The sequence below is a fragment of the Pseudobutyrivibrio xylanivorans DSM 14809 genome, from assembly GCF_900141825.1.
GTDB classification, from domain to species: Bacteria; Bacillota; Clostridia; order Lachnospirales; family Lachnospiraceae; genus Pseudobutyrivibrio; species Pseudobutyrivibrio xylanivorans.
The window spans coordinates 57672-115342 of sequence record NZ_FQYQ01000006.1 but is presented as its reverse complement, the minus strand read 5'-3'; the positions used below and the strand labels follow the sequence as shown (position 1 = coordinate 115342).

Below are 57671 nucleotides of genomic sequence, written 5' to 3'. Positions count from 1 at the left end.
AGTTGTATGTGGTCGTTGTGATATGAACGAAGCAGAGGAATTATAATATGAAAAACAAAATTGTAATTAGTATTTTGGGTTTATTACTTGTTGGTTCTCTAGTTGGCTGCAGTTTTAATAAAACTAATACAGCTACTTCAGCAAAATCAGAGGAACAGACAGAAACTACAGTCACCACAGAAGAGGTATCTTCAGATACAGCTTATAGTGATGCTGCATCTGCATCAGCTGCCTACAAAGAGCTGACTATTAAGACCGACTGGGATAGTAAAGCTACTGTTACATTTTCATCTGATGGAATGACTATAGACGGAAGTGGATGCTCTAATGAGGATGATGTTTTATATATCACAGAGGGCGGTGCCTACACACTGACAGGCACCAGCGATAATGCATCTATTCTTATCAATACTGATGAAAATGTAAAGCTGATTCTTAATGGAGTGGAATTGAAGAGTGCAAAAGGCCCAGTGATTTATGGCCAGCAGGTTAAAAATCTGTATATTGAAACAGCAGCAGGCACTACAAATTCAATAGAGGATGCCTCTGAATACGAAACAGATGCTGAGGGAAATGATATCGGTAAAGCGGCTATTTCTTGCAACGATGATTTAATCTTTTTAGGAGAGGGGACTCTTAATGTAACAGGAAATTATAAGCATAGCATTGCCTGTGATGACAAGCTTTATATAGAATCTGGAACAATAAATGTAGTTTCAAATGTGAAGGATGGAATTCGTGCCAATGATCTTTTGAGCATAGACGGAGGAACTGTTAACGTCACTAGTGAAAACGAGGGTATCGAGTCAAAGAGCTTAATATTTATTAATGGAGGAGATATAACTGTAGATTCTGCAGATGATGGTATTAATGCCAGCTGCTACATAGAAATTAATGGAGGAACAGTTACTGTTAAAAGCACTAATAATGATGCTATAGATAGTAACGGAGGTTTTGATGGTTGCCTTACCATAAATGATGGCGTTGTTAATGCTACTGGAGCTGGAATGCCTGATGGTGCATTAGATGCGGATGAATCTTCTGTAATCATTAATGGAGGAAAAGTGACAGCTACAGGCGGTTGCAATAGTCCAATCATCGAAAACGGTGGAGATAATAATATAACTGGCGACACATTCTCAGGCGGAGGAATGGGTGGCCAGGGTGATAAAGCAGGCCCAGGTGGCCAGAGAGGTCAGGGTGGACCTAGCGAGAATGGGGATTTTGATCCTAATAACCTTCCAGAGGACTTTGATCCTGAAAACAGACCTGAGCCACCAGAAAATGGTGAAAAAACAGAAGCCACAGAGGGCAGCGCTGATAACCAGCAGAATGATGATTCATTATAAGAATCAACTACTTGAAAAAAATAGAAATTGGTATAAAATAATTAAGGACTGCGGATTTTTGCAGTCCTTAGTTTATTTTGATATTGAGAGGAAATATAAATGAGTAAAGTAAGAACACGTTTCGCACCATCACCAACTGGTCGTATGCACGTTGGTAATCTTCGTACAGCTCTTTATGCATATTTAGTAGCAAAGCACGAGGGAGGAGATTTCCTTCTTAGAATAGAAGATACAGATCAGGAGCGTCTTGTAGAGGGCGCTGTTGATATTATCTACAGAACACTTGCAGCTACAGGTCTTATCCACGACGAAGGCCCAGATAAGGACAAGGGCGTTGGCCCATATGTTCAGTCTGAGCGTCAGGCAGCTGGTATCTACCTTAAGTACGCTAAGCAGCTTATCGAAAAAGGAGAGGCATATTACTGCTTCTGCGATGATGAGCGTCTTGCTGAGTGCAAACAGGTCATCGGTGATAAGGAAATCCACATCTATGACAAGCACTGCCTTAATCTTTCAAAGGAAGAGGTAGAGGCAAATCTTGCAGCTGGAAAGCCTTATGTTATTCGTCAGAACAATCCACGTACAGGCACTACTACATTCGTAGATGAGCTTTACGGAGAGATTACAGTAGATAATGCAGAGCTTGATGATATGATTCTTATCAAGTCTGATGGATATCCTACATACAATTTTGCTAATGTTGTTGATGATCACCTTATGGGTATCACACACGTTGTTCGTGGTAATGAGTACATTTCTTCATCACCAAAGTACAATCGTCTTTACGAGGCATTTGGTTGGGAAGTACCAAAGTACATCCACTGCCCACTTATTACAAACGAGGAGCACCAGAAGCTTTCTAAGCGTTCAGGTCACTCTTCATACGAGGATTTAATCGAGCAGGGCTTCCTTACAGAGGCTGTTGTTAACTTCGTAGCTCTTCTTGGTTGGTCACCAGAAAATGATAATGAGATTTTCTCACTTGAGGAGCTTGTTAAGGAGTTCGATTACCATCGTATTTCAAAGTCTCCAGCCGTATTCGATATCACAAAGCTTAAGTGGATGAACGGCGAGTACATGAAGGCTATGAACTTTGACAAGTTCTACGAGATGGCCGAGCCATACCTCAAGGAATACATTAAGGGCGATTACGACCTTAAGAAGATTGCAAAGATGGTTCAGACAAGAATCGAAATCTTCCCAGACATCAAAGATCATGTTGATTTCTTTGATGCTGTACCTGAGTATGACAGTGCAATGTATACTCACAAGAAAATGAAGACAAATGAGGAATCTTCACTTGCAGTTCTCAAGGAGCTTTTACCAGTTCTTGAGGCTCAGGATGATTACTCAAATGATGCTCTTTACGCACTTCTTTCAGGATTTGCTGCAGAGCACGAATACAAGAATGGATACGTTCTCTGGCCAGTACGTACAGCTGTTTCAGGCAAACAGATGACTCCTGGTGGTGCAACAGAGTTGATGGAAATCCTTGGTAAGGAAGAGTCTATCAAGCGTATCAAGGCAGCTATCGAAAAGCTGTCATAATTGGGTTTATAAAAAATATTTGTTGGTTGGCTTTGAATACTGGGCATAAAGGAGTTTTATGAAACTTAATGCCCCACAGAGACAGGCTGTTCTCCATAAGGAGGGCCCCTGTCTTGTTATAGCAGGCCCAGGTAGTGGCAAAACAGCAGTTTTGACACAAAGGGTTAAGGAGCTTATTAATTCTGGCATACCAGCAAATCAGGTTTTGGTAATTACATTTACCAAGGCTGCCGCGATAGAAATGAAGGAACGTTTCGAAGGTATATCAGAAGAAAAAGCTTCTGTGACCTTTGGAACGTTCCATTCTTTATTTTGGGCAATTATTCAAAAAGAATTAGGATATAAGAACTCTGACATAATAATGGGTCAGATGAGGGAGAGAATCTGGAAAGAAGCTACATATCTAGCAGGGAAAAATGAAGAAGATATTCCTAAGAAATATGAGTTTTTGAAAGAAAAATATCATGTAGTTGATTTTGATGACATGCTTTCGAAGGCATATAAGCTTTTTGTAAAGAAGCCTGAAGTACTGGCAAAATGGCAAGAGAGATTTTCATATTTCTTAGTAGATGAGATGCAGGATATGAATAATCTGCAGTTTGAACTTATATGCATGTTATCCGCTAAAACCAATAATTTATTCTGTGTAGGAGATGATGACCAGTCTATATATGGTTTTAGGGGAGCCAATCCAAAGATTATGCTTGATTTCGAAGATAGGTTTCCTAATGCTGTTAAAATCATTCTCGATTACAATTATAGAAATCCACAAAATATAGTTGAAGCTGCAGGTAGGCTTATTGCGGTTAATAAAAGCAGGTTTAGTAAAATAATTAAGAGCACAGCTCCCGTTGGAAGTATTGTTGTTAATGAGTATAATTCGCCAGAGGAAGAGGCGGAAAAGCTGGTAGATAATATTACCAGACTATATAATGAAGGCGGCCATTATGATGGAATAGCTATTCTATACCGAAATCACGCTGATGCAAGGTACTTAGTAGATAAAATGGTTAATGCAGGTATTCCTTTCTATTTAAAGGAGCATATGCCAAATATATATACGCATTTTATTATTTCAGATATTGAATCTTATTTTCAGCTGGCGCTAGGGAATGTTACCAAGGCAAGACTACTTAGTATTCTCAATCGTCCAAATCGATATCTACATAGGCAATCGCTGGAAAGCGGTGCAAATAAAAAAGCAATGCTTGATTTTTACAAGATTCACCCTGAAAATTACAGAACTGTCGAGGCTTTGTGGGCTGATATAGATTTAATTGGAAAAATGTCTCCAGTGGCTGCTATTAGCTATATTAGGAAAGCTATGGGCTACGAGACTTTTTTGATGGAAGAGTCAGTGGTAAAGCAGGTTGAGGTAATCGAGTATTATGAGATTCTTGATTTTATTACGGAGGTATTTCGTGACTGTAGGAATATTCGTCAGGCTATTGATAAGCTAAATATCCTTAGGCTAAAGATAGATTATGAAAATAAGAATTCTAATATAGATAAGAGCGGAAAGGTTGGATTATATACTTTGCATTCCAGCAAGGGGCTGGAGTTTGATAATGTGTTTATTATGGCTGCAAATGATGGGATTATTCCATCTAACAAAGTAGAAAGCAGAGATGATATGGAGGGAGAGAGAAGACTGTTTTATGTGGGAATCACAAGAACTAAACGAAATCTCTATATATCTTATACAAATAAAAAAAATCGGGACAAGTCCCGATTTTTAGATGAAATGAAGTTATAAAATTATTCTCCGAAATCTTCATCGCAGATTTCATCAAAACGCTTAGATACTGCCTCATATTCTTCATCAGACTCGATGTTGTCAAGGGATGGAGCACCTGTCTCATCTTCGAAATAGCGATAGATGAATACTTCTCCGTCCTCATTTGGCTCACCGTTCTTATCGAGTGGAAGCAATACGATATAGTCCTGATCATTTACATCAAATATTGTAAGGATTTCACATGTAACCTCTGAACCGTCATCTAAATTCAAAGTAACTACTACATCATCATCCTCATTATCGACTGGGAAAACCTGATTCTCGTCCATTCTATACTCCTTTAAAGATAATATTTGTTTAAGAACTGTCCTTATGATATAATTCATCAATGGCGATGTCTAGTGATTTTTTGATATTTTCGTCATTTATTCTACAAAGCGTGAGAAAACGGGGCTTATTATGAACATTTCAAGAGGAGATTTTGGGGAATATGGTCCACGAATTAGTGGAAGAGATGCAGTTACCTTCACATTTGCTGTGAAGCCTGCTGCCGAGAAAATCTCCATCATTTTATTCGATAAATCCACATTCAAACAATTACATTTAATAGAGCTTTCAAAGGATTATTCTGTTGGAGCGGTTTACTCTGTTTTAGTTTCAGGCATCAATCCAGATGAGATTTGCTATCTCATCAAAGAAGATCGTAAGGTTTATGTAGACCCTTATGCTACAGCTGTTGTAGGTCGTGATAAATGGGCAGATGTTGCTGCTAGAGAGAAGCACCAGTTTAAAGTATATTCAGGTATTTCACGTATTGATAAGGACTGGAAGGATACTAAAGTTCAGATAGCTCCTACAGATATGGTTTTATACAAGCTTCATTTAAGAGGCTTTACAGCTGGTTTTAATATGTCAGAAGCTAAAATCGGCACATATAAAGGTCTTACTTCAAAGCTTTCTTATCTGAAGAAACTTGGAGTTACCAGTATTGAGCTTATGCCTCTGTATGATTTTGAGGAGTTGTTTTTGGAGACAAAAGCTGTTATATCTCCTAAGGGCAGAATTACCGAGGCATTAGAGTACACAGGAAAGATTAATTACTGGGGCTTTGGTCTAGCTAATTACTTTGCACCTAAGGCTTCGTATTTTGGCGGTGCTAATAATGTATGCGAATCTATGCGAAATCTTGTTAGTACGTTACATGCTAATGGATTCGAGGCTATTATGGAGTTCTCATTTGCCACAGAGGTTAGTTCAGAACTATACATAGAATGCTTAAAATATTATGTTAAATATTTCCATATAGATGGATTTCATATTGTTGGCTGCAATGCTCCAATTGAGCGTATTGCGGCAGAACCATTCCTGGCTGACACCAAGATTTTCTATGAATTTATTCCAGAGGAGATTCTTTGCCAGGAGTCTGGAAAGAAACATTTATTTATCTATAATGATTCATTCATGAATGTTACACGTCAGATCCAGAATCACATGAATGGTAGCATGGTTCAGTTTGCAAATCATATGCGTAGACAAAATGGTTCTTATGGTTTTGTAAATTACATGGCTAATGTAAATGGTTTTTCCCTTTGGGATTCATATTCTTACGGAGAAAAACATAACCAGGAAAACGGTGAAGATAATCGTGACGGTACAAATAACAATTATTCCTTCAACTATGGTATAGAAGGAAAGACAACAAATAAAATAATTAATTCAAACCGCTTTAGAGAAATGAGAAATGCATTTACAGCTCTTTTCATGTCTCAGAGTGTTCCACTTATAGTTGCTGCAGATGAGATGGCGGCTACACATGAGGGTAATAATAATCCATATTGTCAGGATAACAAGATTGGTTACACTATGTTTGCCAAAAATAAATCCAAGAATACATTACAGAAGTTTGTTATGGAGCTTATTGCCTTTAGAAAACATCACAAGTGTCTCAGAGGAGAGACTCCGTTCTATATGAACGATTACAAACATCTTGGGCTTCCTGATATGTCGTTCCATGGTTCAGAACCTTGGATGATGAGTATCGGAGAAGAACAGAAGGCATTGGGTGTTCTTTATAATGGCGCTTATGCTAATGAAAAGGAAGATGTTTTTGTTTGTTACAACTTCCATTATGACAGTGTGGATATGGCATTGCCACTTTTAGCGCCTGGAAAGCGATGGCGTCTTTGCTTTAACACAGCCGAGTTTGATGATAAGAGTGATTTTTCGCCTAAGCCAATTCATGATCAGCAATCAATAAATGTACCTGGTAATTCCATTTCTGTACTTGTTGGAATTAAACCAGAAAAGAAATAAAGCTAGGAGTTTTTCATGAAGGCGTGGGAACATTTTAAAACAATTACTCATCACAGACATTTAGTTATGAAGGGGTGCTTTGCTGTAGGCTTGTACAAGCAGGGGCTTCTACACGATCTTTCCAAATATTCATGGACAGAATTTTCTGTTGGCGCTAAGTATTATCAGGGTGATAAGAGTCCTAATAATGCAGAAAGAGAGGATACAGGTGTATCGCTTGCATGGCTTCATCACAAAGGACGTAACAAACACCACTTTGAATATTGGATAGATTATGGTTTAGATGAACATCATGGCATGACAGGAATGGAAATGCCAGTCAATTATGTAGTAGAAATGTATTGCGACAGAGTTGCAGCATGCAAGAATTATCAGAAAGATGCATATACTGATAGAAGTGCTCTTGAATACTTTGAAAAGGGTAAGGGCAAATACATGATGCACGTAAACACTGCAAATCTTTTGGAAAAGCTACTTACACATCTTGCGGAGTATGGTGAGGAAGCTACAAATGACTACATAAGAAGAGAGATTTTAAAGAATAAAAAATAAATCGGAGACATAATTATGGAAAAAGAAAGAAAAGTATTATATTCAGGTATGCAGGCCACAGGTAAGCTTACCATTGGAAACTATATTGGAGCACTTAAGAATTGGGTTAATTTACATGAGGAGTATGATTGCTTCTTTGGTGTAATGGATTTACATTCCCTCACAGTTAGACAGAATCCTACAGAGTTTAGACAGAATGCGAGACGTATCTACACACAGTATGTAGCAGCTGGTCTTGATCCAAAGAAGAACTGCATCTACTTTCAGTCACATGTGCCAGCACACGCTGAACTTGGATGGGTTTTAGATTGTTTCACATACATGGGTGAGCTTAACCGTATGACCCAGTTCAAGGACAAATCTGCTAAACATGCTGATAATATCAATGCAGGTTTATTTACATACCCAGCCCTCATGGCTGCTGATATTCTTTTATATCAGTCTGATCTTGTGCCAATTGGAGCAGATCAGAAGCAGCATCTTGAGATTTGCCGTGACGTAGCTGAGCGTTTTAACAACATCTATGGTGATGTATTCACTATTCCAGAGGGATATTTCCCTAAGACTGGAGCAAGAATTATGTCACTTGCTGAGCCTACAAAGAAGATGTCTAAGTCTGATGAGAATACTAATGCTACAATTTATCTTGTTGATGACAGAGACACTATTATCCGTAAGTTTAAAAAGGCGGTTACAGATTCTGATGCTGAGGTTCGTTATGATACTGAGAACAAGCCTGGTGTATCAAACCTTATGGAGATTTACGGTGTTGTTACAGGAAAGTCCATGGATGAAATCGCAAAAGAGTTTGATGGCAAGGGCTATGGAGACTTCAAGCTTGCGGTTGGTGAGTCAGTAGCTGATATGTTGGATCCATTCCACCAGCGTTGCGCAGAACTTGAGAAGGATAAGACTTTCATCGATGAGTGCATTAAGGAAAACGCTGAGAAGGCATCTTATTTCGCTAACAAGACATTACGCAAGGTTCACAAGAAGCTTGGTCTAACAGAAAGAATTAGATAGTTATAAAGTTAATTGATTTAAAGATAGGAGTGTGTTATTATAACTCCTGTCTTTTTTTCTTTACATCTAAACATAATCCCACAGGAGATTAATTGTATAGTATTGTTAAAACCGCTACCATTTATGGTATCGATTCAAAAATTATATCTGTAGAAGCAGATATATCTGAAGGTATGCCTATGTTTGATATGGTTGGATACCTTTCATCAGAGGTGAAAGAAGCTAGAGAGCGTGTTAGAGCGGCTCTTAAAAATGAAGGCTATGCACTTCCTATTAAGCGAATCACCGTTAATTTATCCCCAGCAAGTATTAGAAAAACCGGAGCAGGATTTGATTTACCTATCGCTGTGGCTATTTTATCGGCTATAGGCATAATTAACTGTGATGGCCTGGAAAATGTATGCGTGTGTGGAGAAATAGCCTTAGACGGCAAAATTCAGCCGGTAAACGGTGTGTTATCCATGGTGATAGAAGCGAAAAAGAATAATATAGATGTTGTTATCGTTCCTGAAGACAATTTAATGGAAGCAAGACTGGTTCCAGATATCATCACAATTGGTGTAAGTCAGCTAAAAGATGTTATTGATTTATTAAACCAGGGACGTTTTGAAATGAATAATCTAAGCATTGATATTCCCAGCAAAGTGAAAGAGGAAGCTTATGATTTTTCAATGATTAATGGACAGCAGGCTCTGAGGCGTGCATGTGAGGTTGCTATTTCAGGAATGCACAATTTACTTATGGTTGGTCCTCCAGGAGCCGGAAAATCAATGATTTCAAAGTGTATTCCATCAATCTTACCTCCTATGGATTCTGATGAGCAGATGGAGTTATCAAAAATCTATTCTGTTTCAGGCATGTTTGATGAACGAATGGGTCTCATTACAAACAGGCCATTTAGAAGCCCACATCATACAATTTCTGCACAAGGATTGGTGGGCGGAGGTCATATTCCAAAGCCTGGAGAGATATCACTCGCCCATGGTGGAGTGCTGTTTTTGGATGAGCTTACAGAGTTTAGCAAGAGTACCCTCGAAATTCTAAGACAGCCATTAGAGGATAAGAGGGTTAATATTGCCAGAGCACAGGGAAGCTTCACTTTTCCGGCAGATTTTGTGCTGGTAGCAGCTATGAATCCCTGTTCATGTGGCTATTATCCGGATTTAAATAAATGCCATTGTACAAGACTGTCTATACAGCGTTATTTAAATAAAATTTCTCAGCCTCTGTTAGATAGAATAGATATTTGTGCTGAGGCCCCTACGTTGAATTTTGGAATGCTCAATAAAAAGCAGAATAATGAGTCTTCAGCTGACATAAGAGTCAGAGTAATAAAAGCTCATGAAATACAGCGCCAAAGATATAGTGATTATGGATTTAGATACAATAGCCAGATTCCCAGCAATTTAATAGAAAAATTTTGTCCTTTAGGGGAAGAGGAATTGAATTACATGGAAGACATGTATGAAAAGTATTCTTTGACAGCAAGGACATATCACAAGGTTTTAAAAGTAGCCAGAACAATAGCAGATATGGCGGGATGTGCCGATATTGGATTAATTCATTTACAGGAAGCGATTTTATATCGTGGTTTGGAAAAGAAATATTGGGAGGAGGGATAGCATGAATGAGATAGTATATCAGCACTGGTTCCTTTCCAATGAGGATATTTCATATAGTAAAAAGGTTAAGCTTATAGATTATTTTTATGATGCATATAATTTATACACGGCCAGTAAACGTGCTTTGCTTGGTAGTGGATTGTTAGAAGAGAAGGCAATTGACAGATTCATAGCAAATAGATCTAAATTTGATTTGGATATGGAATATGAAAAATTTACCCGAACTCCATTTTCTTTTTCTACTGTAGAAGGCAGAGATTATCCGGAAAAGCTTAGAAATATTTATGATACTCCATACGGATTTTATTATTTAGGAGACTTGCCTGATTTTAGTAATTGTGTGTCAATTGTAGGTGCACGAAGATGTAGTGCATATGGCAAAAAGATGGCTGAAGAATTAGGTCAGGCTCTTGGAGCAGAAGGTTTTACTGTAATCAGTGGGATGGCCAGAGGGGTGGATTCGTATGGCCATAAGGGCTGTCTTAATGCGGGAGGAAAAACTGTTGCAGTGCTTGGATGCGGCTGTGATGTTATTTACCCTCCTGAGAACCATTTATTATATGAAGAAATATCAAAAAATGGTGCAATTATATCTGAATATCAGCTTGGTACAAATCCTGTGGCTATGAATTTTCCTAGGCGAAATCGAATTGTTTCTGCTTTATCGGACATTGTGATTGTTGTAGAAGCGCGAGAAAAGTCCGGTTCTTTGATTACCGCAGATTTTGCATTGGAACAGGGAAAAGATATTTATGTTATTCCTGGTCGTGTGGGAGATTCCTTATCATCTGGATGTAATAAATTGATTTCACAAGGTGCAGGAGTTATATGGGATATTAATCAGTTTGTAAGCGAGCTTTCTGAGTCTCATGGCAAAATGACAATACATAGCAAAAAGAAAAAAATTAATGGCGTAAAAAATTTAGAGCCTGAGTTACTTAAAATATATAATTATTTTGATTTATACCCTAAGAATTTGTCTACGGTATTGGAAGAATCTGGAATGGACTATCTGGAGCTTTTGGCCAATGTACTTACCTTGGAGCGTATGGGATTGTTGGCGGAGGCCTTCAAAAATAATTATATAAAACAAAGTTAATTTGGTATCGGTTTTTGTAATGAAGATTTGAATGTTCTGTCAATAATTAAAGTTTTTCTTGAAAATAGAAATTTAATGTTGTATAGTGAGTAACGTTTCAATATAATTTTGAAGCGAAACTAGAATATGGAGATGGAGTTTCTATGGCAAAAAATCTGGTTATCGTAGAGTCGCCAGCAAAGGTGCATACCATTAAGAAGTTTTTAGGAAGCAATTATGAGGTAATGGCTTCTCAGGGACATGTTAGGGATATGCCAAAGTCTCAGCTGGGATTTGATCCTGAAAATGATTTTGAACCTAAATATATAACAATTAGAGGAAAGGGCGAGTTACTTGCAGCACTTCGTAAAGAAGTGAAGAAGGCAGACAAAATATTTCTCGCAACTGATCCCGACCGTGAGGGGGAAGCTATCTCTTGGCATCTTACTCACGCACTCAATTTACAGGACAAGAAGGTATATCGTATTACCTTTAATGAAATTACAAAGACTGCTGTCAAAAATTCACTTAAGAATCCTCGAGAGATTGACATGGATTTGGTTGATGCACAGCAGGCACGTCGTATGCTTGACAGAATGGTAGGTTATGAAATCTCGCCACTTCTTTGGGCCAAGGTTAAAAGAGGTCTCTCTGCTGGACGTGTTCAGTCTGTTGCTCTTAGAATTATCTGCGACAGAGAAAAAGAAATCGAACAATTTATTCCTCAGGAATATTACACACTTGATGTACTTTTAAATACACCAGGTTCTAAGAAGCCTATTGTTGCCAAGTATTATGGTGACAAGTCTGGAAAGAAGGATATTTCCGATAAGGAAAGCCTTGATAAGATAATGGCAGAGCTTAATGGAGCAGATTTTAAAATTGCTTCAATTAAGAGAGGTACTCGTGAAAAGAAGGCACCACTTCCTTTCACAACATCAACTATGCAACAGGAAGCATCAAAGGCTTTGAATTTTTCAATTCAAAAGACTATGAGTGTTGCGCAGCAGCTTTATGAAGGTGTTAGTGTAAAGGGCCACGGTACAGTTGGTCTTATCACATATCTTCGTACTGATTCTACACGTGTTTCTGATGAAGCTAAGGCAGCTGCAGAAGAATTTATTTCTTCAAACTATGGCGATAAATATTTATCAGAAACAGCAGGAAATACAAAGAAGAACAATAGTAAAGTTCAGGATGCTCACGAAGCTATTCGTCCAGCAAACATAGAACTTATACCTTCAGAGATAAAAGAAAGCCTTACACGTGATCAGTATAGATTGTATCAGCTTGTTTGGAAGCGCTTTGTTGCAAGCCAGATGGCTAATGCACTTTATGATACAGTATCACTTAGCGTTTCAGCTAAAGACCAGGTGTTTACAGCATCTGAATCATCAATCAACTTTGATGGTTTTATGATGATTTATACAGCTGCGGATGATGAGGAAGATTCAAAGACTCACCCACTTGCAAAGCTTACAGAGGAAACAAAGCTTTCCTTCGACAGCTTTGAGGAGAAGCAGCATTTTACCCAGCCATCGCCACATTTTACTGAGGCATCATTGGTTAAGACTTTAGAGGAGCTTGGAATTGGTAGACCTAGTACATATTCGCCTACAATTACAACTCTTTTAAAGAGACATTATATTACAAAGGAAGCTAAGAACCTTTTCGTTACCGAGCTTGGTGAAGTAGTTAACTCAATTATGGTTGATTCTTTCCCAATTATTGTTGATGATAAGTTCACTGCAAATTTAGAGCTTCTTTTGGACGGCGTTGAAGAGGGCACAGTTGAATGGAAGTCTGTTGTTAGAAACTTCTATCCAGATTTGGAAAAGGCAGTTAAAATTGCCGAGGAAGAGCTTGCAAAGATTGAAATTCATGATGAGGTTACTGATGTTATCTGTGAGGAATGCGGAAGAAACATGGTAATCAAGTTTGGGCCTCATGGAAAGTTCTTGGCATGTCCAGGATTCCCTGAGTGTCGTAATACAAAACCATTCTTGGAGAAAATAGGAGTTCCTTGTCCAAAGTGTGGTGGAGATGTTGTAATTAGAAAATCTCAAAAAGGCAGAAAGTTCTTTGGCTGCGCTAATCACCCAGAGTGTGATTTCATTAGCTGGTCAAAGCCTACAACTGTTAAATGTCCAAAGTGTGGCACATACATGGTTGAGAAGGGCAATAAGCTTGTTTGTGGTAATGACGAGTGCAGATTTGTCCAGAGTCAAAATTAATACGTGAATAGTTAAAATATTCTGAAATTAATTGAAATTTAACTGAATCAGTGCTATAATTTGAACAATTCAGAATTGACTTCAGAAGTCAGGGGAAACAGGTGCTATGAAAGGTTTGCATTTTGTTTTATTTAGGAGGAATATATTTAAATGAGTGTACAGTTATTAGACAAGACTAGAAAGATTGGAAAGCTTCTTCACAACAATAATTCATCAAAGGTTGTCTTTAATGATATTTGTTCAGTATTGACAGAAATCCTTGATTCTTCTGTACTTGTTATTTCTAAGAAGGGAAAGGTTCTTGGTCTTTCGCACCTTCCAAACACAACAGAAATCGGTGAGCTTATCGTTGATGAGGTTGGTGGATTTATCGATCCACTATTAAATGAGAGATTACTTTCTATTCTTTCAACTAAAGAAAATGTAAATCTTAAAACTCTTGGCTTTGAAAAGACTGATATTGATATGTATTCTGCAATTATCGCACCTATTGATATTGCTGGCGAGCGTCTTGGAACACTTTTCGTTTACAGATTTGACAAGCAGTACGATATTGACGATATCATTCTTACAGAGTACGGTACAACAGTAGTTGGTCTTGAGATGATGCGTTCAGTTAACGAGGAATCTGCAGAAGAGAATCGTAAGCTCCAGGTTGTTAAGAGTGCTATTTCAACACTTTCATACTCAGAGCTTGAAGCAATCATTCACATCTTTGATGAATTGGATGGTAATGAAGGGGTGTTGGTTGCATCGAAAATTGCCGATAGAGTAGGTATAACAAGATCTGTTATCGTTAATGCTCTTCGTAAGTTTGAGTCAGCAGGTGTTATCGAGTCTCGTTCATCAGGTATGAAGGGCACATATATTAAGGTCCTTAACGATGTTGTATTTGATGAGCTTGAGGAAATTAAGAAGAATAAATAATTCATTAGTTTTATATAAATGGATTGATGTAGTAAAAGGACTTAAGAAATACTTAAGTCCTTTTTGTGTACAAATTGTTAAAAAATGGCGATTTTACACAATATATAGTAAAAATGCTTTGTTTTTCAGATAACTTCTTTTATAATTTAGTTAAAAGTAATCTAGGAGGTGTGTTGCTATGATTATGTCAGATGCTTTTTCTTACGTAAATGCTCTTGATTGTGCTGCTGATGCCAGCTGGCGCAGACAGACACTCATACTGAATAATTTAGCCAATGAAGATACTCCTGGTTATAAGAGAAAAGATATTGAATTTGCAAGTGTCTTGAAAAAGGAATTGTTGGGAACCCATGAAAGGACTCTGGACAGAGCTGTCAACAAGCTTGATGATAATGGCAATCATGTTGACGGCTTTGAGTACATTGATTACGAGACATTCTCTTACAGATTGGATCGAAATAACGTTGATCCGGATACAGAGAATGTTGAGCTTGCCTCAGAAACACTTCGTTATCAAGCGTACACCACAAGCATATCAAACGAATTCGAAAGATTTTCAATTGTTTGTAGCAAATAGTGAGTTCTATTAGGAGGTGCGTATGGGATTATTTCAACCTTTTGATATCTGCGCTACAGGAATGACAGCTCAGCGTTTTCGTATGGATATTATTGCTGAGAATATTGCAAATGTAAGTACGACAAGAACTGAAAATGGTGGTCCATACAGAAGAAAGATTGTTACCTTTAAGGAAAAGAATTATCATTCCGGCATACCAAACTTTAGAAACATATTAAAGGATAAACAGCTACATTATTACGGCAACGGTGTAAAGGTCAGCAAGGTTTCTGAGGACACAGAAACAGATTTTATTATGGAATATGATCCATCTCATCCTGATGCAGACGAGAACGGGTATGTTAGATACCCTAATGTTAATACAGTTACTGAAATGACAAATCTTATTGATGCAAGCCGTTCTTATGAGGCTAACGTAACAGCATTCAATGCCATAAAATCTATGGCTGGATATGGTATTCAGATTGGTCAGCGATAAATGATTGTAGAATATGACGGGGGATAGCTATGGATATTGCTTCACTTCAGAGTTTATACGGTGGAACTCCTGTAAAAGACGTAAGAACTCCCAAGGTAGATGCTACAACAGGTTTCCAGAGCATGCTTGATTCGGCTATGGGGTTATTAGAGGAGACTAATGCCCTACAAAAGAATGTAAATCGTGAGCAGATTGCGTTGCAGCTAGGAGAATCTGATAACACGCACGATTTAATGATTGCAGAAAAGAAGGCAAATACTGCACTGCAGTACACTGTAGCAGTAAGAGATAGAATTCTTGATGCTTATCAGCAGATAATGCAGATGCAGGTCTAAATGCTACTATTCACAGATAGAAATATTTAAGGATATATTCTTGTTAAGCTTGCTTATAAAAGAATTATCATTAAATATTTCTAAACTGGAATCAGTGGCTTCACCCACATGAATAATGTTAGGCACGAAGTGCCGGTAAAGAAGTCTGAAAGACTTCCATTATGAATGCGGTGAAGGCATCTGGGAATAGTTTTATGGTAATTTTGGAGAATGGTATTTTTTAATGTGTTGTAGGGGAGAGAGTCTATGCCAGAACAAATTCAGGCTATTTTAAACAGACTTTTAGAGTGGTGGAGAAAGTTTACAAAACGACAGCAGATATTGATCATTTCAATTACTGCTGTTGTTATTGTGTCTTTTGCTATTTTGGCTTTTGTAATTACAAGGCCTACAATGATTCAGCTGGTAGCATGCGAGGATGGTAAGCAGGCTGCTGCCGTTAAAGAACTTCTTGAAGAAGAAAAGATTGGTTACGAGACATCTCCGGATGGATTTACATTCTTCATTGATGAGAAGGATGAAGGTCGTGCCAATGTTCTTCTTGGCTCTAATGAAATTCCTACATCAAAATACTCTTTAGATGACGTTTTCGATGGTGGTTTTTCATCTACCGAAGCAGACAAGCAAAAAAAATACAAAAAGGTTTTAGAGGAGCAGTTTGCTTCTGATCTTGAGGCCTTTGAGATGGTTGATAAGGCAAGAGTTACTCTTAATATACCAGAGGATGATGGTACTCTTATCGCCCAAAATCAGCCGGGATGGTCTTCGGTAATTCTTACTCTAAATTCACCTATAACAGAAGAAACTATAGAAGGTATGGCAAGGCATTTAGCTACGAACCTAGCTAATGAAACAACCGATAACATCACAATCATGGATACAGAAGGAAATCTATTGTATCCAAATGCAAAAGCTGGAACAGCAGGAGCTTCCGCTTCAGCTAATCAGGATGCCAGGGATAAAGCTAGAGAAGAGATTGTGAAACGTGTTCAGACTGTTCTTGAGGGAACAAATCTTTATGATTCTGTTTCTGTCGGCGTCAATCTTTCTATGAGCTTTGATGAAAATAGCTATGTAAACTACGATTATTCAGTAGATGAAGGACGTACAGAGGGCTATCTTGATTGGGAAAAGGGCTCAAGCTCTAGTTCTGTTGGTGGTAGCGGTGGCGTACCAGGAACTGATTCTAATGATGATGATACCACATATGTAATAGAAGATGAAAACCAGACTCAGGCATCTACAGAGGATTTTGAGAAGGATTATCTCCCAGATGAAAGGATTACAACTCATAAGGATGAGATAGGTAAACAGAGCTTAGAGGATTCTTCAATTTCTGTAACCTGCAAGAAATTTGCAATTTACAATGAAGATAAGATGGAAAAGGATGGAACCTTAGAAGAAGCAGGACAGACCTTTGACGAATTCGTAAAAGCAAATTCAAATCCTGTTCAGCAGGAGGTTTCAGATGACATTATAGAGGTTGTTGCCAGAACTACTGGTTTCCCATCTGCCAATGTAAAGGTTGTGGCTTATGAGATTCCAATGTTCCAGTATTCTGAAGGACCACCAATCTCAGTGACAGATATCATTCAGATTGTACTTGCAGCTCTTATCTTTGCAATGCTTGGCTTTGTTGTATTTAGAAGTCTTAAGACTGAAGAAGAGGAGCCTGTGGAACAGGAGCTTACTATTGATGATCTTATTGCTTCAACTGCTCAGGAAGAGGAGGAGGAGCTTGAAGATATTGGGTACACAGAGAAATCAGAAGCACGCATACTTATTGAAAAGTTTGTGGATGAGAAACCAGAGGCTGTTGCTCAGCTTCTGAGAAATTGGTTAAACGAGGATTGGGGATAAGGTTATGGCAACTGAAGACATGAATGGCGTTCAAAAAGCCGCTATACTTTTAATCGCCCTAGGACCAGAGAAATCAGCTCAGATATTTAAGCATCTCAAGGAAGAGGAAATCGAGGAACTTACACTGGAGATTGCAAATACGAGAAGTATTTCTCCTGCGCTCAAGGAAGAGGTAATTGAAGAATTCTATCAGGTATGTCTTGCTCAGCAATACATCGCCGAAGGTGGTATCGGTTATGCTAAGGAACTTCTTGAGAAGGCTCTTGGTGATGACCGTGCCCAGGATGTAATTACAAAGCTGACAGCATCATTACAGGTTCGTCCATTCGAATTTATTCGAAAAACAGAGCCTTCTCAGGTGCTGAACTTTATACAGGAGGAACATCCACAGACAATCGCTATGATTCTGTCTTATTTGTCTGCTGGACAGGCATCGTTGATTATCGGCGCCTTACCTCCAGAAAAACAGGCTGATGTTGCCAGACGTATTGCGTTAATGGATAGAACCAGCCCAGAGGTAATCAAAGAGGTTGAGAGAGTTCTTGAAAGAAAGCTTTCATCTCTTATTAATCAGGATTACACTATCGCCGGCGGCGTAGATGCGGTAGTTAATATCCTTAATACAGTTGACCGTGGTACTGAGAAACGTATCATGGAGTCTCTTGAAATCGAAGAGCCAGAGCTTGCTGAGGAAATCAGAAAGAAGATGTTCGTATTCGAGGATATTCTTCTTCTGGACGACAGAGCTATTCAGCGTGTGCTTAGAGACGTTGATAACTCAGATCTTGGCGTTGCCCTTAAGGGAGCTAATGATGAGGTTCAATCTGCAATCTTTAAGAACCTTTCTTCTCGTCTTGCAGCTATGATCAAGGAAGACATGGAATTCATGGGTCCTGTTCGTATGAAGGATGTTGAAGAAGCTCAGCAGAAGATAGTTGGTATTATCAGAAAGCTTGAGGATTCTGCAGAGATTGTAATTTCAAGAGGAGGCGGAGATGAGCTCATTGTCTAGTAACAATGTCATCTATGGTTTTTTGGTTGCTCCAAATGAGCCAGACGAAGAAACAGGCGAAACAGGCGAACTTGTCATTGATTCTAATGCTTTGGCAAGGGAACTCATTCTTAAGCAGGAAAAGGCATATAAGCAAAAGCTACTGGACGAAGAGCGTGAGCGTCGCTTAGAAGCTATGCGTGAATCTGGAGCGGAAATCCCTGAGGGTATGGATACAGATGAATTCTTAGGTTTAGCTGATACCATTATGCAGGATGAAGAGGAAGAAACTGTTGATTATGGTCCTGCTAAGGAAGAGATTCTGGCTGAAGCCCATGAGGAGGCTCAACGAATTATTGATGATGCAAACGCACAGGCTGAGGAGATTATAAATGCTGCACAGCTTAATGCTGATGCTATGCGTAATCTTGCACGTCAGGATGGCGAGAAGGAGGGCTACAACGAAGGTACTCAAAGAGCTGCCCGTGAACTTCAGGAATCACAGAGTAATATGCAGGCGGAAATTCAGCGTATTGAAAATGAGTACATGCAGAAGCAGATAGAGATGGAGCGTGAGATTGTGGAGATGTGTCTCCCAGTCTTTGAACATGTTTTTGATGCTGAGCTTTCTGGAAAAAAGGATGTTTTATATCACCTGTTAGATCATTGCATTATGAAAATTGAACGCACGGGACAGATGCAAATAAAGGTCAGCGATGCAAACGCAGAATTTATAAAAGGAAAAAAGGAAGAAATTCAAGGGAAAGTTGGAGCTGAAGTGGGACTAGATATTATAGCGGATCCACTTTTGAATGATAGTCAGTGTATTATTGAGACAGACGGTGGTATTTTTGATTGTAGCATTGATACAGAGTTAGATAATCTTATCAGGGAAATTAGAGCCCTAAGCTAGGAGGCAAAGTGGACCAGGGATTATTGATGCAGCTGACAGAGAAGGATTACTTTAAATCTCTTGGCAAAGTTGTAAAGGTTGTTGGACTTACAATTGAATCAGTGGGACCAGAGGCCAAGCTTCGCGATTTGTGCGAAATAATCGTGGAGGGCTCTGATCAGCGTATTAAAGCAGAGGTTGTCGGATTCAAGGACAAACGTCTGCTTTTGATGCCTTACGAGAATGTTGAAGGAATTGGTGTTGGCTGTATGGTTGAAAATACCGGACATCCTCTTGGTGTAGCCGTTGGAGACCAGCTTTTGGGACATCTTTTAGACGGACTTGGAGTTCCATCTGATGTAGATGACTTTTCTGATTTTGAGAATCTTGTGGAATATCCGGCAGAGGCAGATCCACCAGATCCTATGGCCAGAGTAATTATCAAAGAGCCTCTTTCACTTGGCGTTAAGGCTGTAGATGGACTTATTACTGTTGGCAAGGGACAAAGAATTGGAATATTTGCAGGCTCTGGTGTAGGTAAATCTACGTTGATGGGTATGTTTGCGCGAAATACAAAAGCTGAGATAAATGTTATTGCGCTTATTGGTGAACGAGGTCGTGAAGTTCGCGAATTTGTTGAAAATGATTTAGGACCTGAGGGTATGGCCAGATCTGTGGTTGTATGTGCAACCTCTGATAAGCCAGCTCTTATTCGTAAGAAAGCGGCTCTTACAGCCACCGCTATTGCTGAGTATTTCAGAGATCAGGGGAAAGATGTACTCCTTATGATGGATTCTTTGACACGATTTTCTATGGCACAGAGAGAAATCGGTCTTGCATCTGGTGAACCACCAGTAACTAGAGGTTATCCTCCATCAGTTTATTCTGAAATGCCACGCTTGCTTGAAAGGGCGGGAAATTCATCGGTGGGCTCAATAACAGGATTATACACAGTTCTTGTTGATGGTGACGATTTTAATGAACCAATCACTGATACAGCACGTTCGATTTTAGATGGGCATATTGTGCTTAATAGAAAGCTGGCACAGAAGAATCATTATCCAGCCATTGATGTTTTGCAGTCCATATCCAGAGTTATGTCTGCAGTGGCAACACCAGAGCATAAGGCTATAGCAGGAAAGCTAAAAAATGTTCTGGCTACCTATCAGGAGGCTGAGGATTTGATAAACATTGGAGCATATAAAAATGGCTCTAACAAAGCAATAGATTATGCTATCAAAAAGATTGATGCGGTGAATGAGTTCCTGCTGCAAGCTACTCATGACAAATTTGATTATGATGAGATAATTGAAATGATGACTGCAATCTTCGCTGAATAGAGGTGATGATAATGGCAAAGTTTGTTTATCGAATGCAAAATATTCTTGAACTCAAGCAGAAAATCGAGGAGCAGGAGAAAGCAAACTTTGGCATGGCTACAGCCCGATTTAATCAGGAGCAGGACAAACTAAGACAGCTTATGATTAAGCAGGCTGCTTACGAAAGACAGCTTAAAGAGTTATCTATTGGAAATATTGATATTAAAGCAATTAAAACATGTAAGAGTGCAATTACTTCCATGAAAGTAGCACTTCGAGACCAAATGATTGAGGTTTCAAAGGCGCAAAAGGCAATGGAAAATGCCCGAAAAAAGCTTAATGCAGTTATGATGGAAAGAAAGATGCATGAAAAGCTGAGAGAACATGCCTTTGAAGAATTTTTAGATGAGCTAGACCGTGAGGAAAGTAAAATTACGGATGAGTTGGTTAGTTACACGTATTTCAACACAGAAAAAGAGGATGAGTAAGTTATGGCAGATGAAGCACAGGTACCTGAGGAAGTAGCAGCACCAGCCGCTAATACAGGTGATGAAAAGGCTGATAAAAAAGCCGAAAAAGAAGCAAAAAAAGAAGCTAAAAAAGCTGAAAAGGAAAGACGTAAGGAAGCCAAAAAGAATGGTGAGGTATTGCCAGAGGATGAGGAACGCTTAGGTATTGGTGGCGGAATCATCATGGCATTTGTTGTGTTGCTCATTCTTCTTATTTGGCTTGTTATTTTTGCATTTCTTGTAAAGATGGATGTTGGTGGCTTTGGCTCATCAATACTATTTCCTGTGCTCAAGGATGTACCTTATGTAAACCAGATATTACCAGGTATTGAGGAATACTTACCGCAGGAGGTAGAGGATAACCCTTATTCACAGTACGATACTGTGGAGAAGGCAATAGAGCGTATAAAAGAACTTGAAACTGAAGTTGAGCAGCTTAAGACAGCTGGCAACGAAAACAGTGATTATATAAAGGAATTAGAGGCTGCATCCGCAGAGCTTGCGGAGTATAAAGCTAATGAGGCAGCTTTCGAAGAAATCAAAGAAAAATTTTACGAGGAGGTTGTTTTTTCCGAAAATGCACCCGATATAAATGAATATAAGACGTATTATGAATCCATCCAGCCGGACAACGCTGCAGCAATCTATAAACAGGTTATTTCGCAGCTACAAACCGACAAGGAAATCGAAGATTACGTAAAGACTTACACTAGTATGAAAGCTAAAAATGCAGCGTCAATTTTCGATGAGATGACAGATGATTACGATTTGGTTTGTGAGATTCTTCAGGCAATGGATGCTAGTACACGTTCTAGTATTCTTTCAGCAATGGATGCGAAAAATGCAGCAATACTTACAAAAATGATGGAGCCTTAATCCTAACGATACGTTTTATAGCAACTTGAAAACAGAATATGTGAAAGGAGGGATTACATGACGAGTAGCAATGTTTCTAACATGCTGGTTCAGATTGGCCAGATTGATGTATCAATGACATCTGATAAATCTACAAATAATGTAGATGCAGGCCTATTTGAAAAGACATTGAAGGGCGTTGCTGATAAAGTCCCAAGTGTAGGCTCTGATATTAATTCTGCACTTCCACAGAAACAGGGTGAAAAGAAGCCGGTTTCAGTAGATAGTTCTACAACAAGTGTTAGAACTACCAAACAGGAAGAACAGCCACTGACAGAAAAAACAGAGGTTGCAGAAAAAATTGAGACGGTAGTAGAGGAAGTCAAGGAAGTAATCAAAGACCAACTCGATGTGACCGAAGAAGACATCGAGAAGGCAATGGAAAACCTAGGGCTAACCTTTATTGATCTTCTTAATCCACAAAGCCTTGCACAGCTTGTATCAGAATTAACAGGAGAGACCGAATCTATTACTCTTGTGTTAAGTGATGATTTTGCTGAGATTTTAGAAAAAGCTACAGACCTTTCAAACCAGCTATTTGAAGAAACAAATAATTCCTTTGTTCAACTTAAGGAACTGGTTGCACAAATCGATAAAACAGAAATGCAAATCGATGAGGTTGTTCAGACTATTGAAGAGGTAGAAATTCCTGAAATTTCCCAACCTGAAATAGTGGCAGAGGAAGAAGAAATGCCTGTTCAGGAAGTGGCTCAACAACCTACAGTACAGGTTGTACAGGAAGAGGTAAAACCTGTAGAAAAGCACGAGGAACCGGTTATAGAAGAACCAACACCTGTAATAGACTCTGCTGAAGATTTAAAGGTTGATGAAGAACAGCAAAAGCAACAGAATAACCAGCCTGAAGATGAAAATAAGGAAGAAAATACCCAGAGCAATTTTAAAATGCCAGAGGTAAAACAAAATGAATCTCGCATTGTAAGAGAAGATGGAATTCTTCCACCTCAGCAGAATGTTCAATTACAGTACGTACCTGAAAATTCAGCTGTTACTTTACCAACTGGGGAAATGGTAAAGTCTGAAGATATCGTCAATCAGTTAGTTGAACAGGCAAAGGTAATGACAGATTCAGAATCGACCACCATGGAAATGACACTTAATCCTGAAGGATTAGGAAAGATTTACCTGGAGGTTACTCAGAGAGGTAGTGAAATTACTGCAAAAATCTTTACAGAAAATGATGCAGTAAAAGCGGCTCTTGAAAGCCAGATGGCAGCTCTTAGGACAGAAATGAATCAAAGCTCTACAAAGGTTACTTCGATTGAGGTTTCCGTAGGAACTCACGAGTTTGAAAGAAATCTTGATGAAAATGGTAGGGATGATTCAAGAAATCAGGAGCAACATTCAGAACAATCCGCCAGAAGAAGTACTCGAATACATCTTAACAGTCTCGATGATTTATCTGGATTAATGTCAGAGGAGGATGTTTTGATAGCCCAGATGATGAAGGATAATGGAGGTACATTAGACTTTATGGCTTAATCTGAAGGAAAGGAGTTTTTGATGGCTAATAATAATTTATTAGTTGGTGCTGTTACAAATGGTGAATACACCAAGACACAGGCGTCACAGGATACAACAAAAGCCAATCAGTCTGTTACTACTTCAAAAAGTGAAGAAAAGCGTGATACAGGATACAACAAGGATATGTTTTTACAGCTACTTGTAGCTGAAATGCAGTATCAGGATCCATTGCAACCAAGTGATAATAGTGAATATGTTGCGCAGCTGGCTTCATTCACACAGGTTGAAGCTATGCAGTCACTTCAGAACAACATGGAGACTATCCAAAGTAATAGTATTGTTGGAAAGGTAGTTGCACTTAATGTAAATGGACAGGAGATAGCCGGAAAGGTTGATTTTGTTCAGAAGGATGATAAAAAGGGAATGATGCTTTCTATTGATGGAGAGCTTTATGAAATGTCAAATATGGTTTCTGTAGTTGACACAGATTATTACAACGCTAAATATCTTGCAAATCTTCTTACAGACGCAATTAAGAAGCTTCCTGATAAGGAATCAGTTACAGTAAAGGATGGAGATGTTATTACAGAAGCGGTTGGCATCTATAATGCGATGGATGAATATGACAGGAGCTTCGTGGATGAAAAGCTTTTGAAGAAGTATGAAGAGACAGTCACTCAGTACTACACGCTAATAAACAAAGATTCAGAAGCAGATAATAAGACTGAGGAGACAAAAGAGAATAAGGCTGAGAAAACAGAAGCTACAGATAAGATTGACACAAGTGATGCAAAAGAGGTTTAGTTTAGGAGGCATATATGAGTAATTTAAATATTAATCCAAATTTTACCTCCATCGAGAAGGTAGCTGGAACCTATCTCAATCCAGCAGCTGAGTCCAGGCCACTTGGCAATTTAAATGGTGCAAGTTTTGAGGATATATTTAAGCAGAAGCTTCAAAGTGCTTCAGAACTTAAATTTTCCAAGCACGCTGCACAAAGGCTTGATGACAGAAATATAGAGCTCACGGAGGAGCAATCCCTTAGGCTAGAAGAAGGAGTCATGAAGGCTTCTGAAAAAGGGATTACTGATTCTTTAGTGTTAGTTGATACATTAGCTTTTATAGTAAATGTACCAAACCAGACTGTAGTTACAGCTATGGACCAGACTGAATCAGATGAGAACATTTTTACCAATATTGATGGTGCTGTTATAGTTTAGCTGGACCTTATGGAAGCTAATTGTCGCTGACTGACAGAAGCGACAGACAGCACCTCCCGTGAGGAGGTCATTAGTTATGATGAGATCACTTTTCTCTGGTGTAGCAGGTCTTAAGACACACCAGACCAAGATGGACGTTATCGGTAATAATATCGCTAACGTTAACACTGTTGCGTTTAAATCTTCTGCAACAACTTTCTCTGATATCATGTATCAAACTACACAGCAGGCATCAGGTGCAACAGCAACACGTGGTGGTACTAACGCTAAGCAGATAGGTCTTGGTGTTACTAATGGTGCAACCAAAGTTTCTATCACATCTGCAGGTGCTGCGCAGTCTACAGGTGATGCACTTGATATCAGACTTACAGATTCAAATACTACAAATTTCTTTATCGTTAACAACGGTTCTAAGAATTTATTTACCAGAGCAGGTTCTTTCTATATCGATGGAAATGGTAACCTTGCAATGACTACAACTGGATACTTGGTAATGGGATGGCAGGTAGACCCTGAGGATCCATCAAATATTATCAAGGATACAGTTTCTCCTTTGAGAGTAATGAAGACTGAGAATCTTACTTCTGCACCTGAAGCTACTACAGCAGCTAATTTTGCAGGTGTTATCGATAAGAATGATAGTCAGTTTGAAAGCTCAGGCGGTTATGTAAGAACATTTACACTGTACGACAATTTAGGTTATTCCTACACAGCAAAGTTTGCTATTAAGAAGGCTGATGGAACACTTGGAAAATACACTATTGAGCTTACAAGTATCCTTGATCAGGATAATAATGATTTGTTAAAGGATTATATAGCTCAGGGTGGAAGGCTTGAGGACGTTTTTGGTGTAGCTGGTACAACAGCTAAGAGCTATACCTTATCATCAAATGTTGCATGGGACGATACTTTAGGCAAATATGTCTTTACGGATCCTGCTAATAATGCAAATAAGTATGTTATGGATCAGGCTGCAGTAGGTGGAGCAGTTACTCTTGACAGACTTGTAAATGGTGTAGCTGAAGGTAATCCTCAATCTTATGCAGATAAGGGCTTCACTTTGACTGATATATTTGGCGTTTCTGCTGATGATTTACAAAATTTAGTAGGTGATCCAGATTATACAAATCTAAATTTATCTACAAAATCAAGCACAAATTCGGTAACGATGTCATTTAATACTGTTAACTATGGTCTTCAGTTTGATACTAAGGAGGGTACAATTATTTCAGCTGGTAATGCCGGCGGAACAAGGTTAATGCTTAATACAGCTCTTGTTGGACCTAACAGAAGTGATACAGATCCTAGAACTGGTGAGCTTGTTAACAATGCTATGTCAAACATTGAAATCGAGTTTGGTAGCCTTTTAAATTATGATAACAAGGGAACATCAACTGTTGTTGCAAACCGTGGTATTCCAGATGGTTCTTCAATGAGAGGTGAAGGAAAGAAACTTGGTACAATGACCGGCCTTTCAGTACAGAATGATGGTAAGATTTTCGGTTCTTACAGTAATGGTAATACAGTTCTTTTAGGACAGATTGCAGTTGCACAGTTTGCAAATGCTTCTGGTCTGGAGGAGATGGGTGATAACTGCTATGATACAACACTTAACTCTGGTGAGTTCGATGGTATCGGTATTGATATTTCTGCTGATGGATCTTCAATGAATACTGGACAGCTTGAAATGGCTAACGTAGACCTTTCAAGCGAGTTTACAGACATGATTACCACACAGCGTGGATTCCAGGCCAACTCACGTATTATCACTGTTTCAGATACCATGCTTGAAGAATTAATCAACCTTAAGAGATAATTTATAGACATTTTTTGAAAGAGAGGGCATAGCCCTCTCTTTCTTAATTTTTTATAAAAATCTGAAAAATTTGTGAATAATCAATATTTAGTGGTTTGGACATAAAAATTACACAATAATATGCGACCATTTTACTAAGAAAAGTAGACAATAATGTACAAATCTAGTAAAATAATCACAAAAGTGTATACCGAGTAATTCTATACAGATTATTCTGGATTTTCGCATTGGAGGCTAGTTTCTAATTCATTAACAAGGTGGTGAGAGTTTGGATATAGCTTCACTTATCGGCTTAGGACTTGGTGTTGTAATGGTTGTCTTCGGTATCGTTTCATCAGGTGGTGTAGCCGCAATGGCAAACTTCATAGATGTTCCATCTGTAATTATTACTATTGGTGGCTCTTTGTCTGCGTGTATCACCTGTAATAAGATGCCAGATTTCATTGCTGGTCTTAAGGGCATTGGTATAGCTATAAAAGAACCTCCTGTTGGAAATGCGGCGGACACTATTGGTAATATTATAAACTTGGCTAATATTTCTCGTAAAGAGGGTATTCTTGCTCTCGAAGAGGCTGCTCATAGCATTGAGGATGAGTTCTTAAAAAAAGGAATCAACCTTGTAGTTGATGGTACTGATCCAGAACTTGTTAGAGCTATTCTTGAGACTGATATGAGCTGCCTTGAAGACAGACATAAAAAGGTTATTGCTTTCTATGGTAAATGGGGTGAAATGGGACCTGCTTGGGGAATGATTGGAACCCTGGTAGGACTTGTAAATATGTTACAGAACCTGTCAGATGCATCCACCATTGGCCCTAATATGGCGGTTGCATTACTTACGACCTTGTATGGTTCACTTATCGCTAACTGGTACACAGGTCCTGTAGGAACAAAACTTGGTGTAGATAATGCAATTGAAATTATGATGAAGTCAATAACCGTGGAAGGTCTTCTTTCGATTCAGGCCGGTGAAAATCCACGTGTTATAGAGGAAAAACTTAAATCATTCCTTCCACCTTCTGCTAGAGAAGGCATCGGCAGCGGCGATGGAGGAGGTGAAGGCTAATGGCAAAGAAGCAAAAGCAAGAAGAAGCTCCTGCTGGGTCTCCTGCCTGGATGGCCACTTTCTCCGACTTAATGAACCTGCTACTTTGTTTCTTCGTTTTGCTTTTCTCAATGAGTAGTACTGATACAGCAAAATTCGAAGAGGTGATAGCAAGTATTCAGTCGAGCTTCAGTATTTTTTCATCAGGTGGTAGTTCCATCGGTGAAGGTCATATGATTTCTTCTGGTATTAGCCAGCTGGAAATGTTTGACGATTATTTCAAGAGTGTTACTGATGGTGAGGACGAGGACTACGAAAAACAGGGAGCCTCAAATCAAAAGGTAGAGGGCGAACAATCTGAAGATGGTGCAAACACTGAAAATGGTTCTCAGACAGAGCAAGGACAAAGTCCAGGAGATACCAGTAGTCAGATTGAAAATATTTCGGAAATGTCTGTTGCAGAAGCAAAGAAAGCACTAGAAAATGCAGGTGTTTCTGAAAGCGAAGAGATTGCCGAGGAAATTGAAGAGAAGCTTAAACTTCACGGACTTCAGGATACTGTAGAGGTAGATTTCAATGCTGAATATGTAATGATTACCATAAATGGTGCATTACTATTTGATTCAGGAAAGGCTTATTTAGCTAAGGATGCCATTGGTATTATTGATAATTTGGCAGCTATTATTTCTGAATATAATCAAAATATTATAGAAATTGAAGGTCACACAGATAACGTACCAATGCATTCTGGTACTTACGAAAATAATGATGTACTTTCAATGTATAGAGCTTTATACGTTGCTGATAGAATCAGGCAGCAGACAAATTTGAATCCAGCATATATTAAATCTGCTGGTAGAGGAGAATATGTTCCTATTGCAGACAATAGCACTGCAGAAGGAAGAGCCAGAAACAGAAGAGTAGAAATTAAGATATTTAATAAATATTCTTCAGATTTTGGTTCAGACTCTATAGTAAATGAGTAGAAAGGGGACCGAGCATGAAAAAGAATTTGATTACGGTAGTTATACTCGCTCTGGTTGTGGTAAATCTTGTTCTTACAGCGGTTCTTACAATTACTATTATTCCTGAAACGCAGAAAGCTAATGAGCTTATTACAAAGGTTTGCTCAGCAATAGATCTTGATTTGGTGGCTGGCGATACAGCTGGTTCTCTTGCAATAAATGTGGAGAACATGGTTGATTATCCTGTTAATTCAGGTTCTACTCAGACGATTAACCTTAAGGATGATGGAGATGGTGAAGCTCATTACGCGGTACTTGCGGTTTCGCTTTCAATGGATAACCAAAACGAAGATTACGCTAAATTTGCCGCGGATGGCACGTTGACGCCATATGATAATATTTTGAATGATACTATCAAGACGGTAGTTGCAGGACATACCATAGATGAGATGAGAAACAACGAGGAGGGCGTAAAGGAAGAAATCCTTGAGGCTATCCAGTCGTTGTTTAAATCATCATTTATTGTAAGAGTTAATTTTTCAAGTGCTACATACCAATAGCATATTTTTTCCAAATCTTTGATTTGTGAAAAATTATGCTGTGAGGCCCACTTTGCCGTAGGCAATTATAATGGCCGAACTTCATTGTTTTATTATACAACCTTCGGGGATGAATGGTGGTGAGAAAGCTTGGGTGACGTTCTTTCACAAAACGAAATAGATAATCTGCTTCATGCTTTGACTAGTGGTGAGCTTGATGCTGAAGAGATTAAAAACAACAAAGAAAAGCCTGTAAAGAACTATGACTTTGCCAGACCATCAAAGTTCTCAAAAGAGCATCTTCGTACAATGGAGATTATCTTTGAACATTATGGTCGATTGCTTTCTACTAATCTGCCAATCTTCTTACGAAAAAATATACAGATTGAGGTTATGAACTCCGAAGCAGTTACATACATGGAGTTTTCTAATTCTCTTTCAAACCCGGTTCTTTTAGGTGTAGTTGATTTTTCTCCTTTGGAGGGAAATATTATCGTAGAAATGGCATCCAATCTTGGATTTGCCATGGTAGACAGAATGTTAGGAGGAGTTGGAGAGCCTCTTGATAAAGTTAGAGATTTCTCTGAGATAGAGCTTTTGCTCATTGAAAGAATTATGACCTCCTGCATAGAGCTCTTAAGGGAGCCTTGGGAGAACGTTCTGGACGTTCATCCAAGACTAGAGCGAATTGAAACAAACTCTCAGTTCGCACAGATTATATCGCCGTCAGAAATGATAGCGATTGTCACCTTGAATATAAAGATAGGTGACGTGGAAGGCCTTATGAATATTTGTCTTCCATTTATTACTTTAGAGCCAGTTATGGACAAATTGAACACAAAGTTCTGGTATAGTAGTCAAAAGGAGAAAACAGGAACCAGTTTCTCTGATACTGTTGAAGCCCTTATCAGTAGGGCTAAGATACCTGTAAAAGCGGTACTTGGCAACAGTGTTATTACAGTAGCTGATTTCTCACAGCTCCAGGTAGGCGACATAGTAAAACTAGATACAAAGGTTGACGAAGAACTGGATGTATTTGTGGGCGACATTAGGAAATTCGCTGCCCTTCCAGGTGCTTCAGGAAAAGAATACGCAGTTAGAGTTACACAGATCATAAGAGAGGAGTAGCGAATGGGCGACGGTGTATTATCACAGGATGAGATAAATGCACTACTTAGTGGTGGCATTCCCGATGCTGCGCCAGCTGATGATGGTGGCGGGGGTTCTGGCGGAGCAGGCGGAGAACTCTCAAACGAACAGATTGATACTATTGGCGAGGTTGCCAATATCAGCATGGGTAGTGCAGCAACATCATTGTTTGCACTTGTAAATATCAAAGTAGAGATTTCTACTCCTGTAGTTACAGAAACAACCTGGGATGAATTAGCTTCCCAATATACGGATAAATGCGTTGTAGTTCGTATTGGATATACGAAGGGTATTGATGGTAGTAACGTTCTCGTTTTAAAAGAGAACGATGTTAAAGTCATTACCGATTTGATGATGGGTGGAGATGGAACAAACACCGATGGTGAGATTACCGAGCTTCATCTTTCAGCTATATCAGAAGCCATGAACCAGATGATGGGGGCTTCGGCGACCTCCCTTTCATCTATGCTTGGCATGATGGTAGATATTTCTCCACCAACAGCAACACTTACTGATTTAACAGCAATTAGCGGTGGTGAGATAGATTCTTTCCTTGAAAGTAATTTCGTTAGAATTGCTTTCAAAATGGAAATTGGAGATCTAGTTGATTCAGAAATGATGCAGCTGTATCCAATTTCTCTTGCGAAGGAAATGTGTAATGCGGTGCAAAACACAATGGAGAACGATACCAAGTCTACAGTAGACGCTGGAGTTGCTCCAGAGCCAGCACCTGCTGCAGCACCTCCTCCAGAGGCAGCACCACAGGCAGCAGCGCCTCCTCCACAGGCAGCACCACCACCTCAGATGGATCCAAATGCTATGGCAGGGCAGCAGATGCCTCCATATATGTACATGCCGCAGCCTACAATCAATGTACAGCCTGCGCAGTTTACTCCATTTGGGCCAGGATTCTCCGCACAGTTTGCACAGGAGAATATAGACCTGATTTTGGATGTACCACTTGATGTTACCGTTGAATTAGGTCGAACCAATAAAACAATCCAAGATATTTTGGATTTTGCTCCAGGTACTATCATCGAGCTGAATAAAATAGCCGGTGAACCAATAGATGTGCTTGTTAATGGCAAGTATGTGGCCAAGGGTGAAGTAGTAGTAATTGAAGAATCCTTTGGAGTACGTATTACAGAAATCATCAAAGAATAAATACATATTTAAGGAGATGAAGACATGGCAAAAAACATTTTAATCTGTGACGATGCTGCTTTCATGAGAATGATGATCAAGGACATTCTCACAAAGAATGGCTACAATGTAGTCGGCGAAGCTGAGAACGGCAAGATTGCTGTTGATAAGTATGCTGAACTTACACCAGACCTTGTTCTTCTGGATATCACAATGCCAGAAATGGATGGTATTGGTGCATTAAAGGCCATTAAAGAGAAGGATCCAAACGCTTGCGTTATCATGTGTTCTGCTATGGGTCAGCAGGCCATGGTTATCGAGGCTATTCAGTCTGGAGCAAAGGACTTTATCGTTAAGCCATTCCAGGCAGAGAGAGTTCTCGAAGCTGTTAAGAAGGTAATTGGATAATTATGCTTTTTCTTTCTTCTGCTGGTGAGAGTTTTCTTCAGTTAATTTTTGTATTAATTGTATTTGTTGGTGTTCTAGCTGTTACTTATTATGTGACAAAATGGATTGCCGGCTACCAGAAGACCCAGGGCTTCAATAAAAACCTTGAAATTATCGAAGCTATCAAAATCTCCAGCAATAAATATGTTCAAATAATAAGAGCCGGTCAGGATCGATATTTCTTGATTGCCATAGGTAAGGACGAGGTTGTTCCTCTCGGGGAAATATCATCCGACCAGCTTAAAGAAATCGAGGAAGGTGAGGCATCGCCTATTACACCGGTGGATTTCAAAAGCGTATTGGACAAATTCTCAAAGAAGAAATAATAACATCGTTGGGGCAGATTATGTTATGGATAAAATCAAAAAGGTGTATTTACTCTTCAGCATTATTTTTGCAACTGTAGTTGTTATGTTTACCCTTTTATCTACTGGGATTACAGTGCAGGCAACAGAATACAACGACACCCAGTATGGGGCAGCAAACGAAACCTACGGTGCGACGGAAAATGCACCAAATGCTTCGGATGAAGTTGTTGGCGAAAGAAATGGTTTTACATTAACGTTCAATGGCGAGGATGGAAATTTTTCTTCCACCCTTAGGATGTTATTGGTTTTAACCATCCTTACATTATCGCCTTCAATTCTCATAATGTTAACTTCCTTTACCAGATGTGTCATTGTTCTACACTTTGTACGCGCTGCTATTGGAACTAACACAGCGCCTCCGAATCAGGTTTTGATTGGTTTGGCGTTGTTTTTAACATTATTCATTATGTCTCCGGTGCTGACTACAATTAAAACAGAGGCAATTGATCCTTTTGATGCAGGAGAGATTACTCAGGAGGAAGCTATAGATGCAGCTATAGCCCCTATAAGAGGGTTTATGTATGGTCAGACTCAGACTAAGGATTTAAATTTGTTCTGTGATATAGCTGGTATTACCTATGAAAAAGATCATTATGATGATGTTCCTTTCACCGTTGTAGTTCCAGCATTTATATTATCAGAACTGAGAACAGCCTTTATTATAGGCTTTATGATTTACATTCCATTTATTGTTATTGATATGGTTGTTGCATCAGTACTTATGTCAATGGGTATGATGATGCTTCCACCTACTACGATTTCATTACCGTTTAAGATATTACTATTTGTATTAGTAGATGGTTGGGATCTTGTTATTGGTGGACTGGTAAAGACATTCTATTAACGCTTTATCATTTCACCCGGGGGCTTTAGGAGAGGGTAGTTATGACTGAAGGACAGGTATTAGATATCATAAGAGATGCGGTTTATATGCTTCTGATAACATCTCTACCACTTTTGCTGGTATCCCTTACTATAGGTTTGGTCATCAGTATTTTTCAAACAGTCACATCTATTCAGGAGCAAACTCTTACATTCATTCCTAAGATTGTAGGGGTATTTGCGGCTCTTCTATTTTTCGGTCCATGGATGCTAACAGTGTTAACAGAATATATCACTGAATTGTGGTCAAATTTTAGTATTTATCTGGGCTAGAAATGAATGTTTAGTTTACATTTTACATTAGAAAATTTTGAATATTTCTTGTTGATACTTACACGCATATCCATGTTCGTAGTAGTAGCACCTTTCTTTAACATCAGCAATACACCAGCAAGGGTGAAAGTCGGCTTTGCGGCAATTGTTTCCCTTCTTTTGTATTTTGTGGTTGATTTTAGTGCGCTTAACTATTCTACAGTAGTTGGATATGCTTTTTTAGTTACGAAGGAAGCTTTAACTGGACTAATTATCGGGTTTTCCACCTATTGTTGCTCTTTCATAATTCTTCTTGCAGGAAATATGATTGATATGAACATAGGTCTTTCCATGGCACAGGAATACGACCCGACACTTCGTACTGAATCCAGTGTTACTGGTACCTTGTACAACAATTTTATTATGATTCTCCTGGTTTTATCGGGAATGCATAGATATATTTTTAAGACCTTTTGCGATGCTTTTACATTAATCCCTATTGGTGGAACTATTTTTAAATGGGATTCACTTTTTCTATCCACCATACAGTTTATGGGAGATGTATTTGTAATAGCTTTTAGAATAATCCTTCCGGTTTTTGCAGTAATTATGATATTAAATTCCATACTTGGAATCATGGTTAAGGTTGCGCCTCAGATTCACATGTTTTCTGTAGGTGCTCAGCTTAAAATAATTGTGGGATTTACAGTTTTATTCTTAACGATTTTCCTTTTACCTGATATTGCGGCTTTTATTTTCAAGGAAATGAAAACAATGCTTAGTTTATACATTCAGGGGTTGTATTGATGACAGAGACTCGTGTATTACTTTTTCCTTATAATCTGCAGTTTTTTGCAGATGGTGAGGGTGGAGAGAAAACTGAACAACCTACCAGTAAGAAGCTTACTGATGCCAGAAACGAAGGTAAAGTTGCAAAAAGTAAGGAGATAGTAAATGGCATAGCTCTTTTAGGTTTTTTCTTTGCATTAAGTGTGTTTCTTTCATTTGCAGGAGTGCGATTTGAAGAAATATTTGCCTGGATTTATTCCATTATTCCTGATGTTGTTTCTTATAACGGAAGTGGTCTTACAATCCATACAATAACAGGCATATTTAGAACACTTATATTAAAAATGCTTATTATTTTACTTCCATTTTTTGTTATCGGTTTTTTCACAGGATTTGTCACAAACCTTGTTCAGGTAGGCTGGAAGCTGACATTAAAACCGTTACAGCCAAAGCTTAGTAAATTTAACCCAGTAAGTGGTTTTAAACGTATTTTTTCTAAAGATTCGATAGTTAATCTGATAATGGCGTTAGCAAAGATTTTTCTTGTTTGCTATATAGCATATGTATCAATAAGAGATCAGGCTGGAAACCTATTTATCCTTTATGATATCGGACTTAAAGCCGCATTAAGTCTTGTATTCAAGCTTATATGTGAGGTCGGTATAAAAATCAGTATTGTATATATAATCCTTGGCTTCATAGATTATGCGTACCAGAAATGGAAATTCACTAATGATATGAAGATGACTAAACAAGAGGTTAAGGACGAATATAAAAATACTGAAGGAGATCCAAAGATTAAGGGTAAGCAGCGTCAGAAAATGATGGAGACATCTCAACGAAGAATGATGAAGAACGTTCCACAGGCCGATGTTGTAATTACGAACCCTACCCATATTGCTGTTGCAATTTTATATGACAACACAAAGGATGAGGCTCCAAGAGTTATTGCAAAGGGTGAAGATTATCTTGCTAAAAAAATCAAGGAAACCGCAACAGAAAGCGGTGTACCAATTGTTGAAAACAAACCGCTGGCAAGAGCTTTATATGCTACGGTTGATATTGATCAAACAATCCCGCCTGAGCTTTATCAGGCTGTAGCTGAAATTTTAGCTGTAGTTTATACAGAAAGAGATAAGGCTGTTTAAAATATCGAGGAAAGGGGGAGCTGAGTAATGGATTTTGCTGCATCTGTAAAGAAAACTGATGTTGGAATAGCTTTATACCTGCTTGCGGCTGTTGCGTTCTTTATTATTCCAATTCCAAATTTTTTGCTGGATATAATGATTGCTTTCAATATATCCATTGCTCTTATTGTCCTTATGAATGTCCTGTTTGTACAGGAGGTTCTGGACATGTCATTCTTCCCAACGCTTTTGCTTTTTACAACAATTTTTAGAATTTCACTGAACGTATCCTCTACAAAGCTTATTCTTTCAAGCGGAGACCCAGGAAACGTTGTTAGAACATTCGGTACTTTCGTAGGTGGAAACAATCTTATTATAGGTGGCATTATCTTCCTGATTTTGATAATCATTCAGTTCATGGTTATCAATAAAGGTTCAGAGCGTGTAGCTGAAGTATCAGCACGATTTACCTTGGATGCTATGCCTGGTAAACAGATGGCTATTGACGCTGATTTGAATACCGGTGCCATTGATGATCAGGAAGCTAAAAGACGAAGAGATAAGATTCAGGAAGAATCAGCATTCTTCGGAGCTATGGACGGTGCCACTAAGTACGTAAAAGGAGATGCTACAGCCGGTCTTATTATCACTGTTGTAAATATGGCAGGTGGTACAGCCCTTGGAATGATTAATCAGGGATTACCATTTGCTGAGGCAATTCAGCAGTTTGGCATTTTAACCATAGGTGATGGTCTTGTTTCACAGATTCCGTCACTGCTTATTTCGTTATCAACAGGTATTTTGGTAACTAAGGGTTCAAAGGCAGCTGATTTCTCAGGAACACTCGTTAAACAGCTCTTTGGTTTACCAAAGGTTTTGTATATTGTGGCAGGTTCTATGGCAGTACTTGCATTCACACCTCTTAATACTGTTTTATTCCTTGGATTTGCTGCAGCCTTTGGGGTATCAGGTTATTCAATGTCAAAGACTCTAGGCGAAGAGGAGATAGAGCAGGAGGTTGCTGCAGAGGAAACAGAGGCAGAAGAAATAAGAAAGCCGGAAAATGTTGTTTCGCTGTTGCAGGTTGATCCAATCGAGCTGGAGTTTGGTTACGGAATTATTCCTCTTGCTGATGTTAACCAGGGTGGAGACTTACTTGATCGAGTTGTTATGATTCGAAGGCAAATTGCTTTGGAGCTTGGTACTGTTGTTCCGATTATTCGACTTAGAGATAATATTCAGCTTAATCCAAATCAATATATTATTAAGATTAAAGGAATTCAGGTTACTGAAGGAGAAATCCTTTTCGACCATTATATGGCAATGAATCCAGGTTATGTGGAAGAGGAAATTACAGGTATTCCTACATTTGAGCCATCCTTCCACCTGCCGGCTATATGGATTACAGAAAGCCAGCGTGAGAGGGCTGAATCTTTAGGTTATACAGTTGTTGATCCGCCTTCAATCATCGCTACTCATCTTACAGAAATTATCAGAAGTCATATTGCAGAGCTTCTCACTAGACAGGATGTCCAGAATCTTGTGGACAATCTCAAGGAATCAAATCCTGTTATTGTTGACGAGCTTATTCCAAAGCTTCTTGGCCTTGGCGATGTACAGAAGGTATTACAAAATTTGTTGTCAGAAGGCATTTCAATAAGAGATTTGCTTTCAATATTTGAGGTTTTGGCAGATCACGCTACAACAACCCATGATACGGATGTTTTGACAGAATATGTTCGACAGGGATTAAAGCGAGCAATCTCCGGAAGATATTTTGCTCCTAACGAGGTTACACAGGTTATCACTGTTGATCCTAAGGTAGAGCAAGATATTATGGCTTCAATTAAACAGACGGAGCAGGGTGCATATCTAACCCTTGATCCAGAGAGAATAAAAGCAATAATTGGCTCACTGGAGGATGAGATTAAAAAGATTGAAGATATGGGACGGACTCCAATAGTTGTCACATCTCCGATTGTAAGAATGTACTTCAAGAGCATGACTCAAGACTATATAAAGGATTTAATTGTTGTTTCCTATAATGAGATTGATTCAAATGTTGAACTTTCATCAGTGGGAATGGTTACAGGGTGAATTAAATGGTTATTAACAAGTACACTGGAAAAACTGAAGAAGAGGCAATGTCTAAGGTTAGAGAAGAACTTGGAAATGCTGCTGTTATCATGAACGTAAAAGTGATTAAACCAAAGGGGCTTAGAAGCTTCTTTAAAAGCAGCACTTACGAGGTTACTGCCGCTGTAGAGGATGATGGATTCTCTAAAGAGGCACTAGATTTTGCTAATGTAGCTTCAGAAACAGAGGAGAATAATAGCGAAGAAAAGATTGGTACTTTTGATGCTGTTGCAGATGATGCACTTATTTTAAAGGATGCATTCTCTGCAGTTAATGAAGTGTTAGAGAAACAGGAGGGAGATACTATGACTTCTAATCAAGTTGAATTTGAACCTCTGTCTGGCTCGGCACCAAGAGCGAAACTAATCGAACCTACCTATTCTAAGCCAGCCTTTGTTAAGGCTCCAGTTAAACCTGAGCCAGAGGAAGAAACAACTGTAGGAAGGACTCCAGTTGAGATGCCAATTGCCGCATCTCATAGTGAAAAGCTTTCCATTGATAATGACAACCATGTATTTGTTAAGATGCTCTATAACGTTCTTTTGGATAATGAGGTTCAGGAGAAGTACATAAATCAGGTTTTAGATGATATGGATAAGGTGCTTCAGACCAGTCATTCTCTTGATAATCTGTTGTCTTCAGTTTATCAGAAAATGGTTCTAAAGCTTGGTACTCCTACACGTATAGTTGCTGGGGAAAAGAAACCTAAGGTTATTTTCTTCATTGGTCCTACAGGTGTAGGTAAAACCACTACAATTGCAAAAATTGCTTCTAAGTTTAAGGTTGAAGAAGGTAAAAAAGTCGGTCTTATTACAGCCGATACATTTAGAATGGCAGCCGCAAATCAGTTACAGACTTATGCCAATATTCTTGGAGTTCCACTGAATGTTATTTATTCTTCTGATGAACTTTTGGATACAGTTAAGAAGCAGAATAGAGAATGCCAGGATCTTGATGTGATTCTTGTTGATACTATTGGTTTTTCTCACAAGAATCAGGATCAGAAGAACGATACAAAAAAATTGGTTAACGCATTGGGTGAGTTCTACGACAGCGAGGTTTACCTTGTTTTGTCTGCTACAACAAAACATAAAGATTTGATAGATATAGCAGATACATATATGGAATTTACAAAGTTTAATCTTATATTTACCAAGCTTGATGAAACAAAGTGCCTTGGTAATATCTTTAATTTGAAGCTTTATACTGGCGCACCTCTTTCTTATATTACCACAGGCCAGAATGTACCAGACGATATTGAAATTGTTAATGCCCAGAAGCTGGTTAAACAGTTATTGGGAGGAAACTAAATGGATCAAGCGGAAAATTTACGAAACGTAATAAAGGCCCAGAGCATCAGAAATGTTGAGAATACAAAGGTTATTACTATTACATCTGGTAAGGGTGGAGTAGGAAAATCAAACATGGCGGTAAACCTTGCTATTCACTTTTCGCAGATGGGTAAAAAGGTAATTATCCTTGATGCGGATTTTGGTTTGGCTAATGTTGAGGTAATGTTTGGAACCTTGCCAAAATATAATCTATCAGATGTGATTTTTAATGGGAGAAGCATCAGAGATATTATTTCAACTGGTCCCATGGGAATAGGATTTGTTTCTGGTGGTTCTGGTGTTGTTGGATTAAATAATCTAAATCGTGAACAAATTACGTTTTTAGTGCATAATCTATCACTTTTAAATGACTTATGTGATATTCTTATAATAGATACCGGTGCGGGCGTTTCGGACCAGGTTTTGGAGTTTGTTTTAGCTTCACCTGAAGTTATTCTAGTTTCTACTCCAGAACCAAGCTCACTTACCGATTCATATTCTTTAATGAAAGCTATGTGTAAAAGTAGCAAATATATTAAGGATGGAACCAATGTTCATTTGGTGGCAAATAAAGTGAACAGCGAGGCTGAAGGAAGGGCTGTTTACTTGAAGATGCAATCTGTGGTGAAAAAGTTTTTAGGTGGTGATTTAGATTATCTAGGGTTTATACCATATGATGGTAATTTAGAGAAAGCAGTTAGAAACCAAAAGGTTGTGTCTTTAGAATATCCGACTAGTAAGGCATCAAAAAGCTTTGAAGGGATTGCATCAAAGCTACTTCAGAAAGATGAACACACACATTATAAATGGGGTGTTTCACATATTTTCAGTGCACTTTTAAGAGATAGGGCATAGTTTATGGAAATATTCGATCTGAGGCCTGGCACACCTATTGAATTTACAATTGCCAGCACAAATTCTGACATTGAAAACAACATAGATGAGGATAGGAGTGTATACATATCCAGTGTATTTGGCGTAACAAAGAATAAGGATATAGTATTTCACATTCCTACCAGGAAGGGACATACAGTCACAATACCGATGAATGTTCCTTTTAATGCTGTCTTCAATACGAAAAGCGGAATGTTTCAGTTGACTGGAGAGATAACAAAACGAGGAAAGCTTGAAAATTTTCCTGTGTATGTATTTGTTCCATCAACAGAACTGAAGAAGGTTCAAAGGAGAGACTATTTCAGGTTTGAGTGCCTTATTTCAGTGAAAATTTTACCGGTTCCAGAAGATGTAGCATTGCTACCTAACATGGAGCTTGTGGAAAGGGATTTGGAAAAATACGGTAACACGTATGGTGAACCTGTAGAGGGAAATATAGTGGATATTAGCGGAGGTGGAGCTAAAATCCATGCTAAAAAGGATGTTTTAACTGACCGGTATATGTATGTATCCTTTAGGCTGAAATCAAGTACAGTCAATGAAAGGATAAATGCAATAGCCAGAATGGTTAGAAATGAATATAAACAGGAACTTGGTATTTTTGAACATAGAATAGAGTTTTTGTTTAAAGAGGCAGAAGACAGGGAGACAATTATTAAGTACATTTTTGACGAGGAGCGACGTTTAAGAAAGAAGGATCAAGGGTAAAGAATGTATAAGATTTTGGTTGTTGATGATTCTGCACTTATGCGAAGGGTTATCTGTGATATTATCAACGCAGATAGTGATTTTCGTGTAGTCGACGTTAGTGCAGACGGCGAAGATGCTTACAACAAAATAAAGAACAATCCATATGATCTTGTGGTACTTGATATGGTTCTTCCAAAGCTTCAGGGCGTTGATTTACTCGCCAAGCTTTCTAACGAGAAGATACCGTTTAACGTAGTATTAGTCAGTTCCATCCTCAAAGAGGATACAGAAAGTACCATAAGGGCTTTGGAATATGGTGCATTAGACTTTGTAGTAAAGCCAATTCGTTCAGGTAGTGATACCAGAGATGTTTTTGGGCGCCAGCTGATAACTGCTTTGCACAACGCTACAAAACAGTCCAATTTTAGGCAGATTTCAGCCAGGAGAACACCAAGCGATGCTACAAAGACTATTGAGGAGTCGAGACGCTCAACATTTGAAAGAATGGAGAACGTCAAAAGGAGTCTACAGGCGGCGAAAACCGGAGGTGGTAGTGCGCAAACCACTTCTTCGTCTAGTTCGTCACCATCGCAGACACCTGTTGAGAGAAAGCCTGTCACTCAAGCTTCGACTCAAACAGCGAGCAGCACTCCTCCGGTTGTGGAGAAAAAATCTTCTTCACCTCCTCCAAAACCAGTAGGCACAGGCGTTAGAACAAAAAAGATTATCGCTCTTGCTTGTTCCACCGGAGGGCCACAGGCTTTGCACACATTTATTCCAATGCTTCCAGCTACTTTATCTGTACCGCTGGTCCTTGTTCAACATATGCCAGAAGGCTTTACAGCTTCTCTTGCAGCAAGACTTGATCAGATATCTGCGGTTAATGTTAAAGAAGCTGAAAATGGAGAGTACTTTAAACCTGGATGGGTTTATATTACGCCGGGTGGTAAGCACATGGAAATCTGCGAAGACGGAAGTCGGGCAGCATATTGTCATTTGGATGACAGCCCACCTGTAAACAGTTTGAAACCTTGTGCAGATGTAATGTACAGGTCACTCATTAAATCTAGTTTTGATGAGATTATTTGTGTAGTTCTTACAGGAATGGGAGCAGATGGATCTGAAGGAATTAAATACTTGAATCAATACAAAAAGACTTACGTAATTTCGCAAGAAGCTTCCACATGCGTTGTATATGGAATGCCGAAGGCAGTGGAACAGGGGGGGCTTTCCAATGAGGTTGTTCCACTTAAATCAGTTGCTAATTCAATTGTAAAAAGGTTGTAGAAAACTGGAGGTCATGAGTTATGGATGTAAGTCAGTATCTGGATATCTTTATTGATGAGACAAGTGGTCATATTCAGAGCCTTTCCGACAATATTATGGAGTTGGAAAAGGAACCGGATAATAAGGATGTTGTAAACGAAATATTCCGTGCAGCCCATTCTTTAAAGGGTATGGCTGGTACAATGGGATTTAAACGTATGCAGCGCCTTACCCATGATATGGAAAACGTTTTCCAGGAAGTTCGTAATGATAATGTGAAGGTTAATTCTGCTCTTATTGATATTCTTTTCAAGTGTCTTGATGCTATCGAGAGTTATCTTGATACTGTAAAGGCTACTTCTAATGAGGGCGAGGAAGAGAACGAAGCTTTAATTAAACTTTTGAACGACTATCTTTCTGGCGGTGGCGGAGAAGGCGGTGGCGAAGCAGCACCAGCTGCTGAAGCACCAGCAGAGGCACCAGCCGAAGGTGGAGGAGCAGCTGATGGCGCCGGTGGTCCTTTGTACAAGAAAATTCCAGTGGATCCTGAGCTTTGTGAAAAGCTTAAAGGTGAAAAGCAGCTCTATGGATTTACTGTACATATCAGCAAGGAATGTCTTCTTAAGGCAGCTCGAGCATTCCTTGTATTTAAGGCTGTAGAAGACTTTGGTCAGATTATGGCCTTCAATCCAAGCTCTGGAGATATTGAGGATGAAAACTTTGAGTTCGATTTTTCATTTATTCTCTCTTCAGAATCAGAGCTTGATCCTATTATTGAGTCTATCAAAACTGTTTCTGAAATAGAGTCAGTTGAAGCGGACAAGGTTACACCAGAAATGTACGAAAAGAAGGAGGAAGAGGCTCCTGCAGCACCAGCCGAAGCGGCAGCACCTGCTCCAGAAGCAGCGGCAGCACCTGCTGCACCAGCAGCTCCAGCACCGGCAGCACCTGCTGCACCAGCAGCAAAATCTGGTGGCGGTGGAAAGACTACTCAGCCAGCAAATAAACCTGTTACCTCACGTACAATTCGTGTTGATATTGAAAAGCTTGATGCTCTCATGAATCAGGTATCAGAGCTTATCATTGCTAAGAACTCACTTGCTTCTCAGAGCAATGGTTCAGGTGAGATTGATAGCCAGACCTTACATGAGAATATTGAATATCTTGAAAGAATTACAACAAACCTTCATGAATCAGTTATGAAGGTTCGAATGGTTCCTATTGAATCAGTAGTTGCTAAGTTCCCAAGAATGATTCGTGATTTGGATCGTAAGCTTAACAAGCCAATGGAACTTGTAATGACTGGTGAGGACACAGAGCTTGACCGTACTGTAGTAGATCAGTTGGGTGATCCACTTCAGCATTTGCTTAGAAACTCTGCTGACCACGGTATTGAGTCTCCTGAAGACAGACGTGCTGCAGGCAAGCCTGAAAAGGGAACTATTTTCCTTAATGCCTTCCAGGAAGGTAACAATGTCATCATCGAAGTAGGTGATGATGGTGGTGGTATTAATACTGATAAGGTTAGAGATAAGGCTGTGGAAAGAGGCCTTGTTACACCTGAAGAGGCAGAGAATCTTACTCAGAAAGAAATTATTGACTTCCTGTTTATGCCTTCATTTTCGATGGCTAAACAGATTACCGATATTTCTGGTCGAGGCGTAGGTCTTGACGTTGTTAAGAGTAATATTGAGGCCTTAGGTGGCGATGTTACAGTTAAGTCTGTAATGGGTGAAGGATCTACATTTACTGTAAGACTTCCACTTACCCTTGCTATTATTCAGGCTCTCATGGTTGAGATCAGAGATGAGAAGTACGCAATTGCGCTTGCTTCTATCATGAACATTGAAAACATTCCTAAGTCAGAAATCAAGTATGTTGAGTCTAAAGAGGTTATTCACCTTAGAGGACAGGTTATTCCTCTTATTCACTTGGACAAGCTTCTTGATTTTGAGCCAAAGGAAGATACAGAAGATACAATGACAGTTGTTATTTGTAAGAAGGGTGATACACTTGGCGGTATCATCGTTGATAATCTTATTGGACAGCTGGAAATCGTTATCAAATCACTTGGTAAGCTGGATAACAACAAGCTCATTAGTGGTGCTACTATCCTTGGAGATGGTGAAATCGCAATGATTCTTGATGTTAACGCTGTCATTTAATAGGAGGTGAGACCATATGTCAGATTTAGCTATGTATGATGTAGTTGAAAAAGAAAAAAAGCAATACATTGTTGTTAAAATTGGTGGCGAGCACTATGGTATCGACATTTCCTATATTGATAATATTGTTAGATTGAGCAAGATTACCAGAGTGCCAAAGGCTCCTTCTTACTATCGAGGTGTTATTAATCTTCGTGGTGAGGTCGTTCCTGTAATGAGCTTAAGACGCAGAATGGATTTGGATGATGACGAGTTCACAGATGCATCTCGTATTATTATCCTTAAGCTTGATGGTGGCGGCTTAATGGGTGTTATTGTAGATGAGGTAAAAGAGGTTCTGTCTTTATCTGAGGATGATATTGAAGCTCCATCATCTACTTTAAAGAGTAAAAATTCCTTTATTAACGGAGTAGGAAAAAATGGGGATGAGCTCATTTCTATCTTTGAAATTAGTTCTATCATAGGAGAGAATGAAGCTTCATAGTTAAGGAGGTTAGAATGCTCACTTTAAATGAGGTAAATGAAAAATATTTTGACGTCCTTAAAGAAATAGGCAATATTGGCGCTGGCAATGCAACAACAGCCATCGCCAATATGTTAGGCCTTCGAATTGATATGAGTGTTCCAGAAGTAGCTTTCCTTCCAGTAGAAGAACTGGGCGGAGCTATTGGAGCCGAAGATGAGATTATTGTTGGTATTATGTTGGGCGTTGAAGAGGATATTGACGGTTCTATGATGTTCCTGATGGATATGCAGTCAGCACATCATATTGTAAATAAGCTTATGATGAGACCTGATGATTATTCAGAGCCATTTGATGAGATGGATTTATCTGCTATCAAGGAAGTTGGTAATATTATTGCAGGTTCTTATCTTTCAGCTCTTTCGGGGCTTACAAATCTTACTATTGCACCAAGTGTACCTTTTGTAGCAGTTGATATGGCTGCAGCTATTCTTTCTGTTCCTGCAGTTCAGTTTGGTATATTCGGTGATAATGCTTTGATGATTAATACAGAATTCTCTGATGATTTAGGAATTAAAGGTCATTTTATTTTGATGCCTGAGGAAGATTCCTATGCAAAGATACTAACAGCACTTGGCATACCAGTATAAGGAGAGTGAAGTATGGGGCAGATGATTAAAGTCGGTATGGCCGATCTTAAAATATGTAAAGCTCCTGATGCACTGACTACCATTGGTCTGGGATCATGTATTGGTATTGCTATCTATGATCCATCAACAAAGATTAGTGGATTGGCGCATGTTATGCTACCAGATAGTACTGCTATCAGGAATAATAGCAATATTGCCAAGTTTGCAGATACAGGAATTCAAAAGCTTTATGATGATATGATTAAAGCTGGTGCAAATAAGGCTAGAATGGTAGCGAAGATTGCTGGTGGCGCTAAAATGTTTGAAATGCCAGGAGCATCTACATCTATAAACGTAGGCGATCGCAATGCTGAGGCCAGTCGAGCAAAGCTTAAACAGCTTGGAGTAAGACTAGTTGCAGAAGATTGTGGATTGAACTATGGACGTACAGTTGAGCTGTATAGCGAGACTGGGGAGTACTATATTAAGGCAGTTGGCAAACCACTTAAAATTATTTAGAATAATACATGGAGGCACAGATGAACACAAAGCCTATTCCAATTATCATCACATTGGCTGCAGCGTTTATATCTTGTGTTGTGTCTATTATTCAAAGAGTTGAATTTTCTGTCTTTGTTTCTAGGCTGCTTGTTGTAGTTCTGATTTTTCTTACCATGGGAACCATTATAAAGATGATTCTTGATTATGCATTTAGAGAATTGGAACCAGCTGAGTCTCTTGATAGTGAGCCTCAGGATATTAGCAGTGTGTTAGCAGAAGATGAAATTGAAGAAGAAAATCAAATGGATACCGAAGATGTTTCGTCTGAATCAGAGGAGGGGTAGTTAACTGATTCAGACTTGATTTAAGGGGGCATTAATGAAGGCGAGTGACAAGGAAAAGCTTTGGGACAAATACAAAGTTAGTCCTACTCCCGAGATTAGGGAGCAATTAATACTTGAATATGCGCCGCTTGTTAAGATAGTTGCTGGCAGACTCTGTATGTATTTGGGGAATACAGTAGAGTACGAAGATTTGTGTAGTTACGGTATTTTTGGTCTTATCGACGCTATAGACAAATTCGATTTGGCCAAGGATGTTAAGTTTGAAACCTACGCAAGTCTTAGAATTCGTGGCTCGATTTTGGACCAGATTCGTAAGATGGACTGGATTCCTCGTACGATACGACAAAGACAGAGAATGATTGACGATGCAATTAAGACGGTAGAAGCTCGCACTGGACATAGTGCCACAGATGAAGATATAGCTGCGGAGCTTAATATTTCATCAGATGAGTTTTCTAAGTGGCAGTCTCAGCTTAATGTCACTAATGTTGTTTCATTAAATGAATTTGTTGAGGCTGGTAATGAGCCGGTTATGGAGGCGGAACATAACTCTCATTTTATTCAGCCGGAAGATAATATTTCAAAACAGGAGCTTACCCAAAAGCTACAGGAAGCTTTGGATATGCTTACCGAAAAAGAAAAACAGGTTATTCTCTTATATTATTATGAGGATTTGACATTAAAAGAAATAAGTGCAGCACTGGAGGTTTCTGAGTCCAGAGTTTCACAGCTACATACAAAGGCACTCCAAAAGATGAGAAAAGTTCTTGGAGAATATATGGGTATTTTAACAAACCAGTAATATTTTCAGTTCTGTTAATGGATGATTGAATTTTGTGATGATCTTTAAGGGAGGGTTTGTTATGTCAATAAGTCCAATCAATTTTAATGGAATGATCCAAAATACAAATGAGCTTAGCCATACTAAAGCTCAAGAGGATCAAAAGCCTATGCTTGAACAACAGAACCTGACGCACACCGTTGAAAAACAACAGGAGCAGCAAGCAAAACAGGTTAATGATTTGTACAAGTCAAATAGGGAAGAGGATAGCTACGAAAGAGAAGGAAATGGTCAGGGCTACGAAGGAAATAAACGACGGAAGGCTATGAAGCAGGAAAAAGACGAAAAAAAGCCTGATGGTAGTGTTACTGAGAAGCATAAAACATCCTTTGATATGAGGATTTAGAGGGGAGACTATAATGACTATACTTGAAATTGTGCTCCTGATTATCGGGCTGGGCCTGTGTATTGGGAGCTTTTTTGTGTCTGAAAGATTATCTGAAAAAGACAGAGAAAATCTTACAAAGCTTACAAAAGAACAGATCGAGGAAATTATTAAGGATAAAATGGCTGATGCCAGAGTAGAGACTGAGGATAAGCTTTCCGCCACTATAGATTCTGCCATGGAAGAACTAGATAGACGTACTGATAAGGAGACAAACGAGAAGATTCTCGAAATATCTCAATATTCAGATACGGTGCTTGAGTCTGTAGATAAATCTCATAAAGAGGTTACGTTTATGTATTCTATGCTCAACGATAAGCATCAGGCTATGGTTGAGATGACAAAAAAGCTGTCCGAACTGCAGGATACCCTTGTGGCTTTGGATGCTTCTGTTGCTAGAAAGCTTGATTTACTTAAGGATAAAGAGCTTGAGATAGAGGAAGAAAAGAAAAAATTAGCTGAAGAGCGTGAGGCTCTCATATCTGAGAAAGAAAAAAAGGAGGAGGAATCCAAGACTATTTCCTTTACGGAGGCGTTAGCTCAGAAGTTTTCTGAGGAAAATAAGCCTATAAAGGCTAATGACAATATGCAGATTCTTGCTATGGCTGATGAGGGAATGTCTGACGTTGAAATTGCCAAGACTCTTGGAAGAGGACTTGGTGAGGTTAAATTTGTTATAGGGTTATATCAGGAGGGGAGATAATGAGATTTAAGTACTATCTTAGAGGCATTGGTATTGGTGTAACACTAGCTACATTACTTTTAACTGTTAGTTTCTATTTTGGACGAGATTTTTTATATAACAAATCTCTTTCAGATGAAGAAATAATTCAAAAAGCTACAGCTCTTGGTATGGTCATGCCTGAGGGGACTGAAGTAACTGAAAGTTCTGAAGGTACTGAATCAATCGAAGGTACTGATGAGGTAGTTATCACAGAGGAAGAAAGTGTACCTCTTGCTGGTGAAATAACTGAAGCTGAAGATGCCATGTCGGAAGAAGTAACGAAAGTTGGTGAAGATGCTATTTCAGCGGATTCTTCTGTTGAGGAGACTGTCACCTACATCCCATTTACAGTCAGAGCCGGAGAGTCTTCAGAGGTCATCAGTAATCATTTGAAAAAGGCTGGAATTATTGATGATTCCGATGAATTTAATAAGTATCTTAATAAATGTAAGGTAGATAATCTGATTCAAAATGGTACATTTTATGTGAAACAGGGAAGTAGCTATGATGACTTGGTTGCAGTCCTTGTAAATAAAGATGTTAGAACAACAACACCCCCTAAGAATTGATAGTTGCAATATTTGCAAAATTATGGTAAATTCTAAGGGCTGTTGAAAATACACGCATAAGGACTGGCATTGGTTCCCAACCTATAGTAGGCCGGGTGTTTGTCAGGTAGAATTATGCGGAAGAAACAAACCAGGAGGTATTAAAATGAGTGTTATTTCAATGAAGCAGTTACTTGAGGCAGGTGTTCACTTCGGACACCAGACACGTAGATGGAACCCTAAGATGGCTCCTTATATCTACACAGAGCGTAATGGTATCCACATTATCGACCTTCAGAAGTCTGTAGGTATGGTAGACGATGCTTATGATGTTATTTTTGACATCGCTCAGCAGGGTGGAAACATCCTTTTCGTTGGTACAAAGAAGCAGGCTCAGGACGCTATCGCATCTGAGGCAGAGCGTTGCGGAATGTACTATGTAAACGAGAGATGGCTCGGTGGTATGCTTACTAACTTTAAGACAGTTCAGACAAGAATCGCTCGTCTTAAGGAAATCGAGAAGATGGAAGCAGATGGAACATTTGATCTTCTTCCAAAGAAGGAAGTTACTCAGCTCAAGAAGGAGCAGGAGAAGCTTACAAAGGTTCTTGGTGGTATCAAGGAAATGAACAGAATTCCAGATGCTATCTTCATCATCGATCCTAAGAAGGAGCACATCTGTGTTCAGGAAGCACATGCACTTGGTATTCCACTTGTAGGTGTTTGCGATACTAACTGTGATCCAGATGAGCTTGATTATGTAATCCCTGGTAACGATGACGCTATCCGTGCAGTAAAGCTTATCGTTGCAAAGATGGCAGATGCTGTTATCGAGGCAAAGCAGGGCGAAATGAATGAGGTTGCTGAGGAAGCAACAGCAGAAGAGGAGGCATAATAATATGGCAGCTATTACAGCAGCAATGGTAAAGGACCTTCGCGAGCAGTCTGGCGCAGGTATGATGGATTGTAAGAAGGCACTCGCTGAGTGCGATGGTGATATGGATGCAGCTTTCGAGCTTCTTCGTAAGAACGGTGCAGCTAAGGCTGAGAAGAAGGCATCTCGTATCGCAGCAGAGGGTATCTGCAAGGTAGTTGTAGAAGGCAATACAGCAGTTGTTCTTGAGGTTAACTCAGAGACTGATTTCGTTGCTAAGAACGAGAAGTTCCAGACATACGTTGAGAAGGTTGCAAAGCAGATTCTCAAGTCTGATGTTAAGTCAATTGATGAGCTCCTTACACAGCCATGGGCTGAGGATTCATCAAAGACAGTTAATGATGTACACGTAGAGATGGTAGCTACAATCGGTGAGAAGCTTTCTCTTAGAAGATTCGAGAAGGTTACATCTGATGGATTCGTAGTATCATACACACACGGTGGCGGACGTATCGGTGTTATCGTTGATATGGCTGGCGCTGAGTCAGATGCAGCTAAGGAAGCAGCTACAAACCTTGCTATGCAGATTGCAGCTCTTAATCCAAAGTATGTATCACGTGATGAAGTATCTGCTGAGTACATCGCTCACGAGAAGGAGATTCTTCTTGCTCAGATTATGAACGATCCTAAGGAGTCACAGAAGCCTGAGAAGGTTATCAATGGCATGATCGAAGGTCGTGTATCTAAGGAACTTAAGGAAATCTGCTTACTTGATCAGGTTTACGTTAAGGCTGAGGATGGAAAGCAGACAGTTGCTAAGTACTTAGAGGAAGTTTCTAAGGCTACAGGTTCTGCACTTTCAATCAAGAGCTTTGTTCGTTTTGAGACTGGTGAAGGTCTTGAGAAGAAGAACGAAGACTTCGCTGCTGAAGTTGCAGCTCAGATGAATGCTTAATTATTAAGTTAAACAGCATATTTAACGGGTCTACATTTTGTAGACCCGTTCTTTTTTTACCCTTTATCTTGTAATTGGGTTGTGCTAAAATAAAGAGGAATCTTTACGGGGAGGATGAAAAATTGGATATTGTAAATGATGGGCTTGAAAAGCAGCGCGCTAAGCGCAGGCGTGTAGCTCGAATGAAAAAGATGATAATTTATACAATTATCTCTTTTATGCTTATTACTTTATGCGTAATGATTTTTTTAGTTTTTGAAGTAATTTCTCTTCAAAGACAAATAGATGCTTTGTCAGCTAAGATTGCAGTTTCTGAAACAGTAGATGATGCTAATGAAATGGTTGACGATAGCTTTTTAGATAATCTATATCTAGTAGATAACATGGATAATATCGCAGAAGAAGGAGATATACCTATGGTATATCTTACTTTTGATGATGGACCCAGCGATAATACCGATGCTATCCTGGATATTCTTGATGACTATAATGTGAAGGCTACATTTTTTGTAGTTGGTAAGGATTTGGATACATATGGTGATGCCTATCGTCGCATAGTAAATGATGGACATACTATTGGTATGCATTCATATAGTCATAATTATTCTAAGCTCTATCAGTCTGAAGATTCTTTTGTTGCAGATTATAATAAGATTCACGATTTGATTTATGACACTACTGGTGTCGATACAAATTTTTACAGATTTCCTGGAGGTAGCAGTAACAAAGTCAGCAATACAAGCATGTCTGTTTTTATTAATTATTTAAACTCTGTAGGGGCTGTTTATTATGATTGGAATATTGCCTCTGGAGATGCCACATCACAGGCTTTTACAGCGGACGAACTTGTTGATAATGTTATGAGTGATGTGGTAAAATACAAGACGTCTGTAGTATTGTTACATGATGCTTCAAATAAGAATGCAACAGTCGAAGCTCTACCTAGACTAATTGAATCTTTGAACGAAGCGGGGGCCGTTATTTTGCCAATTACAGAAGATACGGAAATTATACAGCACGTTAGTGTTGTTCAATAAGAATATGTTATGGAGGATTTATAATGGGTTTTTTTAAAGATTTCAAAGAGGATTTTAATGATGCAGTAAATGAGCTGGTTCCAGGTGGCGAAGATACTGCAGCTAAAGAGGAGGTCATGGTGAACACTCTCGATGGTGATATTGATGTAGAGTCAGAGCTTACAAAGCTTGATGGTCTTCTTGAACAGGTTTCTAAGAAGGTAGATGAGCCTTCTACAAAGGCAGTAGAAAGTGCTTCAGTACAGGAGCAGTATAATGAGAAGAAATCATTCTTCTCTGAGACAAAAAAAGATACTAAAGTGGAGGCATCAAAGACAATGGGAGTTATGGAAAATGGTTCAGAGGCTAAGAATGTAGCTTCAGACGAAAATGCTGTTATTACAGGTGGTATGAAGATTACAGGTAACGTTGAGTCTATCGGTTCTATCGAGGTTCAGGGTGAAATCGTAGGTGATGTTACATGTAATGGTAAGCTTGTTATTGCTGGTAAGGTTACAGGAAATTCTTCATCTGCAGAATTCTTTGCTGACGCTGCAAAGATTGAAGGTGAAGTTGTTACTACTGGTACAGCAAAAATTGGCGTTGGTTCAGTAATTATTGGAAATATTACAGCTACTTCAGCAGTTATTGCTGGTGCTGTTAAGGGTGACATCGATGTTAACGGACCAGTTGTTGTTGATACATCAGCTGTTGTTATGGGTAATATAAAGTCTCGTTCAGTTCAGATTAATAATGGCGCTGTTATCGAGGGCTTCTGTTCACAGAGCTACTCAGATGTTGATGTAAATAGTGTTTTTGCTATCTAATCACAGGCGCTAAAAATAATATAAAGGAAATATAAGTTTAAATGAAAAGAGTAGTATTAAAGCTTAGTGGAGAAGCACTTTCTGGGGACAAGGGTTTTGGATTTGATGAAGCTACCTGCTTAATGGTAGCACGTCAGGTTAAGAAGCTTGTAGATGATGGCGTTCAGGTTGGCGTTGTTATCGGCGGCGGAAATTTCTGGAGAGGACGTACTTCAGAGAATATCGACAGAACAAAAGCAGATCAGATTGGTATGCTTGCTACAGTTATGAACTGTATTTATGTTTCTGAGATTTTCAGAACTGTTGGTATGAAGACTCAGGTTCTCACACCATTTGAGTGTGGAAATGTTTCAAAGCTTTATTCTAAGGATAGAGCAAACAAGTATTTCGAGAGAGGAATGGTTGTATTTTTTGCAGGTGGCTTAGGACATCCATATTTCTCTACAGATACACCTACTGTTCTTAGAGCGGTTGAAATCGAAGCTGATTGCATTTTATTAGCTAAGTCTATTGATGGTGTTTATGATAGCGATCCAGCTAAGAATCCTAATGCTAAGCGTTATGATGAGATTAGCATTCAGGACGTTATCGATCAGAAGCTTCAGGTTGTTGATATGACAGCATCTATCATCGCAATGGAGCAGAAGATGCCAATGTATGTATTCTCTCTAAATGAAGAGGATTCAATAGTAAAAGCTATTTCAGGCAAATTTAATGGTACGGTTGTAACCGTATAAGGAGGGCGAATGGATAATATACTTTCTGTATACGAAGAAAAAATGACAAAGAGCTACAATAATCTTGAAAGTGAGTTCACTACTATCAGAGCAGGTCGTGCTAACCCACATATTTTGGATAAGATTACTGTTGATTACTATGGAGCACCTACTCCACTTCAGCAGGTAGCAAATATTTCAGTTCCAGAGCCAAGACTTATTCAGATTCAGCCATGGGAAGCTTCTCTCGTTAAGGAGATTGAAAAGGCTATCAATATGTCTGATATTGGAATTAATCCTACAAACGATGGCAAGCTTATTCGTCTTGTGTTCCCAGAGCTTACAGAAGAACGTCGTAAGGAAATTGCTAAGGATGTTAAGAAGCACGGCGAGGACGCAAAGGTTGCTATTAGAAACATCAGAAGAGATGCTATTGATTATTTAAAGAAGCACTCAAAGGATGAGGGTGTTTCAGAAGATGAAATCAAAGATCTTGAAGATAAGTGTCAGAAGATGACAGATAAGTTCATTGCTGAGGTTGATAAGGCTGTTGAGGCAAAGACAAAAGAGATTATGACAGTCTAAGAACAATAATCTTAAATTTTTACAGGGCACAATTTGTGCCCTTTTTCATTTATTTTTCTAAAAATGGAGGCACTATGAACGTACCAGAGCATATAGCTATTATTCTTGATGGAAATGGCAGATGGGCAAAAGCTAAAGGAATGCCTCGTACCTATGGTCATACAGTAGGCGCGAAAAATGTTGAGACTATTTGTAGAGCAGCACATGATTTGGGAGTTAAATACGTTACCATGTATGCATTCTCTACAGAAAACTGGTCTAGACCAGATGACGAAGTAAAGGCTTTGATGAAGCTACTTGGAGAGTACATTAAGACATGTATGAGAACCGCAAAGAAGGACAATCTTCGAGTTCGCTTTATTGGCGATTTAACTAAGCTTGATGATAAGCTTAGAAAGGCCATAGATGAGCTAACAGAATATTCATCACAGTTCACTGGACTTACACTTACTATTGCCATTAACTATGGAAGCAGAGATGAAATGACAAGAGCAATCAGAAAGGTGGCTTCTGACGTAAAAGATGGTAAAATAGAAGTTGAGAGTATTGATGAATCACTCTTCGGAACTTACCTTGATACAAAAGATATTCCAGATCCTGATTTCATGATTCGTACATCAGGAGAGCAGAGATTATCAAATTATCTTTTGTGGCAGCTTGCATATGCGGAGTTCTACTTCACACCAGTTGCATGGCCGGATTTTTCTCCAGAGGAGTTAAAGAAGGCTGTTGAGGAATATGACAAAAGAAATCGTCGATTTGGCGGAATTTAGAGAGGATTATAAATGTTTATTACACGACTTATTAGCGGAATAGTACTTGTAATTTTAGCTTTGCTATTTATTTGTACCGGTGGAGATTTACTTCTTGGGGTTATGCTTGCGTTATCTCTAATTGGAATGTTTGAGTTATATCGCATTTTTGAGATTGAAAAGAAGCCTCTTGGCTTTTTAGGATACGCAGCCTGCATTGCATATTATCTTAATTTAAAGCTTCTTTTTTCACCAGATAATATGGCAATAATGCTGGTATTTCTTATCTGTCTTTTAGGCGTGTTTGTGTTTGCATATCCTAAATATCATACACATCAGATAATGGCTGCTTTCTTTGGGCTGTTTTATGTAGGCGTTATGCTTTCTTTCCTTTATCAGACAAGAATGCTTCCTAATGGTCAGTACATTGTATGGCTTATTTTCCTTTGTTCATGGGGATGCGATACTTCAGCTTACTGCGTAGGAGTTCTTTTTGGAAGGCATAAGATGTCACCACTTCTTTCACCAAAGAAATCAATCGAAGGCGCAGTTGGTGGTGTGGTAGGTTCAATGCTTTTCACAGCTCTTTATTGTTTTATTATTGATAATATATTTAACCTGGATGAATTCCCAATTGTTCCTTTAGTTATTTTCGCTGGTATTGGTGCACTTATTTCCATGGTAGGAGATTTGGCAGCATCTGCTATCAAGCGTAATTTCGACATTAAGGATTATGGAAAATTAATTCCAGGTCACGGTGGAGTTTTAGATCGTTTTGACAGTGTTATAATTACAGCACCAATTATCTTTTTCTTAGCATATTACATTTTATAGAGGTAGACATAAATGGCAAAGAATATATCAATTCTTGGGTCCACAGGTTCAATTGGCACACAGACATTAGATATCGTTTCTCAGAATCCTGATGATTTAAATGTTGTTGCCATGTCTTGTGGTAGTAATTTAGATTTATTTGAAAGTCAGATTAGAAAATACGAGCCAACACTTGTTTCAGTTGGAACAGAAGAACTTGCAAAAGATTTAAAGACAAGACTTTCAGATATTACTATAGATATTCATTATGGCATGGAAGGTCTTATTGCTGTTGCTACAGCAGAACAGGCTGATACTGTTGTTACAGCTGTTGTTGGTATGGTTGGCGTACAGCCTACAATAGCTGCTATCAATGCAGGAAAGGATATTGCTCTTGCGAATAAAGAGACTCTTGTTACTGCAGGACATATTATTATGCCACTTGCAAAAGAAAAGGGTGTTTCAATCCTTCCTGTCGACAGTGAACACAGCGCTATATTCCAGTCTCTTAATGGAGAGAGACACAATAAAATTTCTAAAATTTTGCTCACAGCATCTGGTGGACCTTTCAGAGGTCGTACGCTTGATGATTTAGAGAATGTTACTTTAGAGGATGCTTTAAAGCACCCTAACTGGTCCATGGGAGCAAAAATCACAATTGATTCTGCTACTATGATTAACAAAGGTCTTGAAGTAATGGAAGCAAAATGGCTCTTTGGGGTTAACCTTAATCAGGTAGAGGTTGTTGTTCACCCACAGAGTATTCTTCATTCAGCAGTAGAATTTATGGATGGAGCAGTAATTGGACAGATGGGTACACCAGACATGCGTCTGCCAATTCTTTACGCTTTATTCTATCCAAATCGTAAGACTTTATATTCAGAGCCATTAGATTTATTTAAGGTTGGCACACTTACATTTGAAAGACCTGATATGGAGACGTTTTACGGACTTGCTCTTGCTTATGATGCTATGGATGCAGGTGGAAATGTTCCTACTGTTTTCAATGCTGCAAACGAAAGAGCAGTTGCCAAATTCTTAAAAAATAAGATTAAGTTCCTTGAGATTCCTGAAATTGTTTCTGAGGCTATGATTAATGTTGATTTCATTCAGAATCCTACAATTGAGCAGGTTCTTGAGACAGAGCAGATGACTTACGATTATATAGAGAGCAGGTGGTAGTTATTCTTAAGATAATACTTGCAATACTGATTTTTAGTTTCATAATTATTTTTCATGAGTTAGGACATTTTTTATTTGCCAAGAAATGTGGGGTTAAGGTTAACGAATTTACACTTGGCCTTGGACCAACTATTATTTCATGGGGAAAGGGCGAGACAAAATATTGTTTAAAGGCGCTTCCTTTTGGTGGTAGTTGTGTTATGGAAGGTGAAGATGAAGAAAGTGATAGTGACAGAGCTTTCAGCAAGAAAAACAAGTGGGAGAGATTCCAGATTGTCTTTGGAGGTCCATTCTTTAATTTCATTTTAGCCTATTTACTTTCAGTAATTTACATTGCATCTGTCGGTGTTAATGACACTACTATTACTGATGTAATGCCAGGATATGCAGCTGCAGAGGCTGGTATTGAAGCGGGTGATAGGATTGTCAGCTTAGATGGATATAATGTCCACTTTTACAGTGAGATTAGTATCTTTACATTCCTTCATGCTGATGCGGATTCTATTGAAGTTGTGTATGAACGTGACAATCAAAAATACTCTACAACAGTCGTACCAAAGTATGATGAGGAATCTGGCCGTAAGCTTATTGGTATACAAAATGCTAACGAATATGTTAAGGTCTCACCGATTGGCGTATTACAGTACGCTGCATACGAAATGAAATATCAGATTTATGTTACACTAAGTAGCATAAAGATGTTATTTACCGGTGAATTATCTGTTAATCAGGTTTCAGGTCCAGTAGGCGTAGTTACCACGATTTCTGATGTTTATGATCAGTCAGTTACTAGTGGCATATTCTACGTATTTATAAATTTACTATCAATTGCTATTTTACTTTCAGCTAACCTTGGTGTAATGAATTTACTTCCATTCCCAGCATTGGATGGTGGACGTATTGTGCTTATTATTTTTGAAGCAATAAGAGGTAAAAAGATGAAGCCTGAAATCGAAAACGGCATTAACTTGGTTGGCTTTGCATTATTAATGCTTTTGATGATTGTTGTTATGTATAACGATATTTTAAAACTTATGTAATAGGAGATTCTTGTATGGATACAAAGGTTGTTCATATTGGTAATAAAGTAATAGGTGGAGGTAACCCAATTCTTATCCAGTCTATGTGTAATACAAAGACTCAGGATGTAGCTGCTACTGTTGCTCAGATTCATGAACTTGAAAAAGCTGGCTGTGATATTATTCGCGTTGCATGCCCAGATATGGATGCTGCAAAGGCTATTGGTGAAATTAAAAAGCAGATTAGCATTCCACTTGTTGCTGATATTCATTTTGATTACAGACTTGCGATTGCAGCTATTGAAAATGGAGCTGATAAGATTCGTATCAACCCAGGAAATATTGGAAGTACTGACAGGATTAAGGCTGTTGTTGATGCTGCCAAAGCAAAGAATGTTCCTATTCGAGTTGGTGTAAATTCAGGTTCTCTTGAAAAGGATTTAGTAGAAAAATATGGTGGAGTTACAGCTGAAGGCCTTGTAGAGTCAGCACTTGATAAGGTAAAGATTATCGAGGATTTGGGTTACGACA

At 38.8% G+C, this 57671-nt stretch carries 61 protein-coding genes (2 of these 61 cut by a window edge); 60 read left to right on the top strand and 1 reads right to left on the bottom strand.

Annotated elements, in window-relative coordinates; all coding sequences use genetic code 11:
* From BUA88_RS06350 to BUA88_RS06335, 4 genes are all read left to right on the top strand, one after another.
* Positions 1-46, top strand: partial view of a DUF4956 domain-containing protein gene (locus BUA88_RS06350; RefSeq protein WP_083572422.1) — the end only. The gene continues 644 nt to the left of window position 1, outside the view; 46 of the gene's 690 nt are visible here — the last part of the coding sequence; its start codon lies off the left edge, out of view; it ends in the stop codon at positions 44-46.
* A gap of 1 nt (position 47) precedes the next feature.
* Positions 48-1349, top strand: coding sequence for a carbohydrate-binding domain-containing protein (locus BUA88_RS06345; protein ID WP_072914481.1), 1302 nt, complete (start codon positions 48-50; stop codon positions 1347-1349).
* A 99-nt stretch (positions 1350-1448) separates the two neighbouring features.
* The gene (gltX, locus tag BUA88_RS06340; RefSeq protein ID WP_072914477.1) at positions 1449-2897 is read left to right on the top strand and encodes a glutamate--tRNA ligase; all 1449 of its coding nucleotides are present in this window, start codon (positions 1449-1451) and stop codon (positions 2895-2897) included.
* A gap of 58 nt (positions 2898-2955) precedes the next feature.
* Positions 2956-4653, top strand: a complete 1698-nt coding sequence (locus BUA88_RS06335; protein ID WP_072914473.1) for an ATP-dependent helicase — start codon at positions 2956-2958, stop codon at positions 4651-4653.
* Between the two features lie 2 nt (positions 4654-4655).
* Here BUA88_RS06335 and BUA88_RS06330 read toward each other — a convergent pair whose 3' ends face one another.
* Positions 4656-4964: a DUF1292 domain-containing protein gene (locus tag BUA88_RS06330; RefSeq protein WP_028246912.1), complete on the bottom strand. Its 309-nt coding sequence runs from the start codon at positions 4962-4964 to the stop codon at positions 4656-4658.
* Positions 4965-5094: 130 nt separating this feature from the next.
* Here BUA88_RS06330 and BUA88_RS06325 point away from each other — a divergent pair, with 130 nt between their 5' ends.
* The 56 genes from BUA88_RS06325 to ispG form a co-directional block, all read left to right on the top strand.
* A complete protein-coding gene (locus tag BUA88_RS06325; protein ID WP_072914469.1) occupies positions 5095-6948 on the top strand; it encodes an alpha-amylase family glycosyl hydrolase in 1854 nt (617 codons plus the stop codon).
* A 15-nt stretch (positions 6949-6963) separates the two neighbouring features.
* The gene (locus BUA88_RS06320; protein WP_072914466.1) at positions 6964-7500 is read left to right on the top strand and encodes a DUF5662 family protein; all 537 of its coding nucleotides are present in this window, start codon (positions 6964-6966) and stop codon (positions 7498-7500) included.
* A gap of 15 nt (positions 7501-7515) precedes the next feature.
* Positions 7516-8523, top strand: coding sequence for a tryptophan--tRNA ligase (gene trpS, locus BUA88_RS06315; protein ID WP_072914462.1), 1008 nt, complete (start codon positions 7516-7518; stop codon positions 8521-8523).
* Positions 8524-8615: 92 nt separating this feature from the next.
* Positions 8616-10145 carry a YifB family Mg chelatase-like AAA ATPase gene (locus BUA88_RS06310; protein ID WP_072914458.1) on the top strand — a complete coding sequence of 510 codons (1530 nt, stop codon included), beginning with the start codon at positions 8616-8618 and terminating at the stop codon, positions 10143-10145.
* A gap of 1 nt (position 10146) precedes the next feature.
* Entirely contained in the window at positions 10147-11244 is a 1098-nt protein-coding gene (gene dprA / locus BUA88_RS06305) for a DNA-processing protein DprA (protein WP_083572421.1), read from the top strand.
* Positions 11245-11387: 143 nt separating this feature from the next.
* Positions 11388-13457, top strand: a complete 2070-nt coding sequence (topA, locus tag BUA88_RS06300; protein WP_072914455.1) for a type I DNA topoisomerase — start codon at positions 11388-11390, stop codon at positions 13455-13457.
* Between the two features lie 150 nt (positions 13458-13607).
* The gene (gene codY / locus BUA88_RS06295) at positions 13608-14384 is read left to right on the top strand and encodes a GTP-sensing pleiotropic transcriptional regulator CodY (RefSeq protein WP_072914451.1); all 777 of its coding nucleotides are present in this window, start codon (positions 13608-13610) and stop codon (positions 14382-14384) included.
* Between the two features lie 178 nt (positions 14385-14562).
* Positions 14563-14961, top strand: coding sequence for a flagellar basal body rod protein FlgB (gene flgB / locus BUA88_RS06290; protein ID WP_072914448.1), 399 nt, complete (start codon positions 14563-14565; stop codon positions 14959-14961).
* A gap of 22 nt (positions 14962-14983) precedes the next feature.
* Entirely contained in the window at positions 14984-15439 is a 456-nt protein-coding gene (gene flgC / locus BUA88_RS06285; protein ID WP_072914444.1) for a flagellar basal body rod protein FlgC, read from the top strand.
* A 29-nt stretch (positions 15440-15468) separates the two neighbouring features.
* Positions 15469-15774: a flagellar hook-basal body complex protein FliE gene (gene fliE, locus BUA88_RS06280; RefSeq protein ID WP_072914440.1), complete on the top strand. Its 306-nt coding sequence runs from the start codon at positions 15469-15471 to the stop codon at positions 15772-15774.
* A 246-nt stretch (positions 15775-16020) separates the two neighbouring features.
* Entirely contained in the window at positions 16021-17634 is a 1614-nt protein-coding gene (locus BUA88_RS06275; RefSeq protein WP_072914435.1) for a hypothetical protein, read from the top strand.
* A 4-nt stretch (positions 17635-17638) separates the two neighbouring features.
* Entirely contained in the window at positions 17639-18646 is a 1008-nt protein-coding gene (gene fliG / locus BUA88_RS06270; protein WP_072914431.1) for a flagellar motor switch protein FliG, read from the top strand.
* On the top strand, positions 18630-19538 hold the full coding sequence (locus BUA88_RS15900) for a FliH/SctL family protein (RefSeq protein ID WP_083572420.1): 909 nt from the start codon (positions 18630-18632) through the stop codon (positions 19536-19538). The genes fliG and BUA88_RS15900 overlap by 17 nt, the downstream gene beginning before the upstream one ends.
* A 26-nt stretch (positions 19539-19564) precedes the next feature.
* On the top strand, positions 19565-20857 hold the full coding sequence (gene fliI / locus BUA88_RS06260) for a flagellar protein export ATPase FliI (protein WP_072914709.1): 1293 nt from the start codon (positions 19565-19567) through the stop codon (positions 20855-20857).
* Positions 20858-20868: 11 nt separating this feature from the next.
* Complete coding sequence (gene fliJ, locus BUA88_RS06255; protein ID WP_072914426.1) at positions 20869-21324, top strand: flagellar export protein FliJ; 456 nt, start codon at positions 20869-20871, stop codon at positions 21322-21324.
* A gap of 3 nt (positions 21325-21327) precedes the next feature.
* A complete protein-coding gene (locus BUA88_RS06250; protein WP_072914422.1) occupies positions 21328-22221 on the top strand; it encodes a MotE family protein in 894 nt (297 codons plus the stop codon).
* Between the two features lie 57 nt (positions 22222-22278).
* The gene (locus BUA88_RS06245; protein WP_072914419.1) at positions 22279-23760 is read left to right on the top strand and encodes a flagellar hook-length control protein FliK; all 1482 of its coding nucleotides are present in this window, start codon (positions 22279-22281) and stop codon (positions 23758-23760) included.
* A gap of 21 nt (positions 23761-23781) precedes the next feature.
* Positions 23782-24546, top strand: a complete 765-nt coding sequence (locus BUA88_RS06240; RefSeq protein WP_072914415.1) for a flagellar hook assembly protein FlgD — start codon at positions 23782-23784, stop codon at positions 24544-24546.
* A gap of 14 nt (positions 24547-24560) precedes the next feature.
* Positions 24561-24962 carry a TIGR02530 family flagellar biosynthesis protein gene (locus BUA88_RS06235; RefSeq protein ID WP_028246930.1) on the top strand — a complete coding sequence of 134 codons (402 nt, stop codon included), beginning with the start codon at positions 24561-24563 and terminating at the stop codon, positions 24960-24962.
* A 76-nt stretch (positions 24963-25038) separates the two neighbouring features.
* Positions 25039-26778: a flagellar hook protein FlgE gene (locus BUA88_RS06230; protein ID WP_072914411.1), complete on the top strand. Its 1740-nt coding sequence runs from the start codon at positions 25039-25041 to the stop codon at positions 26776-26778.
* Positions 26779-27046: 268 nt separating this feature from the next.
* Positions 27047-27844 (top strand): motility protein A, encoded by a 798-nt coding sequence (locus tag BUA88_RS06225; protein WP_072914408.1) that lies wholly within the window; start codon positions 27047-27049, stop codon positions 27842-27844.
* Complete coding sequence (locus BUA88_RS06220) at positions 27844-28809, top strand: OmpA/MotB family protein (RefSeq protein WP_072914405.1); 966 nt, start codon at positions 27844-27846, stop codon at positions 28807-28809. Before BUA88_RS06225 ends, BUA88_RS06220 begins: the two co-directional genes overlap by 1 nt.
* Positions 28810-28823: 14 nt before the next feature.
* Positions 28824-29348, top strand: a complete 525-nt coding sequence (locus tag BUA88_RS06215) for a flagellar basal body-associated FliL family protein (RefSeq protein ID WP_072914400.1) — start codon at positions 28824-28826, stop codon at positions 29346-29348.
* A gap of 129 nt (positions 29349-29477) precedes the next feature.
* Positions 29478-30455 carry a flagellar motor switch protein FliM gene (gene fliM, locus BUA88_RS06210; protein ID WP_072914396.1) on the top strand — a complete coding sequence of 326 codons (978 nt, stop codon included), beginning with the start codon at positions 29478-29480 and terminating at the stop codon, positions 30453-30455.
* A 3-nt stretch (positions 30456-30458) separates the two neighbouring features.
* Positions 30459-31640: a flagellar motor switch phosphatase FliY gene (gene fliY, locus BUA88_RS06205; protein WP_072914389.1), complete on the top strand. Its 1182-nt coding sequence runs from the start codon at positions 30459-30461 to the stop codon at positions 31638-31640.
* 24 nt (positions 31641-31664) lie between these two features.
* Positions 31665-32027 carry a response regulator gene (locus tag BUA88_RS06200; RefSeq protein WP_015549898.1) on the top strand — a complete coding sequence of 121 codons (363 nt, stop codon included), beginning with the start codon at positions 31665-31667 and terminating at the stop codon, positions 32025-32027.
* Positions 32028-32029: 2 nt separating this feature from the next.
* Complete coding sequence (locus BUA88_RS06195; RefSeq protein ID WP_072914385.1) at positions 32030-32392, top strand: flagellar biosynthetic protein FliO; 363 nt, start codon at positions 32030-32032, stop codon at positions 32390-32392.
* A 25-nt stretch (positions 32393-32417) separates the two neighbouring features.
* Positions 32418-33278, top strand: coding sequence for a flagellar type III secretion system pore protein FliP (gene fliP, locus BUA88_RS06190; RefSeq protein ID WP_072914380.1), 861 nt, complete (start codon positions 32418-32420; stop codon positions 33276-33278).
* Positions 33279-33319: 41 nt separating this feature from the next.
* Complete coding sequence (fliQ, locus tag BUA88_RS06185) at positions 33320-33589, top strand: flagellar biosynthesis protein FliQ (RefSeq protein WP_028246939.1); 270 nt, start codon at positions 33320-33322, stop codon at positions 33587-33589.
* 6 nt (positions 33590-33595) lie between these two features.
* Positions 33596-34375: a flagellar biosynthetic protein FliR gene (locus tag BUA88_RS06180; RefSeq protein ID WP_072914376.1), complete on the top strand. Its 780-nt coding sequence runs from the start codon at positions 33596-33598 to the stop codon at positions 34373-34375.
* Positions 34375-35505: a flagellar biosynthesis protein FlhB gene (flhB, locus tag BUA88_RS06175; protein ID WP_072914372.1), complete on the top strand. Its 1131-nt coding sequence runs from the start codon at positions 34375-34377 to the stop codon at positions 35503-35505. The genes BUA88_RS06180 and flhB overlap by 1 nt, the downstream gene beginning before the upstream one ends.
* 27 nt (positions 35506-35532) lie before the next feature.
* Positions 35533-37581 carry a flagellar biosynthesis protein FlhA gene (gene flhA, locus BUA88_RS06170; RefSeq protein ID WP_072914367.1) on the top strand — a complete coding sequence of 683 codons (2049 nt, stop codon included), beginning with the start codon at positions 35533-35535 and terminating at the stop codon, positions 37579-37581.
* Positions 37582-37586: 5 nt separating this feature from the next.
* The gene (gene flhF / locus BUA88_RS06165) at positions 37587-38930 is read left to right on the top strand and encodes a flagellar biosynthesis protein FlhF (protein WP_072914364.1); all 1344 of its coding nucleotides are present in this window, start codon (positions 37587-37589) and stop codon (positions 38928-38930) included.
* Complete coding sequence (locus BUA88_RS06160; protein ID WP_072914360.1) at positions 38931-39806, top strand: MinD/ParA family protein; 876 nt, start codon at positions 38931-38933, stop codon at positions 39804-39806.
* Between the two features lie 3 nt (positions 39807-39809).
* Positions 39810-40553 (top strand): flagellar brake protein, encoded by a 744-nt coding sequence (locus tag BUA88_RS06155; protein ID WP_072914356.1) that lies wholly within the window; start codon positions 39810-39812, stop codon positions 40551-40553.
* A gap of 3 nt (positions 40554-40556) precedes the next feature.
* Positions 40557-41822: a chemotaxis-specific protein-glutamate methyltransferase CheB gene (gene cheB / locus BUA88_RS06150; protein WP_072914353.1), complete on the top strand. Its 1266-nt coding sequence runs from the start codon at positions 40557-40559 to the stop codon at positions 41820-41822.
* 20 nt (positions 41823-41842) lie between these two features.
* On the top strand, positions 41843-43966 hold the full coding sequence (locus tag BUA88_RS06145) for a chemotaxis protein CheA (RefSeq protein ID WP_072914349.1): 2124 nt from the start codon (positions 41843-41845) through the stop codon (positions 43964-43966).
* A gap of 16 nt (positions 43967-43982) precedes the next feature.
* Positions 43983-44450, top strand: a complete 468-nt coding sequence (locus BUA88_RS06140; RefSeq protein WP_072914345.1) for a chemotaxis protein CheW — start codon at positions 43983-43985, stop codon at positions 44448-44450.
* Positions 44451-44464: 14 nt separating this feature from the next.
* Entirely contained in the window at positions 44465-45079 is a 615-nt protein-coding gene (locus BUA88_RS06135; protein ID WP_072914342.1) for a chemotaxis protein CheC, read from the top strand.
* A 12-nt stretch (positions 45080-45091) separates the two neighbouring features.
* Positions 45092-45577: a chemotaxis protein CheD gene (locus BUA88_RS06130; RefSeq protein WP_072914339.1), complete on the top strand. Its 486-nt coding sequence runs from the start codon at positions 45092-45094 to the stop codon at positions 45575-45577.
* Positions 45578-45597: 20 nt separating this feature from the next.
* Positions 45598-45903 (top strand): hypothetical protein, encoded by a 306-nt coding sequence (locus BUA88_RS06125; RefSeq protein ID WP_072914336.1) that lies wholly within the window; start codon positions 45598-45600, stop codon positions 45901-45903.
* A 34-nt stretch (positions 45904-45937) separates the two neighbouring features.
* On the top strand, positions 45938-46705 hold the full coding sequence (locus BUA88_RS06120) for a FliA/WhiG family RNA polymerase sigma factor (protein ID WP_072914332.1): 768 nt from the start codon (positions 45938-45940) through the stop codon (positions 46703-46705).
* A gap of 61 nt (positions 46706-46766) precedes the next feature.
* Positions 46767-47090, top strand: coding sequence for a hypothetical protein (locus tag BUA88_RS06115; protein ID WP_072914328.1), 324 nt, complete (start codon positions 46767-46769; stop codon positions 47088-47090).
* A 76-nt stretch (positions 47091-47166) separates the two neighbouring features.
* A complete protein-coding gene (locus tag BUA88_RS06110; protein WP_143151403.1) occupies positions 47167-47832 on the top strand; it encodes a DUF6115 domain-containing protein in 666 nt (221 codons plus the stop codon).
* The gene (locus BUA88_RS06105) at positions 47832-48422 is read left to right on the top strand and encodes an endolytic transglycosylase MltG (protein WP_072914319.1); all 591 of its coding nucleotides are present in this window, start codon (positions 47832-47834) and stop codon (positions 48420-48422) included. Before BUA88_RS06110 ends, BUA88_RS06105 begins: the two co-directional genes overlap by 1 nt.
* A 145-nt stretch (positions 48423-48567) precedes the next feature.
* Entirely contained in the window at positions 48568-49296 is a 729-nt protein-coding gene (gene rpsB / locus BUA88_RS06100) for a 30S ribosomal protein S2 (protein ID WP_072914316.1), read from the top strand.
* Positions 49297-49300: 4 nt separating this feature from the next.
* Positions 49301-50230, top strand: coding sequence for a translation elongation factor Ts (gene tsf / locus BUA88_RS06095; RefSeq protein ID WP_072914311.1), 930 nt, complete (start codon positions 49301-49303; stop codon positions 50228-50230).
* Between the two features lie 122 nt (positions 50231-50352).
* Positions 50353-51267 carry a polysaccharide deacetylase family protein gene (locus tag BUA88_RS06090; RefSeq protein ID WP_072914307.1) on the top strand — a complete coding sequence of 305 codons (915 nt, stop codon included), beginning with the start codon at positions 50353-50355 and terminating at the stop codon, positions 51265-51267.
* A 23-nt stretch (positions 51268-51290) separates the two neighbouring features.
* Positions 51291-52073 carry a polymer-forming cytoskeletal protein gene (locus tag BUA88_RS06085; RefSeq protein ID WP_072914303.1) on the top strand — a complete coding sequence of 261 codons (783 nt, stop codon included), beginning with the start codon at positions 51291-51293 and terminating at the stop codon, positions 52071-52073.
* 41 nt (positions 52074-52114) lie between these two features.
* The gene (gene pyrH / locus BUA88_RS06080; protein WP_028246960.1) at positions 52115-52810 is read left to right on the top strand and encodes a UMP kinase; all 696 of its coding nucleotides are present in this window, start codon (positions 52115-52117) and stop codon (positions 52808-52810) included.
* Positions 52811-52819: 9 nt separating this feature from the next.
* Entirely contained in the window at positions 52820-53374 is a 555-nt protein-coding gene (gene frr / locus BUA88_RS06075; protein WP_072914299.1) for a ribosome recycling factor, read from the top strand.
* Between the two features lie 74 nt (positions 53375-53448).
* On the top strand, positions 53449-54147 hold the full coding sequence (locus tag BUA88_RS06070; protein ID WP_072914289.1) for an isoprenyl transferase: 699 nt from the start codon (positions 53449-53451) through the stop codon (positions 54145-54147).
* Between the two features lie 12 nt (positions 54148-54159).
* Entirely contained in the window at positions 54160-54960 is an 801-nt protein-coding gene (locus BUA88_RS06065; RefSeq protein WP_072914285.1) for a phosphatidate cytidylyltransferase, read from the top strand.
* A 12-nt stretch (positions 54961-54972) separates the two neighbouring features.
* Entirely contained in the window at positions 54973-56121 is a 1149-nt protein-coding gene (locus tag BUA88_RS06060; protein WP_072914280.1) for a 1-deoxy-D-xylulose-5-phosphate reductoisomerase, read from the top strand.
* Positions 56115-57161 (top strand): RIP metalloprotease RseP, encoded by a 1047-nt coding sequence (gene rseP / locus BUA88_RS06055; protein ID WP_242939588.1) that lies wholly within the window; start codon positions 56115-56117, stop codon positions 57159-57161. The genes BUA88_RS06060 and rseP overlap by 7 nt, the downstream gene beginning before the upstream one ends.
* Positions 57162-57175: 14 nt before the next feature.
* Positions 57176-57671, top strand: the 5' end (the start) of a protein-coding gene (gene ispG / locus BUA88_RS06050) for a flavodoxin-dependent (E)-4-hydroxy-3-methylbut-2-enyl-diphosphate synthase (protein ID WP_072914276.1). 557 nt of this gene lie beyond the right edge of the window; 496 of the gene's 1053 nt are visible here — the first part of the coding sequence; the start codon lies at positions 57176-57178; its stop codon lies off the right edge, out of view.

Bases quoted from the DNA above. Each gene is read 5' to 3' on its own strand.
- BUA88_RS06060 (WP_072914280.1), top strand. From the start codon at position 54,973: ATGGCAAAGAATATATCAATTCTTGGGTCCACAGGTTCAATTGGCACA.
- codY (WP_072914451.1), top strand. From the start codon at position 13,608: ATGAGTGTACAGTTATTAGACAAGACTAGAAAGATTGGAAAGCTTCTT.
- BUA88_RS06200 (WP_015549898.1), top strand. From the start codon at position 31,665: ATGGCAAAAAACATTTTAATCTGTGACGATGCTGCTTTCATGAGAATG.
- BUA88_RS06160 (WP_072914360.1), top strand. From the start codon at position 38,931: ATGGATCAAGCGGAAAATTTACGAAACGTAATAAAGGCCCAGAGCATC.
- BUA88_RS06320 (WP_072914466.1), top strand. From the start codon at position 6,964: ATGAAGGCGTGGGAACATTTTAAAACAATTACTCATCACAGACATTTA.
- frr (WP_072914299.1), top strand. From the start codon at position 52,820: ATGGATAATATACTTTCTGTATACGAAGAAAAAATGACAAAGAGCTAC.
- BUA88_RS06105 (WP_072914319.1), top strand. From the start codon at position 47,832: ATGAGATTTAAGTACTATCTTAGAGGCATTGGTATTGGTGTAACACTA.
- BUA88_RS06275 (WP_072914435.1), top strand. From the start codon at position 16,021: ATGCCAGAACAAATTCAGGCTATTTTAAACAGACTTTTAGAGTGGTGG.
- BUA88_RS06235 (WP_028246930.1), top strand. From the start codon at position 24,561: ATGAGTAATTTAAATATTAATCCAAATTTTACCTCCATCGAGAAGGTA.
- flgC (WP_072914444.1), top strand. From the start codon at position 14,984: ATGGGATTATTTCAACCTTTTGATATCTGCGCTACAGGAATGACAGCT.
- BUA88_RS06125 (WP_072914336.1), top strand. From the start codon at position 45,598: ATGAACACAAAGCCTATTCCAATTATCATCACATTGGCTGCAGCGTTT.
- gltX (WP_072914477.1), top strand. From the start codon at position 1,449: ATGAGTAAAGTAAGAACACGTTTCGCACCATCACCAACTGGTCGTATG.
- flhB (WP_072914372.1), top strand. From the start codon at position 34,375: ATGACAGAGACTCGTGTATTACTTTTTCCTTATAATCTGCAGTTTTTT.
- cheB (WP_072914353.1), top strand. From the start codon at position 40,557: ATGTATAAGATTTTGGTTGTTGATGATTCTGCACTTATGCGAAGGGTT.
- flgB (WP_072914448.1), top strand. From the start codon at position 14,563: ATGATTATGTCAGATGCTTTTTCTTACGTAAATGCTCTTGATTGTGCT.
- BUA88_RS06220 (WP_072914405.1), top strand. From the start codon at position 27,844: ATGGCAAAGAAGCAAAAGCAAGAAGAAGCTCCTGCTGGGTCTCCTGCC.
- BUA88_RS06115 (WP_072914328.1), top strand. From the start codon at position 46,767: ATGTCAATAAGTCCAATCAATTTTAATGGAATGATCCAAAATACAAAT.
- flhA (WP_072914367.1), top strand. From the start codon at position 35,533: ATGGATTTTGCTGCATCTGTAAAGAAAACTGATGTTGGAATAGCTTTA.
- fliY (WP_072914389.1), top strand. From the start codon at position 30,459: ATGGGCGACGGTGTATTATCACAGGATGAGATAAATGCACTACTTAGT.
- BUA88_RS06155 (WP_072914356.1), top strand. From the start codon at position 39,810: ATGGAAATATTCGATCTGAGGCCTGGCACACCTATTGAATTTACAATT.
- trpS (WP_072914462.1), top strand. From the start codon at position 7,516: ATGGAAAAAGAAAGAAAAGTATTATATTCAGGTATGCAGGCCACAGGT.
- fliE (WP_072914440.1), top strand. From the start codon at position 15,469: ATGGATATTGCTTCACTTCAGAGTTTATACGGTGGAACTCCTGTAAAA.
- fliI (WP_072914709.1), top strand. From the start codon at position 19,565: ATGCAGCTGACAGAGAAGGATTACTTTAAATCTCTTGGCAAAGTTGTA.
- flhF (WP_072914364.1), top strand. From the start codon at position 37,587: ATGGTTATTAACAAGTACACTGGAAAAACTGAAGAAGAGGCAATGTCT.
- BUA88_RS06345 (WP_072914481.1), top strand. From the start codon at position 48: ATGAAAAACAAAATTGTAATTAGTATTTTGGGTTTATTACTTGTTGGT.
- BUA88_RS06130 (WP_072914339.1), top strand. From the start codon at position 45,092: ATGGGGCAGATGATTAAAGTCGGTATGGCCGATCTTAAAATATGTAAA.
- BUA88_RS06065 (WP_072914285.1), top strand. From the start codon at position 54,160: ATGTTTATTACACGACTTATTAGCGGAATAGTACTTGTAATTTTAGCT.
- pyrH (WP_028246960.1), top strand. From the start codon at position 52,115: ATGAAAAGAGTAGTATTAAAGCTTAGTGGAGAAGCACTTTCTGGGGAC.
- BUA88_RS15900 (WP_083572420.1), top strand. From the start codon at position 18,630: ATGAGCTCATTGTCTAGTAACAATGTCATCTATGGTTTTTTGGTTGCT.
- BUA88_RS06140 (WP_072914345.1), top strand. From the start codon at position 43,983: ATGTCAGATTTAGCTATGTATGATGTAGTTGAAAAAGAAAAAAAGCAA.
- BUA88_RS06145 (WP_072914349.1), top strand. From the start codon at position 41,843: ATGGATGTAAGTCAGTATCTGGATATCTTTATTGATGAGACAAGTGGT.
- tsf (WP_072914311.1), top strand. From the start codon at position 49,301: ATGGCAGCTATTACAGCAGCAATGGTAAAGGACCTTCGCGAGCAGTCT.
- BUA88_RS06230 (WP_072914411.1), top strand. From the start codon at position 25,039: ATGATGAGATCACTTTTCTCTGGTGTAGCAGGTCTTAAGACACACCAG.
- BUA88_RS06135 (WP_072914342.1), top strand. From the start codon at position 44,465: ATGCTCACTTTAAATGAGGTAAATGAAAAATATTTTGACGTCCTTAAA.
- BUA88_RS06070 (WP_072914289.1), top strand. From the start codon at position 53,449: ATGAACGTACCAGAGCATATAGCTATTATTCTTGATGGAAATGGCAGA.
- BUA88_RS06325 (WP_072914469.1), top strand. From the start codon at position 5,095: ATGAACATTTCAAGAGGAGATTTTGGGGAATATGGTCCACGAATTAGT.
- BUA88_RS06250 (WP_072914422.1), top strand. From the start codon at position 21,328: ATGGCAGATGAAGCACAGGTACCTGAGGAAGTAGCAGCACCAGCCGCT.
- dprA (WP_083572421.1), top strand. From the start codon at position 10,147: ATGAATGAGATAGTATATCAGCACTGGTTCCTTTCCAATGAGGATATT.
- topA (WP_072914455.1), top strand. From the start codon at position 11,388: ATGGCAAAAAATCTGGTTATCGTAGAGTCGCCAGCAAAGGTGCATACC.
- BUA88_RS06195 (WP_072914385.1), top strand. From the start codon at position 32,030: ATGCTTTTTCTTTCTTCTGCTGGTGAGAGTTTTCTTCAGTTAATTTTT.
- BUA88_RS06120 (WP_072914332.1), top strand. From the start codon at position 45,938: ATGAAGGCGAGTGACAAGGAAAAGCTTTGGGACAAATACAAAGTTAGT.
- BUA88_RS06245 (WP_072914419.1), top strand. From the start codon at position 22,279: ATGACGAGTAGCAATGTTTCTAACATGCTGGTTCAGATTGGCCAGATT.
- BUA88_RS06085 (WP_072914303.1), top strand. From the start codon at position 51,291: ATGGGTTTTTTTAAAGATTTCAAAGAGGATTTTAATGATGCAGTAAAT.
- fliG (WP_072914431.1), top strand. From the start codon at position 17,639: ATGGCAACTGAAGACATGAATGGCGTTCAAAAAGCCGCTATACTTTTA.
- fliQ (WP_028246939.1), top strand. From the start codon at position 33,320: ATGACTGAAGGACAGGTATTAGATATCATAAGAGATGCGGTTTATATG.
- fliJ (WP_072914426.1), top strand. From the start codon at position 20,869: ATGGCAAAGTTTGTTTATCGAATGCAAAATATTCTTGAACTCAAGCAG.
- BUA88_RS06215 (WP_072914400.1), top strand. From the start codon at position 28,824: ATGAAAAAGAATTTGATTACGGTAGTTATACTCGCTCTGGTTGTGGTA.
- BUA88_RS06240 (WP_072914415.1), top strand. From the start codon at position 23,782: ATGGCTAATAATAATTTATTAGTTGGTGCTGTTACAAATGGTGAATAC.
- rpsB (WP_072914316.1), top strand. From the start codon at position 48,568: ATGAGTGTTATTTCAATGAAGCAGTTACTTGAGGCAGGTGTTCACTTC.
- BUA88_RS06330 (WP_028246912.1), bottom strand. From the start codon at position 4,964: ATGGACGAGAATCAGGTTTTCCCAGTCGATAATGAGGATGATGATGTA.
- BUA88_RS06335 (WP_072914473.1), top strand. From the start codon at position 2,956: ATGAAACTTAATGCCCCACAGAGACAGGCTGTTCTCCATAAGGAGGGC.
- fliP (WP_072914380.1), top strand. From the start codon at position 32,418: ATGGATAAAATCAAAAAGGTGTATTTACTCTTCAGCATTATTTTTGCA.
- BUA88_RS06180 (WP_072914376.1), top strand. From the start codon at position 33,596: ATGTTTAGTTTACATTTTACATTAGAAAATTTTGAATATTTCTTGTTG.